General features: G+C 71.2%; 47 protein-coding genes, 1 tRNA gene, 1 rRNA gene and 1 pseudogene (1 of these 50 only partly in view). 21 read left to right on the top strand and 29 right to left on the bottom strand.

The features are described from left to right. A protein-coding gene (gene miaB / locus ACWCQK_RS27080; RefSeq protein ID WP_451159174.1) for a tRNA (N6-isopentenyl adenosine(37)-C2)-methylthiotransferase MiaB crosses the window boundary here: on the bottom strand, positions 1-1,417 show its 5' portion. Its footprint begins 113 nt before the window's first position; only the first 1,417 of its 1,530 coding nucleotides appear in the window; the start codon lies at positions 1,415-1,417; the stop codon falls past the left edge of the window. A 44-nt stretch (positions 1,418-1,461) separates the two neighbouring features. Continuing rightward, the gene (locus ACWCQK_RS27075; protein WP_451159172.1) at positions 1,462-1,893 is read right to left on the bottom strand and encodes a MarR family winged helix-turn-helix transcriptional regulator; all 432 of its coding nucleotides are present in this window, start codon (positions 1,891-1,893) and stop codon (positions 1,462-1,464) included. 199 nt (positions 1,894-2,092) lie between these two features. Here ACWCQK_RS27075 and ACWCQK_RS27070 point away from each other — a divergent pair, with 199 nt between their 5' ends. After that, complete coding sequence (locus ACWCQK_RS27070; RefSeq protein ID WP_451159170.1) at positions 2,093-2,932, top strand: SDR family oxidoreductase; 840 nt, start codon at positions 2,093-2,095, stop codon at positions 2,930-2,932. A 48-nt stretch (positions 2,933-2,980) separates the two neighbouring features. Here ACWCQK_RS27070 and ACWCQK_RS27065 read toward each other — a convergent pair whose 3' ends face one another. Then, positions 2,981-3,940 (bottom strand): GlxA family transcriptional regulator, encoded by a 960-nt coding sequence (locus ACWCQK_RS27065; RefSeq protein WP_451159168.1) that lies wholly within the window; start codon positions 3,938-3,940, stop codon positions 2,981-2,983. Between the two features lie 103 nt (positions 3,941-4,043). On the opposite strand from ACWCQK_RS27065, the gene ACWCQK_RS27060 reads away from it, so the two are divergent. Together ACWCQK_RS27060 and ACWCQK_RS27055 are read left to right on the top strand one after the other, a co-directional pair. After that, positions 4,044-4,343, top strand: a complete 300-nt coding sequence (locus ACWCQK_RS27060) for a putative quinol monooxygenase (protein WP_451159166.1) — start codon at positions 4,044-4,046, stop codon at positions 4,341-4,343. Between the two features lie 134 nt (positions 4,344-4,477). Next, positions 4,478-5,044 (top strand): PaaI family thioesterase, encoded by a 567-nt coding sequence (locus ACWCQK_RS27055; RefSeq protein ID WP_451159164.1) that lies wholly within the window; start codon positions 4,478-4,480, stop codon positions 5,042-5,044. 105 nt (positions 5,045-5,149) lie between these two features. Here the strand turns inward: ACWCQK_RS27055 and ACWCQK_RS27050 are convergent, their stop codons facing one another. After that, positions 5,150-5,812, bottom strand: a complete 663-nt coding sequence (locus tag ACWCQK_RS27050) for a response regulator (RefSeq protein ID WP_451159162.1) — start codon at positions 5,810-5,812, stop codon at positions 5,150-5,152. Further along, entirely contained in the window at positions 5,809-6,867 is a 1,059-nt protein-coding gene (locus ACWCQK_RS27045) for a sensor histidine kinase (RefSeq protein WP_451159320.1), read from the bottom strand. Before ACWCQK_RS27045 ends, ACWCQK_RS27050 begins: the two co-directional genes overlap by 4 nt. Before the next feature lie 358 nt (positions 6,868-7,225). Between ACWCQK_RS27045 and ACWCQK_RS27040 the strand changes: the two genes are divergently transcribed. The 3 genes from ACWCQK_RS27040 (at position 7,226) to ACWCQK_RS27030 (ending at position 10,879) form a co-directional block, all read left to right on the top strand. Then, on the top strand, positions 7,226-7,711 hold the full coding sequence (locus tag ACWCQK_RS27040; protein WP_451159160.1) for a cation:proton antiporter regulatory subunit: 486 nt from the start codon (positions 7,226-7,228) through the stop codon (positions 7,709-7,711). Positions 7,712-7,715: 4 nt separating this feature from the next. Continuing rightward, on the top strand, positions 7,716-8,957 hold the full coding sequence (locus ACWCQK_RS27035; protein ID WP_451159158.1) for a cation:proton antiporter: 1,242 nt from the start codon (positions 7,716-7,718) through the stop codon (positions 8,955-8,957). Positions 8,958-9,493: 536 nt separating this feature from the next. Further along, entirely contained in the window at positions 9,494-10,879 is a 1,386-nt protein-coding gene (locus tag ACWCQK_RS27030; protein ID WP_451159156.1) for a hypothetical protein, read from the top strand. A gap of 128 nt (positions 10,880-11,007) precedes the next feature. On the opposite strand, the gene ACWCQK_RS27025 is transcribed toward ACWCQK_RS27030, so the two are convergent. Further along, the gene (locus ACWCQK_RS27025; protein WP_451159154.1) at positions 11,008-11,415 is read right to left on the bottom strand and encodes a pyrophosphohydrolase domain-containing protein; all 408 of its coding nucleotides are present in this window, start codon (positions 11,413-11,415) and stop codon (positions 11,008-11,010) included. An 88-nt stretch (positions 11,416-11,503) separates the two neighbouring features. Here ACWCQK_RS27025 and ACWCQK_RS27020 point away from each other — a divergent pair, with 88 nt between their 5' ends. Further along, positions 11,504-12,502 (top strand): TAXI family TRAP transporter solute-binding subunit, encoded by a 999-nt coding sequence (locus tag ACWCQK_RS27020; RefSeq protein ID WP_451159152.1) that lies wholly within the window; start codon positions 11,504-11,506, stop codon positions 12,500-12,502. On the opposite strand, the gene ACWCQK_RS27015 is transcribed toward ACWCQK_RS27020, so the two are convergent. Further along, on the bottom strand, positions 12,492-13,898 hold the full coding sequence (locus ACWCQK_RS27015) for an ATP-binding protein (protein WP_451159150.1): 1,407 nt from the start codon (positions 13,896-13,898) through the stop codon (positions 12,492-12,494). The genes ACWCQK_RS27020 and ACWCQK_RS27015 overlap by 11 nt on opposite strands. A 10-nt stretch (positions 13,899-13,908) precedes the next feature. Continuing rightward, the gene (locus ACWCQK_RS27010) at positions 13,909-14,595 is read right to left on the bottom strand and encodes a response regulator transcription factor (protein ID WP_451159148.1); all 687 of its coding nucleotides are present in this window, start codon (positions 14,593-14,595) and stop codon (positions 13,909-13,911) included. A gap of 283 nt (positions 14,596-14,878) precedes the next feature. Here ACWCQK_RS27010 and ACWCQK_RS27005 point away from each other — a divergent pair, with 283 nt between their 5' ends. From ACWCQK_RS27005 to ACWCQK_RS26970, 8 genes are all read left to right on the top strand, one after another. Continuing rightward, positions 14,879-15,655 carry an amino acid ABC transporter ATP-binding protein gene (locus tag ACWCQK_RS27005; RefSeq protein ID WP_451159146.1) on the top strand — a complete coding sequence of 259 codons (777 nt, stop codon included), beginning with the start codon at positions 14,879-14,881 and terminating at the stop codon, positions 15,653-15,655. 316 nt (positions 15,656-15,971) lie between these two features. Further along, positions 15,972-16,817: a glutamate ABC transporter substrate-binding protein gene (locus tag ACWCQK_RS27000; protein ID WP_451159144.1), complete on the top strand. Its 846-nt coding sequence runs from the start codon at positions 15,972-15,974 to the stop codon at positions 16,815-16,817. A gap of 121 nt (positions 16,818-16,938) precedes the next feature. After that, on the top strand, positions 16,939-17,607 hold the full coding sequence (locus ACWCQK_RS26995) for an amino acid ABC transporter permease (protein ID WP_451159142.1): 669 nt from the start codon (positions 16,939-16,941) through the stop codon (positions 17,605-17,607). Next, positions 17,604-18,512: an amino acid ABC transporter permease gene (locus ACWCQK_RS26990; RefSeq protein WP_451159140.1), complete on the top strand. Its 909-nt coding sequence runs from the start codon at positions 17,604-17,606 to the stop codon at positions 18,510-18,512. The genes ACWCQK_RS26995 and ACWCQK_RS26990 overlap by 4 nt, the downstream gene beginning before the upstream one ends. A 175-nt stretch (positions 18,513-18,687) precedes the next feature. After that, on the top strand, positions 18,688-20,289 hold the full coding sequence (locus ACWCQK_RS26985; protein WP_451159138.1) for an FAD-dependent monooxygenase: 1,602 nt from the start codon (positions 18,688-18,690) through the stop codon (positions 20,287-20,289). After that, positions 20,286-20,537: a putative leader peptide gene (locus tag ACWCQK_RS26980; protein WP_451159136.1), complete on the top strand. Its 252-nt coding sequence runs from the start codon at positions 20,286-20,288 to the stop codon at positions 20,535-20,537. The genes ACWCQK_RS26985 and ACWCQK_RS26980 overlap by 4 nt, the downstream gene beginning before the upstream one ends. Before the next feature lie 77 nt (positions 20,538-20,614). Next, on the top strand, positions 20,615-21,142 hold the full coding sequence (locus tag ACWCQK_RS26975; RefSeq protein ID WP_451159134.1) for a cysteine dioxygenase: 528 nt from the start codon (positions 20,615-20,617) through the stop codon (positions 21,140-21,142). Further along, positions 21,139-21,537, top strand: coding sequence for a rhodanese-like domain-containing protein (locus ACWCQK_RS26970; RefSeq protein WP_451159132.1), 399 nt, complete (start codon positions 21,139-21,141; stop codon positions 21,535-21,537). Before ACWCQK_RS26975 ends, ACWCQK_RS26970 begins: the two co-directional genes overlap by 4 nt. Positions 21,538-21,583: 46 nt before the next feature. Here the strand turns inward: ACWCQK_RS26970 and ACWCQK_RS26965 are convergent. The 3 genes and pseudogenes from ACWCQK_RS26965 to recA form a co-directional block, all read right to left on the bottom strand. Then, positions 21,584-22,237: pseudogene (locus ACWCQK_RS26965) on the bottom strand (sugar ABC transporter substrate-binding protein); the annotation flags it as partial. A gap of 552 nt (positions 22,238-22,789) precedes the next feature. Beyond that, positions 22,790-23,572, bottom strand: a complete 783-nt coding sequence (gene recX / locus ACWCQK_RS26960) for a recombination regulator RecX (RefSeq protein WP_451159130.1) — start codon at positions 23,570-23,572, stop codon at positions 22,790-22,792. A gap of 3 nt (positions 23,573-23,575) precedes the next feature. After that, positions 23,576-24,706 carry a recombinase RecA gene (recA, locus tag ACWCQK_RS26955; RefSeq protein ID WP_451159128.1) on the bottom strand — a complete coding sequence of 377 codons (1,131 nt, stop codon included), beginning with the start codon at positions 24,704-24,706 and terminating at the stop codon, positions 23,576-23,578. A gap of 350 nt (positions 24,707-25,056) precedes the next feature. Here recA and ACWCQK_RS26950 point away from each other — a divergent pair, with 350 nt between their 5' ends. Beyond that, the gene (locus tag ACWCQK_RS26950) at positions 25,057-25,983 is read left to right on the top strand and encodes a hypothetical protein (protein ID WP_451159126.1); all 927 of its coding nucleotides are present in this window, start codon (positions 25,057-25,059) and stop codon (positions 25,981-25,983) included. A gap of 59 nt (positions 25,984-26,042) precedes the next feature. On the opposite strand, the gene ACWCQK_RS26945 is transcribed toward ACWCQK_RS26950, so the two are convergent. Together ACWCQK_RS26945 and ACWCQK_RS26940 are read right to left on the bottom strand one after the other, a co-directional pair. Next, entirely contained in the window at positions 26,043-27,353 is a 1,311-nt protein-coding gene (locus ACWCQK_RS26945) for an AI-2E family transporter (RefSeq protein ID WP_451159318.1), read from the bottom strand. 272 nt (positions 27,354-27,625) lie between these two features. Beyond that, positions 27,626-27,817, bottom strand: coding sequence for a DUF3046 domain-containing protein (locus ACWCQK_RS26940; RefSeq protein WP_451159124.1), 192 nt, complete (start codon positions 27,815-27,817; stop codon positions 27,626-27,628). A gap of 80 nt (positions 27,818-27,897) precedes the next feature. Here ACWCQK_RS26940 and ACWCQK_RS26935 point away from each other — a divergent pair, with 80 nt between their 5' ends. After that, on the top strand, positions 27,898-28,842 hold the full coding sequence (locus ACWCQK_RS26935) for a hypothetical protein (RefSeq protein ID WP_451159122.1): 945 nt from the start codon (positions 27,898-27,900) through the stop codon (positions 28,840-28,842). Between the two features lie 10 nt (positions 28,843-28,852). Here ACWCQK_RS26935 and ACWCQK_RS26930 read toward each other — a convergent pair whose 3' ends face one another. The 3 genes from ACWCQK_RS26930 to ACWCQK_RS26920 are packed head-to-tail and all read right to left on the bottom strand — an operon-like array spanning position 28,853 to position 30,872. Then, positions 28,853-29,161 (bottom strand): AzlD domain-containing protein, encoded by a 309-nt coding sequence (locus ACWCQK_RS26930; protein WP_451159120.1) that lies wholly within the window; start codon positions 29,159-29,161, stop codon positions 28,853-28,855. Further along, on the bottom strand, positions 29,158-29,991 hold the full coding sequence (locus ACWCQK_RS26925) for an AzlC family ABC transporter permease (protein WP_451159118.1): 834 nt from the start codon (positions 29,989-29,991) through the stop codon (positions 29,158-29,160). The genes ACWCQK_RS26930 and ACWCQK_RS26925 overlap by 4 nt, the downstream gene beginning before the upstream one ends. Then, entirely contained in the window at positions 29,892-30,872 is a 981-nt protein-coding gene (locus ACWCQK_RS26920; protein WP_451159115.1) for an AraC family transcriptional regulator, read from the bottom strand. Before ACWCQK_RS26920 ends, ACWCQK_RS26925 begins: the two co-directional genes overlap by 100 nt. A 131-nt stretch (positions 30,873-31,003) precedes the next feature. On the opposite strand from ACWCQK_RS26920, the gene ACWCQK_RS26915 reads away from it, so the two are divergent. The 3 genes from ACWCQK_RS26915 (at position 31,004) to ACWCQK_RS26905 (ending at position 38,141) form a co-directional block, all read left to right on the top strand. Then, complete coding sequence (locus ACWCQK_RS26915; protein WP_451159113.1) at positions 31,004-36,058, top strand: ATP-dependent helicase; 5,055 nt, start codon at positions 31,004-31,006, stop codon at positions 36,056-36,058. Between the two features lie 440 nt (positions 36,059-36,498). Continuing rightward, complete coding sequence (locus tag ACWCQK_RS26910) at positions 36,499-37,344, top strand: Fpg/Nei family DNA glycosylase (protein WP_451159111.1); 846 nt, start codon at positions 36,499-36,501, stop codon at positions 37,342-37,344. Positions 37,345-37,376: 32 nt separating this feature from the next. Next, positions 37,377-38,141: an SDR family NAD(P)-dependent oxidoreductase gene (locus tag ACWCQK_RS26905; protein WP_451159109.1), complete on the top strand. Its 765-nt coding sequence runs from the start codon at positions 37,377-37,379 to the stop codon at positions 38,139-38,141. On the opposite strand, the gene ACWCQK_RS26900 is transcribed toward ACWCQK_RS26905, so the two are convergent. From ACWCQK_RS26900 to ACWCQK_RS26855, 10 genes are all read right to left on the bottom strand, one after another. Next, a complete protein-coding gene (locus ACWCQK_RS26900) occupies positions 38,089-38,367 on the bottom strand; it encodes a hypothetical protein (RefSeq protein WP_451159107.1) in 279 nt (92 codons plus the stop codon). The two genes, ACWCQK_RS26905 and ACWCQK_RS26900, sit on opposite strands and share 53 nt — an antisense overlap. 124 nt (positions 38,368-38,491) lie before the next feature. Next, positions 38,492-38,962: a Dps family protein gene (locus tag ACWCQK_RS26895; RefSeq protein ID WP_451159105.1), complete on the bottom strand. Its 471-nt coding sequence runs from the start codon at positions 38,960-38,962 to the stop codon at positions 38,492-38,494. A 230-nt stretch (positions 38,963-39,192) separates the two neighbouring features. Next, the gene (locus tag ACWCQK_RS26890; RefSeq protein ID WP_451159103.1) at positions 39,193-39,573 is read right to left on the bottom strand and encodes a helix-turn-helix domain-containing protein; all 381 of its coding nucleotides are present in this window, start codon (positions 39,571-39,573) and stop codon (positions 39,193-39,195) included. 109 nt (positions 39,574-39,682) lie between these two features. Then, the gene (locus ACWCQK_RS26885; protein WP_451159101.1) at positions 39,683-40,228 is read right to left on the bottom strand and encodes a CinA family protein; all 546 of its coding nucleotides are present in this window, start codon (positions 40,226-40,228) and stop codon (positions 39,683-39,685) included. Next, positions 40,225-40,971 carry a CDP-diacylglycerol--glycerol-3-phosphate 3-phosphatidyltransferase gene (gene pgsA / locus ACWCQK_RS26880; RefSeq protein ID WP_451159099.1) on the bottom strand — a complete coding sequence of 249 codons (747 nt, stop codon included), beginning with the start codon at positions 40,969-40,971 and terminating at the stop codon, positions 40,225-40,227. The genes ACWCQK_RS26885 and pgsA overlap by 4 nt, the downstream gene beginning before the upstream one ends. Next, positions 40,968-42,443 (bottom strand): 30S ribosomal protein S12 methylthiotransferase RimO, encoded by a 1,476-nt coding sequence (gene rimO, locus ACWCQK_RS26875; protein ID WP_451159097.1) that lies wholly within the window; start codon positions 42,441-42,443, stop codon positions 40,968-40,970. Before rimO ends, pgsA begins: the two co-directional genes overlap by 4 nt. Before the next feature lie 92 nt (positions 42,444-42,535). Further along, entirely contained in the window at positions 42,536-43,378 is an 843-nt protein-coding gene (locus tag ACWCQK_RS26870; RefSeq protein ID WP_451159095.1) for a helix-turn-helix domain-containing protein, read from the bottom strand. Between the two features lie 266 nt (positions 43,379-43,644). Beyond that, complete coding sequence (locus ACWCQK_RS26865; protein ID WP_451159093.1) at positions 43,645-46,347, bottom strand: DNA translocase FtsK; 2,703 nt, start codon at positions 46,345-46,347, stop codon at positions 43,645-43,647. Between the two features lie 124 nt (positions 46,348-46,471). Further along, a complete protein-coding gene (locus tag ACWCQK_RS26860; protein WP_451159091.1) occupies positions 46,472-47,155 on the bottom strand; it encodes a response regulator in 684 nt (227 codons plus the stop codon). A 318-nt stretch (positions 47,156-47,473) separates the two neighbouring features. Then, positions 47,474-52,945: a HAMP domain-containing protein gene (locus ACWCQK_RS26855; RefSeq protein ID WP_451159089.1), complete on the bottom strand. Its 5,472-nt coding sequence runs from the start codon at positions 52,943-52,945 to the stop codon at positions 47,474-47,476. A gap of 376 nt (positions 52,946-53,321) precedes the next feature. Here ACWCQK_RS26855 and ACWCQK_RS26850 point away from each other — a divergent pair, with 376 nt between their 5' ends. Then, complete coding sequence (locus ACWCQK_RS26850) at positions 53,322-56,075, top strand: SpoIIE family protein phosphatase (RefSeq protein WP_451159087.1); 2,754 nt, start codon at positions 53,322-53,324, stop codon at positions 56,073-56,075. A 61-nt stretch (positions 56,076-56,136) separates the two neighbouring features. On the opposite strand, the gene ACWCQK_RS26845 is transcribed toward ACWCQK_RS26850, so the two are convergent. The 3 genes from ACWCQK_RS26845 to rrf all read right to left on the bottom strand — a co-directional run. Beyond that, positions 56,137-56,212: transfer RNA gene (locus ACWCQK_RS26845), tRNA-Thr, on the bottom strand. 75 nt (positions 56,213-56,287) lie between these two features. Further along, positions 56,288-56,950, bottom strand: coding sequence for a DegT/DnrJ/EryC1/StrS family aminotransferase (locus ACWCQK_RS26840; RefSeq protein WP_451159316.1), 663 nt, complete (start codon positions 56,948-56,950; stop codon positions 56,288-56,290). Between the two features lie 114 nt (positions 56,951-57,064). Continuing rightward, a 5S ribosomal RNA gene (gene rrf, locus ACWCQK_RS26835) occupies positions 57,065-57,159 on the bottom strand; the annotation flags it as partial.

Below are 57,159 nucleotides of genomic sequence, written 5' to 3'. Positions count from 1 at the left end.
TCTCCCAGGCGTCCCCCGCGCGCGTGGAGCGCACGTCGAGGACCGCGCCCTCGGCGAGGAGGTGGTGCGGGGCGGCGTACGTGATCTCGACGGTGACCACGTCACCGGGGCGTACGTCCTGCTCGGGCTTGGTGAAGTGGACCAGGCGGTTGTCGGCGGCGCGGCCGGACAGGCGGTGGGTGGCGCCGTCCTTGCGGCCCTCGCCCTCGGCGACCATCAGTTCCACGGTGCGGCCGACCTGCTTCTTGTTCTCGTCCCAGGAGATCTCCTCCTGGAGGGCGACCAGTCGCTCGTAGCGCGCCTGGACGACCTCCTTGGGGATCTGGTCGTCCATCGTCGCGGCCGGGGTGCCGGGACGCTTGGAGTACTGGAAGGTGAACGCCTGCGCGAACCGCGCCTCGCGCACCACGTGCATCGTCTGCTCGAAGTCCTCCTCGGTCTCGCCGGGGAAGCCCACGATGATGTCGGTGGTGATCGCGGCGTGCGGGATGGCCGCCCGCACCTTCTCGATGATCCCGAGGTAGCGCTCCTGACGGTAGGAGCGGCGCATCGCCTTGAGGATCGGGTCCGAACCGGACTGCAACGGCATGTGCAGCTGCGGCATCACGTTCGGCGTCTCGGCCATGGCGGCGATGACGTCGTCCGTGAAGTCGCGCGGGTGCGGGGAGGTGAAGCGGACCCGCTCCAGTCCCTCGATGGGCCCGCAGGCCCGCAACAGCTTGCTGAAGGCCTCGCGGTCGCCGATGTCGGAGCCGTACGCGTTGACGTTCTGGCCGAGCAGGGTGATCTCGGAGACGCCCTCGCCGACCAGCGCCTCGATCTCGGCGAGGATGTCGCCGGTGCGGCGGTCCTTCTCCTTGCCGCGCAGCGCCGGGACGATGCAGAAGGTGCACGTGTTGTTGCAGCCCACGGAGATCGACACCCAGGCCGCGTAGGCGCTCTCACGCCGGGTCGGCAGCGTGGAGGGGAACGCCTCCAGCGACTCGGCGATCTCGACCTGCGCCTCCTCCTGGACGCGGGCGCGCTCCAGCAGGACCGGCAGCTTGCCGATGTTGTGCGTACCGAAGACGACGTCCACCCAGGGCGCCTTCTTCACGATGGTGTCGCGGTCCTTCTGCGCGAGACAGCCGCCGACCGCGATCTGCATGCCGGGGCGCTTCGTCTTCATCGGCGCGAGACGGCCGAGGTTGCCGTAGAGCCGGTTGTCGGCGTTCTCCCGGACGGCGCACGTGTTGAAGACGACGACGTCCGCGTCCCCGTCCGCGTCGTCGGCGGCGCGCACGTAACCGGCGTCCTCCAGCAGCCCGGACAATCGCTCGGAGTCATGGACGTTCATCTGACACCCGTAGGTGCGGATCTCATAGGTCATCGAGGATCGAACGTCCACTGCCGGGCTCCGGTGGCTGCTGCTGGTCATGGCTCAAGGGTAGGCGGTCCCCGAAGGCCCCCGGCCCGTCGCGATCAGGCGCCCGGGCCCCGGGAGCCGACCATCAGCTGGAGCAGGTCCCTCAGGCCGCGCCGCTGCGACGGGTCCAGGGCGACCAGCGGATCGCTCGCGAAGCGCAGGCGGGTACGGAGGTCCCGCGCGGCCGCCCGGCCGGTTTCGGTGGCGGCGATGCGCTTGATCCGCCGGTCGGCGGGGTCGGGCACGCGTCCGACCAGACCGCGGCTCTGCAACCGGTCCACCATCCCGGTGAGGTTGGAGGGGTCCGCGCCCACGCGTTCGGCGATCCGCCGCATGGGCAGGGGCTCGTCCAGCGCGAGCAGCACCTTGACCTGCTGCGGCGTGATGCCGTGATGGGCCGCGGCGGTCTCGTACTCGCGGTTGTAGCGGTCGGTGATCTTCGCGAAGAGGGCGATCACCTCGGCGGTGAGCTGGTCGGGGGCGTCCATGGCGGAATTCTAGGTCAGCTGATCCGACACCACCATGGTTGACAATGATGGTGGTAGTCCATAACTATCTATCACCAGTACACGGCAGTTCCGGCCCGAAGGCCGCCAGGCCGCCAGGCCACAAAGCCACAAGCCGCCTCGGCAGTCTCCGAAGCCCAGCCACGGCAGAAGCCCAGCCACCGCAGAAAGGCAGCCAGCCATGTCCACCAACACCGTCCTGATCACCGGTACCTCCTCCGGGATCGGCCTCGAAGCCGCCGTCGCCGCCGCGCGCGCCGGATGGACCACGATCGCCACGCTGCGTGATCCGCAGCGGGCCGGCGCGCTGCGCGCCGCCGCGGACCGGGCCGGGGTCACGCTCGACATCCGTCAGCTCGACGTCACCGATCCGGCCTCGGTGACGGCCGCGGTCGAGGGCGTCGTCGCCGACCACGGCCGGCTCGACGCGCTGATCAACAACGCCGGCGCAGGTCACGTCGGCACGATCGAGAACGAGACGGTCGACGACGTGCGCCGGGTGATGGAGGTCAACTTCTTCGGCGTCGTGCAGACCACCAAGGCCGCGCTGCCCCACCTGCGCGCGGCCGGCGGCAGGCTGATCACCGTCACGTCGGTCGGCGGGGTCGTCGGCCAGCCGTTCAACGAGGCCTACTGCGCCGCAAAGTTCGCGGTCGAGGGCTTCATGGAGAGCCTCGCCCCGGTGGCGGGCAAGCTCGGCGTGACCGTCTCGGTCGTCGAACCCGGCGCGGTGGCCACCGAGTTCGTCAACAACATCGGCCTCGACCCGGAGGCTCTGTTCGCCGCCGCGGGCGACTACGCGGAGCCGCTCCAGAAGTACGTCGCCCGTACCCAGGGCCAGTTCGCCCATTCCGCCCAGACCCCGGAGCAGGCCGCCGTCACCGTGATCGAGGCGCTCACCGCCGAGCGGCCCGCGTTCCGGCTCCAGACCTCCGAGTGGGCGCGTGCCTTCACCGCCACCAAGCTCGCGGACAACGACGGCTCGGCCGTCGTGACGCTGACCGGCGGCTACCTGGGCTGACCGGCTGACAGCGTCCCGCCGGCTCAGGCCAGCCACATCCCGATCGTGTCATCGCCCCCGCAGAGCGCGCGCGGTTTCCCCGGTGCGCTCGCGGAGCAGGACGCGGAGTGTGTTGGCGTGCTCGTAGCCGACTTTGCGGGCGATGAGCTCCAGCGGGAGACGGGTGGTGCGCAGCAGATGTGAGGCGCGCTCGACCCGAAGGTCCCGGACGAAGCCGACGGGGGACGTACCGAGCGTGCGGCGCACGGCGCGCTGGAGCGTGCGCTCGCTCACGCCGATGGCTCGCGCGCCCTGGGCGATCGAGATCGGCTCGTCCAGGTGGACCCGGGCCCAGCGCTCGAACTCCGCCAGGACCGGATCGCTCTGCGCAAGGGCCGCGGAGATGGTGTACGCCGCCTGGGACGGGCGCTCGTCAATGACCAGATAGCGGGCGACCAGATCCGCCACGGCCGGACTGCTCATCCGCACGATCGCGAGGGCGAGGTCGACGTGGCCGAAGGCCGCACCGGCCGTGGTCACGCCCTCCGACGTGGTGACCATGCGGCTCTCGTCCACGACGACCGCCGGGTAGCGCTTGCGGAAGTACGGCGCGAGCCACCAACTCGTCGTGGCGCGGCGCCCGTCGAGGACTCCCGACTCGGCCAGCAGGAACGTGCCCGTGCAGGCGGACGCGACGGGCGTGCCGCGTTCGCGGGTCGCGGCCACCATCCGTCGTACGGACGACGAGTCGGGGCCCGAGACATGCGCGATCAGCGCGTCGGGCCGCCGTTCGGCGAGCGCGGGCACCAGCAGCAGATCCGCGTCCACCACCGTGCCGACAGGGCGCGTCTCGACGACATGTCCCGCGCCCGTACGGATCCGGCGGCGGAAGCCGACCGTCGAGACGTTCCAGGCGGGCGGCGGCTCGGGGATCTCGTGCCGCATGCCGTTCGCCCCTTCGAGTACATCGAGCAGGGAAGCGAGGCCGGAGTCGAAGACCCCGTCGTAGGCCAGCACAGCTACGTCCATGTCGGAAACGATATCGGACGCGTCGTTTCCGACACTGGGAGCGGCCTGTGGGAGCGACCTAGATTCCTCGGTGTCCACAGGAGACCAACCACAGGAGCGCACCATGACGACACTCGGACTGCTGGCACGGATCGAGGCCAAGCCTGAGTACGCCGACAAGGTCGGGGCACTGCTGAGCGACGCGTCGCAGCTCGCGCGGCAGGAGGAACACACCGTCACCTGGTTCGCGTTCCGGCAGGGCCCCACCACCTTCGGCGTCTTCGACACCTTCGAGGACGAGCAGGGCCGTCAGGGACATCTCCAGGGCGCGATCGCCGCCGCGTTGATGGACGCCGCCCAGACCATGCTGAGCGAGGCGCCGGACATCCGGCCCGTCGATGTCCTGGCGGTCAAGCTCCCCTGATCCCGGCGGCCGCACGGCCCTGACCCCGGTGGCGCCGGGCGGCGGCGCGGCATCCACGCCGCCGCCCGGCCCCCCGCCCCTCGACGCCGGCCCCCGAGAAGGACCGGCAAAGGACAGAAGGACAGGACAGAACGATGACGCAGTCCGCCACCCCACATCGCACCACCACCGGCGACGCATCCGCCGGGACGGAGCTCCCGGCCGGGACCCGCTCACGCACCCACACCTGGCGGCCCCCACAGGGCTACGCGGTCGCCGGTGACCGTACGGGGCTTCAGCTGATCCGTATGAGCCTGGACGGTCTGCTGCCCGAGGCCCCGATCTGCGGAACCCTCGGCTTCCGGCTGGTGGAGGCCGAGGAGGGACGGGCCGTCTTCGAGGGCGAGCCCGGGGAGCACCTGTTCAACCCCATGGGCACGGTCCACGGTGGCTATATGGCCACCCTGCTCGACTCCGCGCTCGGTACCGCCGTACTCACCGCCCTGCCGGCCCGGCGCGCGTACACCACCGTCCAGCTCGGCGTGAACATGGTCAGGCCGGTGTTCGCCACGACCCCGACGCTGCGCTGCGAGGGCAGCGCCATCCACGTCGGCCGCACCACGGCGACCGCCGAAGCCCGGCTCGTCGGAGCCGACGACGGCAGGCTGTACGCGCACGGAACGGCCACCTGCGCCGTGTTCGCGCTGCCCGAAACCGGCTGAACGGCCGGCCGACGCCCCGCCTCACGGGCAGCCGGGCAGCCGGAGAGCCGGACAGCCACACACTCCCCTCACGGACACCCGGAGTGCGCGAGTCCGTGAGTGCGCTCACGGATCGATGAGTCCCGCCCGGATCGCGTACCGCGTGAGTTCGAGTCGGTCACGCATGCCGAGCTTGTGCAGCAGGTTCGCGCGGTGCCGTTCGACCGTCTTCGCGCTGATGAAGAGCAGTTCGCCGATCTCCTTCGAGGTGTGTCCCTCGGCGACGAGCTTGAGAATCTCCTCCTCGCGGTCGGTGACGACCCGCTCGGGCAGGCCGTCGCCGCGGTGCAGCCGGTCCAGGTAGGAACGGACCAGCGCCCGCTCCGCGCCCGGGTAGATGAACGGCTCGTCACGCACCGCCGCCCGGCAGGCCTCCACCAGGTCGCGGTCGGCGACCGACTTCAGGACGTAGCCGACGGCCCCGGCGCGGAGCGCCTCGAAGAAGTACTGCTCGTTGTCGTACATCGTCAGAATCAGGATGCGCAGGTCCGGCAGACGGCGGGAGAGCTCGCGGGCCGCCTGCAGTCCGGTCATCCGAGGCATGGCGATGTCGAGGACGGCCAGGTCGACGTCGCCGGCGCGGGCCCGCGCCACCGCCTCGGCGCCGTCGCCCGCCTCGGCGACGACCGTGAGATCCGGTTCGCCCTCCAGGATGAGGCGCACTCCGCGTCGTACGAGCGTGTGGTCGTCGGCGAGGAGCACCCGGATCGGGGCGGCGGCGGGCGTCATCGGTCTCCTTCGGCCGGGGGCACGGTGGGCGGCGCGTGGGCGCTTTCAGACGTGGGCGCGGCGAGCGACGCGTAGGCGCCTTCGGACGAGGGTGCGGTCGGTGGCACGTGGGCTCTCGATGTGAGCGGGACTCGCAGGCGGATCTCGGTGCCCCGCTCGTCGGGTGCGGCTCCCAGAGACAGCGCCGCGCCGACCAGCAGAGCCCGTTCGCGCATGCCGTGGATACCGGCTCCCTCCCGCGCCGCCGCAAGGCCCGTGCCGTTGTCGCGGACGAGCAGTTCGACGCCGTCGGCGACGGGACGGAGCCGGATCTCGGCCCGGTCGGCACCGGAGTGCCGGACGGTGTTGGTGAGGCCTTCCTGGGCGACCCGGTAGAGCACGAGCTCCACCTCCTCGGTCAGCGGGGGCAGTTCGCCCGGGACCTGATGGCGTACGGCCAGTCCTCGCGTGGTGAACTCGGCCGCGAGCGAGCGCAGGGCGCTGGCCAGGCCCAGTTCCTCCAGTACGCCGGGGCGCAGCCGACGGGCCACGCGGCGGATCTCGTCGAGGCCGGAGCGCGTGGCCTCCTGCGCCTGGCGCACCTCCTCGCGCAGTTCCTCGGGCGCGCGGTCCGCGACCCGCTTGAGCTGGAGGAGCACGGCGGTCAGCGTCTGCCCGACCTCGTCGTGGAGCTCCCGGGCGATGCGCCGGCGCTCGCGCTCCTGCGCGGACAGCGCCCGGGCCGCGCTGGTGGCGCGCTCGCTCCCGAGCCGGTCGAGCATCGTGTTGTACGTCGTGATCAGCTCCGCCGCCTCCGCGGGACCCGCGACGGAAGCGTGCGGCCCTGGGTGCAGCAGATCGGCGGTGGCCATGGCGCGGCCGAGGCGTCGCAGCGGGGCGAGCCCGATCCGCAGCACGACCGCGTTGCCCACCAGGAGTGCCGCGAGGCCCCCGACGACGACCAGCGCCTCGTTCGCCAGTACCGGGGTCGACACGGTGACCGGGCCCAGCAACAGGGCGGCGGCCGCGACCAGGCCCGTGGCGTTGAGGGAGAAGATCCGCCAGAACAGCGACATGGTCCCGCCGCCGCCTCTCACCACGTTCGCGTACGCGTTCCCGCCGCCGACGTGCTCGTTCCGGACGTCCGCGTACTCGTTCCCGTTGTTCGCCGTCCCAGCGACCGGCACAGCCTCCACCAGCCTCTCCGTCCCCCGCCGGTCGTGTCCATCCGTCATCACACCCATGTCGTCACGGTACGGGCGGATGGCAGCATGGCGGCTCCGAGCACCCGTGAACGACCAGCCGGAACGCCGGCAAACCGGCGGGGGCAACCCGCGAGTACAACCAGTCGGAACGACAGCAAGCCAGCGGGGACAACCCGCGAGCACGACCAGCCAGCACGACCGGAAAGTACGACCAGCAAGGGGAAGAAACGTGTCTGCTCCACGCCTCCGAGCGACGCCGCTGCCAGGCATCGGGGTCCAGTACGACCTGGTGACGCGAGAACAGCGCCATCTGTCGGTGGTGGCGCACCGCGACGGCACGCGCACGGTGAACATGTACCGGACCGACGATCCCGACTCCTGCGCCCACTCCCTGCGGATGACCGGCGCGGAGGCGGGGGCACTGATCGACGCGCTGAAGCCGACCCACCACAGCGCGAGCCTGCTGTACACCACGGACCTGGGGCTGGTGGCCGAGCGCATCGAGGTCGCGGCCACCTCGCACTGGAACGGCCGTCTGCTGGGCGACACCCGGATGCGGACCGAGACCGGCGCGTCGATCGTGGCGGTGCTGCGGCGGGCCGAGGCCATCCCGTCACCGACGCCTGACTTCCGGCTGGCGGGCGGCGACACCCTGATCGTCATCGGCACCCGTGAGGGCGTCGACACGGCGGCGACGATTCTGGGGCGGGAGTGAACGGGTGCACTCCGCGGTGCTGCTGATCGAGTTCGGTTCCATCATCCTGGCGCTCGGGCTGCTCGGGCGGTTCGCCGCCCGCTTCCAGTTCTCGCCCATCCCGCTGTACCTGCTCGCCGGGCTGGCCTTCGGTGAGGGCGGGCTGCTGCCGCTCGGCGCGAGCGAGGAGTTCGTCGCCACCGGCGCCGAGATCGGCGTCATCCTGCTGCTGTTGATGCTCGGCCTGGAGTACACGGCGAGCGATCTGGTCTCCAATCTCAAGGCCCACTACCCGTCCGGTCTCGTCGACTGCGCGCTCAACGCGCTGCCGGGCGCGGCGGCCGCTCTGCTGCTGGGGTGGGGTCCGGTGGCCGCCGTGGTACTGGCGGGCGTCACCTGGATCTCGTCGTCCGGGGTGATCGCCAAGGTGCTCGGTGACCTGGGCCGGGTCGGCAACCGGGAGACCCCGGTGATCCTGAGCGTCCTGGTCCTGGAGGACCTGGCGATGGCGGTGTACCTGCCCATCGTCACCGCGCTGGTCGCCGGGGCGGGGCTGGCGGCCGGGAGCGTCACGCTGGCGATCGCGCTGGGCGCCGCCGGGCTGGTGCTGTTCCTCGCCGTCCGCTACGGCCGGGTCATCTCCCGTTTCGTCTCCAGCGACGACCCGGAGAAGCTGCTGCTCGTCGTCCTGGGGCTGACCATTCTGGTCGCGGGCGTGGCGCAACAGCTCCAGGTGTCGGCGGCTGTGGGCGCCTTCCTGGTGGGGATCGCGCTGTCCGGGGAGGTCGCGGAGGGCGCGCACACACTGCTGAGCCCCTTGCGCGACCTCTTCGCCGCGGTCTTCTTCGTCTTCTTCGGGCTGCACACGGATCCGGCCAGTATTCCTCCGGTGCTGCTGCCCGCCCTCGCGCTGGCCGCCGTCACCACGGCGACGAAGATCGCCACCGGGTACTGGGCGGCACGGCGCGCGGGAATCTCCGTGAAGGGACGCTGGCGGGCGGGCGGCGCGTTGGTGGCGCGCGGCGAGTTCTCGATCGTCATCGCGGGCCTGGCCGTCACGGCGGGCATCGAGCCGTCCCTGGGCCCGCTGGCCACGGCGTACGTCCTCATCCTCGTCGTCCTCGGCCCGCTCACCGCGCGCTATACGGAGCCCCTCGCGGCCCTGTGGAGCCGGCGCGCCGCGGCGCGGCGGACCGTCCGAGGCGAGGCCGCGCCCGCGCCCGCGCCGGAGGAGGAGGCGCGGGCACAGACACCGGTGGGCGACTGACGCCGGTGGGTGCCGGGCGACGGCTGGTGACACGGCCGGTGACAGGCGACGGCCGGCGGCGGAGAAGGGTCGATGACGGACGCCCACCCTTGGCACACGCCGGTCGGTGACGGACACCGGCCCACGACCGCCGCCGGTCACCAGCGAACACCAGCCCATGACCTCCACCGGTCGACGACCGACGCCGGCCGGTGACCGACGCCGATCCCCGGCCGACGCCCCTCAGGGACTAACCCCGGACTCCCCCCACAGACGCCGATCCCTGACTGCCCCCCCCCGGTCGCAGGCAAGCAAGGCCGAGGCACCCGCGACAGCCCGGAATTCGTGCCACGGCGGCACCGAGCCGCATCCGGTGACGCCGTGTCACAGATCACACACAGCTGTGGCCGGATTGTGGAGCTCCCTTGGAGCGCCCGTGGCATGCTCATGCCTTATTACCGGACAGTAATACTCGCCGGTATCTCCTTGTCACCCCCCACCACCCCCCAGGACTGACCTTGCGCAGACGCACGAGGCGTTGGCACACGCGTGCCCTCATGCCCGTACTGACCACGGCCGCCCTTCTCCTCGCCGCCGGCTGCTCCTCGCCCCCGCGGGAGACCGGCCGTGCGGCCGCGGAACCCGGCGGGCAGGCCACCGCGGTTGACGGCGACGCCTCTTCCGCTCGCTCCCTCGCGGTGGCCGCCGCGCCCACCGGCACCGCGACCGCCACCGCGCACCCTGGCCGTTCCGGTGGACAGGCCGCCCGCAGTACGACGCTCACCGTGAGCTCGTACGACAGCAGGACCCGCCGTGCCGTCATCGCGTCGAAGGGTGCGGCCCGGCCGTCTCCCTCGGCCACGGCGTCGGCCTCCCCCGGCCCCACCGGGACGCCCCACCGCGCCGCCGTGGGCGACGTCATCGCCAGTGCCCCCGCGCCCGGCGCACCGCGCGGGCTGCTCGCCAAGATCACCAAGGTGGTCGGCGAGACGGACACCGGCACGGAGGTGCAGACCGAGCCGGCCGCCCTCAACGCCCTGCTCGGCGACGACACGGCACGCGGCACCGTGCCGGTCGACCCCGCCTCCTTCGACGTCGAGAAGCTGCTGCCCGACGTCGACCTCTCGTGGACCAGGACGGGCGACGTCCACGTCGGCCCGGAGGGCGCCGCGGTACCGCTCGGCAGCCTGCGGCTGGACGTGCGGGCCGAGGTGCCCACGGCCGCGGGCGCGCCGGCGTCCGCCACCGCCTCGGTCTCCGGCTACGTACAGGTCGCCCCGCAGGTCGACTTCCGCTACGGCGGCGAGGGCGTCGACGCCACGCCCGGCTCGGCCTACCTGGGCGTGTCCGGCGACTGGACCTCGGGCTGGGCCCTCAAGGGCCGGGCCGCGGCCGCCACCACGCCGCTGCGGATCCCGTTCGCCAAGCTCCACGCGGACCCCGTGCTCCAGGTCGGCCCCGTCCCGGTCGTGGTCAACCTGGACCTGACCTGCTACGTGCAGATCAGCGGCGACGGCACCGTCACCGTGGACGTGGAGCAGAGCCTCAAGGGCGACTTCAAGGCGGGCGGCACCTTCTCCGCCGCCAAGGGCTGGACCCCGGTCAGCGACTCCGACATGACGAGCACTCCCGTACGGACCTCGGTCAGCACCGCGGGCGCCGTGAAGGCGGCGCTCGGCGCGCAGGCCTTCGTCGGCCTGTACGGCAGTGTGGGCGTCGCCGCCGATCTCGCGCCCTATGTGCGCGGCGAGGCCACCGGCACGGTCACCGGCACGGACGCGACCCTGGACGCGAACGCCGTCTGGGCCGTGTACGGCGGCGTCGACCTGAGCGGCACGCTGCGGATCCAGCTGTCGGTGTTCGGCACGCCCGTGCTCGGGCGGGACATCCCGCTGGGCACCCTGCACCGGGAGTGGAAGCTGGCGGCCGGCGGCACGCCGTAGCCGTACGCGTGAGCTGTGCCGCCGGGTGACTCACGCCTGAAACCGCGCCGCCAGGTGCCGTACGCGTACGTGCCGGACCGCGCCGTCAGGGACCCAGCCCTGGCGGCGAGGTGCCGCACGTGTAGGTGTCAGACCGCGCCGTCGGGCACCCAGCCCTGGCGGCGCAGCACGGCCGACACGTCGGGCGCCTCGTAGTGCTCGCCCTTGAGGACCTTGCCGTCCGCGCGGCGGGCCACCTGGCCGTCGGGGCCGAGCTTGGTCATGTTGGAGCGGTGGATCTCGGCGATCACCGCGTCGAGGTCGATCCCGTGGACGAGGGCCGTGCCGTACGCCACATAGACGACGTCGGCCAGTTCGTGGGCGAGGCTGTCGAGCGGGCCCTCGACCGAGACCTCGGCCACCTCGGCGGCCTCCTCCGCGAGCAGCTCGCCCCGGTGCGCGGCGAGCTCGGCGGACACCCGCGTCGGTCTGCTGCGGGTGTCCAGCCCGAAGGCGCGGTGGAACTCACGGACCAGGTCGGCGGGCGAGGAACTCATGGATCCGACTCTACCGATCACCACTGACACCCCAGCCGGACAAGACCCCCCTGGCCGTCACCGCACCTGTACTGGCAGGATCGCGGCCATGTCCAAGGTGTTCCCCCGTATCGGCAGGCGCCGGGCCCTCCAGGGCGCGACCGCCGGTTTCGTGGCGCTCGGACTGCTCCTGTGGTGGCTGTTGCCCCTCGGCGAGGAGCCGCCGGGCGGGACGATCTCCCTGAGCACGGGGACACCGAGCGGGGTCTACCAGGAGTACGGCAAGCTGCTGCGCGCCGAGTTGGACAGGGACATGCCGAACTTGACGGTGAACCTCCAGACCAGCGACGGGTCGCAGGAGAACGTCGCGCGCGTGGCGTCCGGCCAGGCCGACTTCACCATCGCCGCGGCCGACGCGGTGGAGACGTACGAACTGCACCGCGGCAAGGGTGCCGCCCGGCTGCGCGGGATCGCCCGCCTCTACGACGACTACGTGCAGATCGCCGTCGCGCGCGAGTCGCGCATCGACTCCGTCGCCGACCTCAAGGGCAAGCGCGTGGCCATAGGGCCGCCGGAGTCCGGGGTGCGCCTCATCGCCAACCGGGTGCTCGGGGCGGCGGGCATCGACGTGCGCAAGGACATCACCCCCGAGTCCGACGGCATAAGCACCGCGCCCGAGCGGCTGAAGTCGGGGGACATCGACGCGTTCTTCTGGTCGGGCGGCCTGCCGACGGAGGGCGTGAGGAAGCTCGCCGACGACTTCTCCATCCGGTTCGTCCCGATCGAGCCCGAGCTCGTGACGCGGCTGCACACCGAGGGCGACGCCACCCGGTACTACCGCGCGACCAACATGCCGGAGTCGGCCTACCCCACCGTGCAGAACGGGTCGGTCGTGCCCACGATGGCGGTGTCCAACCTGCTGATCACCCGCACGGACCTGGACCCTCGGCTCATCGAGTGGGTCACCCGAACCGTGATCAAGAGCCGGGACGGCATCGGCGCCCACGTCCACTCGGCGCAGCTCGTCGACCTGCGCACGGCGATCTACACCGACCCGCTCCAGCTCCACGAGGGCGCCCGGCGCTACTACCGGTCGGTCAAGCCGTAGGCCTCGACCTCGGTACCGTCACCGTCACCCGCAGCCCGTGCGGCTCGTGGTGGTCGTAGGCGATCGCGCCGCCGCCCGCCTCCAGCAGCACCCGGGAGATGGACAGACCGAGTCCGGAGCCCTTGACGTTCTGATGGCGGCCGCTGCGCCAGAACCGGTCGCCGACGCGGCCGAGTTCGTCCTCGGTCAGACCGGGGCCGTTGTCGGTGACGACGACGGTCGAGGTCTCGCCGTTGGAGGCGACGGTCACCTCGACGCTCTGGTCCTCGGGCGTGAACTTCACCGCGTTGTCGATCACCGCGTCCAGCGCGCTGGACAGGGTGATCGGGTCCGCCCAGGCCGTGGTGGGCGGGCAGTCGCCCACCAGCCGTACGCCCTTGGCCGTGGCGGTCGGCGACCAGGCCTCGACGCGCTCGGCGGTCAGCGCGCCGATGTCGGTGAGCGTCAGGTCCGCCTCGGCGTGCTCGGCGAGCGCCAGGTCGAGCAGGTCGTCCAGGACCTGCGCGAGGCGCTTGCCCTCGGTCTGGACCGAGGCGATCTCCTCGTTGCCCTCGGGCAGTTCGAGGGCGAGCAGTTCGATACGCAGCAGCAGCGCCGCGAGCGGATTGCGCAACTGGTGCGAGGCGTCGGCGACGAAGGCGCGCTGCTGCTCCAGCACGTCCTCGACGTTGTCCGCCATCTCGTTGAACGACCGGGCCAGCCGCCTGAGTTCCGGCGGACCACCGGCCGCCGCGACCCGGGACTTCAGCCGCCCGGTGGCGATGTCGTGGGTGGTGGCGTCCAGGATCCGTACCGGCCTGAGGACCCATCCGGTCAGCCGCAGGGCGGCGCCGACGGCGAGCAGCATCGCGGCGAACTCGCCCGCGGCGATCACCATCCAGCCGTGCAGGATCCGCGAACGCATCGCCCCGGTGGGCGAGTCGGTGACGACGACCGCGACGACGTCGCCGTCCCGGATGACCGGTGACGCGACGACCAGTTGACGACGGTCCCAGGGCCAGACCTGCTGCGGATCGTGGCTACGACGGCTGAGCAACGCCTCCCCGAAGGCCTCCCGCACCTCACCCGTCTGGGGGAGGAACCAGTCGGCGGGCGCCTGAGCCATGGGGGTGTCGGTGCGGTAGTAGACACCGGCACGAATGCCGTAGACCTCGTAGTAGCTGGCGAGTTCGTTGTTGAGCGTCTCCTTGCGCTCGTCCTTGGCCATGGGACGCGAGCCGCCGGGCACCTCGGTGACGTACTGGGCGAGGGCCGCGAAGCGGGCGGTGTCGTCGATGCGGTCGACGACGACCTTCTGCTGCTGGGCCGCGGCCACACTGGCGGCGAGCGGAATGCCGAGCGCGAGCAGCACGGCCGCCATCAGGACGATGAGCAGCGGCAGCAGACGTGTGCGCAAACCGTCCCCGCTAGGCGGCCGGGGCGACGAGCCGGTAGCCCACGCCGCGCACGGTCTCGATCAGGGCGGGCATGCGCAGTTTGGCCCGCAGGGACGCCACGTGCACCTCCAGGGTGCGGCCCGTGCCCTCCCAGCTGGTGCGCCAGACCTCGCTGATGATCTGCTCGCGGCGGAAGACCACACCGGGGCGCTGGGCGAGCAGCGCGAGGAGGTCGAACTCCTTGCGGGTAAGTTGGACGACCGAACCGTCCACGCTGACCTGGCGGGTGGGCAGTTCGATGTGCACGGGGCCCAGGCGCAGCGCGGTGTCGGCGCCCCCGGGGGTGTCCTCGTGCACCGCGCGCCGGCTGACGGCGTGGATCCGGGCGAGCAGTTCGCCGGTGTCGTAGGGCTTCACCACGTAGTCGTCGGCGCCGAGGTTGAGGCCGTGGATGCGCGAACGCACGTCGGAACGGGCGGTGACCATGATCACCGGAGTGCTCGTGCGCTTGCGGATCTTGCCGCACACCTCGTAACCGTCCTGGTCGGGCAGCCCGAGGTCGAGCAGGACGACACCGAAGCAGGCGCTTTCGGGGACGAGTGCCTGGAGGGCCTCCTCGCCGCTGCGGGCGTGCGTGACGTCGAAACCGTGCCGCGCCAGGACCGCGGACAAGGCGGCTGCGACATGGTTGTCGTCCTCGACGAGAAGCAGTCTCATCCCGGCTCCCTCCGGTTCATCGTGCGTACGGTGTCGATCGATAGGCGTGCGCACACACGCGTGCACCATGGCAGTCACGCTGATGGACGTCGACGGCGTCAAGTGGGTTCCGGTTGCGCGCACGTTCCGTTACCCGGCCGATACGCCCGCAGGTCGCAACTGCTACGACACGTGTCCGATTGCTATCGGATCGTGATGCTCAGATTCCCCTCAGATGTAATGACGCTGGTCGTGCGGCATCACTACTGTCCTCCGAAACCGAGCAGGACGGAGCCAGTAAGCGATGACCGAAGTATCGGTGGCCAAGGAAGACGTGGCCGCGACCGGCGAACTGGTCGTCCTGAAGAGTGTCAACAAGCACTTCGGCGCGTTGCACGTGCTCCAGGACATCGATCTGACGATCGCCCGCGGCGAGGTCGTCGTGGTCATCGGACCCTCGGGGTCCGGGAAGTCCACCCTGTGCCGCACCATCAACCGCCTGGAGACCACCGACTCGGGCACGATCACGATCGACGGCAAGGCGCTGCCCCAGGAGGGCAAGGAACTGGCGCGGCTGCGCGCCGACGTCGGCATGGTGTTCCAGTCCTTCAACCTCTTCGCGCACAAGACCGTGCTCGAGAACGTGATGCTGGGTCAGATCAAGGTCCGCAAGGCGGACAGGAAGCAGGCCGAGGAGAAGGCCCGCGCGCTGCTCGACCGGGTCGGCGTGGCCACCCAGGCCGACAAGTACCCCGCACAGCTCTCCGGCGGCCAGCAGCAGCGCGTCGCCATCGCGCGGGCCCTCGCGATGGACCCGAAGGTCATGCTCTTCGACGAGCCGACGTCGGCCCTCGACCCGGAGATGATCAACGAGGTGCTGGAGGTCATGCAGCAGCTCGCCCGGGACGGCATGACCATGATCGTCGTCACCCACGAAATGGGCTTCGCCCGCTCGGCGGCGAACCGGGTGGTCTTCATGGCGGACGGCCGCATCGTCGAACAGGCCACACCCGACCAGTTCTTCAGCAACCCGCGCAGCGACCGCGCCAAGGACTTCCTGTCGAAGATCCTGCACCACTGACTCCGCCGATCCCCTCACACCGACCGCGCCGATCCCCCACCACTGACCCGCGCGATCCCGCACCACGGATCGCGCCCGCCCCGCAGTACGGATCGGGCCGGTCCCGCAAGGACCGATCACGCTCATCCCGCACCACGGATCGCGCCCACCGCGCTCCGCACGCCCCGGACGACCCGTGTGACCCACCGACGACCTGTGTGACCCGCACCCGGCGACCCGTGTCACCCGCACCGCGGCCCGCGCCGGCCGCATCCGAGGACCCGCGTCACCCGCACCCGACGGCCCGCTTTCCCTCATCAGCAGAAGGATGTTCACCATGAAGCTCCGCAAGGTCACCGCCGCTTCGGCCGTCGTACTCGCCCTCGCGCTGAGCGCCACCGCCTGCGGCGGCGACAACAAGGACGACGACAGCAACGGCTCCAGCGGTGGCGGCGGCAAGATCAAGATCGGCGTCAAGTTCGACCAGCCGGGTCTCGGCCTGCAGGAGCCCGACGGCTCCCACTCCGGCTTCGACATCGACGTGGCGACCTACGTGGCCAAGGAGCTCGGTTACTCGGCCGACAAGATCGAGTGGGTCCAGACCAAGAGCGCCGACCGCGAGAACGCGCTCGCCCGCGGCGACGTGAAGTTCATCGCGGCGACCTACTCCATCAACGACGAGCGCAAGGAGAAGGTCGACTTCGCCGGCCCCTACCTGCTCGCCCACCAGGACCTGCTGGTCAAGGCCGACTCCGACATCGCCAAGGGCACCGACCTCAACGGCAAGAACCTGTGCTCCGTGACCGGCTCGACCTCGGCGCAGAACGTCCAGAAGTCCATCGCCCCGAAGGCCAACCTGCGGGAGAACAGCGGCTACTCGGAGTGCATCGCCGCCCTCCAGAGCGGCGCCGTGGTCGCCGTGACCACCGATGACTCGATCCTCGCGGGCTTCGCCGCGCAGGACAAGTACAAGGGTCAGTTCAAGCTCGCGGGCCTGAAGCTCAGCAACGAGAACTACGGCATCGGCGTCAAGAAGGGCGACACCGCGACCGTCACCAAGATCAACGACGCCCTCAAGAAGATGGTCAGCGACGGCTCGTGGAAGAAGGCGGTCGAGGCCAACTTCGGCCCGGCGGGCTACAAGAACGAGCCCGCCCCGGCGATCGGCAACATCGTCAAGTAACGCGCGGCTCCGGCCGAGCAACGCAGGGTTCTCCCGGCGCGCCGCCGCCCGCCACCTGACCGGCGGGCGGCGGCGCGCCACACCCTCCACGTACGCCACACACCCGGAAGCGCGGGAGATCGTGTTCGACTTTCTTGAAGGTTACGACGTCCTCGGGGCGTTCTGGATGACGGTGAAACTCACCGCCCTCTCCGCCGTCGGCTCCCTGGTCTGGGGCACCCTGCTGGCGGCGATGCGGGTCAGCCCCGTCCCGCTCATGCGCGGATTCGGCACCGCCTACGTGAACATCGTGCGGAACATCCCGCTGACGGTCATCATCGTCTTCTCCTCGCTGGGCCTGGCCGACATCTTCGGCATGACCATGGGCGCGTCCGACGACTTCAAGCTCCAGGGCTTCCGGCTGGCGACACTCAGCCTCTCGGCCTACACGGCGGCCTTCGTCTGCGAGTCGATCCGCTCCGGGATCAACACCGTGCCCGTCGGCCAGGCGGAGGCGGCCCGCGCCATCGGACTGAACTTCAGTCAGTCGCTGCGCCTGATAGTGCTGCCCCAGGCCTTCCGCGCGGTGATCGCGCCGCTGGCGAACGTCCTGATCGCCCTCACCAAGAACACCACCGTGGCGGCCGCGATCGGCGTGGCCGAGGCCGCGAGCCTGATGAAGACGATGATCGAGAACGAGGCCCAGTCGCTCGCCATCGGCGCGGTCTTCGCCCTCGGGTTCGTGGTACTGACCCTGCCCACCGGCCTCCTCCTCGGCTGGGTCGGCAAGCGACTGGCGGTGAAGCGATGACCTCCGTTCTCTACGACGCGCCCGGCCCGCGGGCCAAGCAGCGCAACATAGTCCTCTCCATAGTCTTCTTCGCCTTGCTCGCCCTGCTCCTGTGGTGGGCCTGGCAGATGATGGACGACAAGCACCAGCTGGACTGGGCCCTGTGGGAGCCGTTCACCACGGGCCAGGCCTGGACGACGTACCTGCTGCCCGGCCTCGGCAACACCCTCAAGGCCGCCGCCCTCTCCATGATCATCGCCCTCCCCCTGGGCGCGGTCTTCGGCATCGCCCGGATGTCCGACCACCGCTGGATCCGCGTTCCGGCCGGTGTCGTCGTCGAGTTCTTCCGCGCGATCCCGGTACTGCTCCTGATGCTGTTCGCCCAGGAGTTCTACGTCCGCTCCACCGGCGTCAGCAGCGAGGACCGGCCTCTCTACGCGGTCGTCACCGGCCTGGTCCTCTACAACGCCTCGGTCCTCGCGGAGGTCGTCCGGGCCGGCATCCTCGCCCTGCCCAAGGGCCAGACGGAGGCCGCGTACGCGATCGGTCTGCGCAAGGGCCAGACGATGACCAGCATCCTGCTCCCGCAGGCCGTCACCGTCATGCTGCCGGCCATCGTCAGCCAGCTCGTGGTCATCGTGAAGGACACCGCGCTGGGCGGCGTCATGCTCCAGTTCCCCGAACTGCTCAACGAGCGCAGCACGCTCGCGGCCAACTACGCCAACGTCGTCCCCAGCTTCATCGCGGTGGCGATCATCTTCATCGTGGTGAACTTCGCCTTCACCTCCTTCGCCTCCTGGCTGGAGCGATGGCTGCGCCGCAGCAAGCGCGGTACGGGCACGGTCCTCGGTGCCGAGAAGGTCCAGGAACTCAACGCCGCCGAGGTCGGGGGTACCTTCGGCACCGGCGCGGGCGGCAGCGTCTGACGCACACTCAAGTGACGTGACCGGTAAGGAGGCAGTGGCATGATCGCCACTGCCTCCGTCACTTGACGCAAGCACCGGCAATAGGTTGCATACGTTCTGTGATCGTGCACCCTGCTCCAGCCTTTTGTTCGCATACGTCCCCGGGGACGCCGCCACGGGCAGGGGGCGCCGCGCCGTGGACCCGGTGATCATCGTCGGCGCGGGGCCCGTGGGGCTCACGCTCGCCCTCGCGCTGGCCCGCCAGGAGGTTCCCTCGGTCGTCCTCGACGAGGGCCCGGGCAAGGACGAGTCCCGCCTCGCGCGCAGTGTCGTGCTGCGCGAGGACACCGCCGCGCTCGTGGAGCGGCTGACCGGGGTTCGGCTCGCCGACGCCGGCGTCCGCTGGGCCGGATGGCGGTCGTTGCGGCGCAAGCAGGTGACGCGCGAGGTCTCCTTCGACGACCTCGAACCCGCCCCGCTGCACATCGCCCAGCACGTACTGACCGACGCCCTGCGCGCGGCCCTCACCCACGAACGACGCGTCAAGGTCGCCGTGGACAGCCGCCTCGACACCGTCGAGCAGGAGCCCTCCGGCGTCACCGCCCACACCCGTGGCGGCAAGGGCACCTGGTGGCGAGGCAGCTACCTGGTGGGCTGCGACGGCCCCCGCTCCACGGTGCGCAAGCTCCAGGACATCCGCTTCCCCGGCCGGACGGCGGTGGAGCGACACGCCGTGGCCGCGCTGCGCACGGAACTTCCCTGGGCCGACCAGGCGTTGCTCCATCGGATGCCGCCGTGGCGGATGTCCGGTCCCTCCGCCGGGGAGGTCACCGGACGTCCACTGCCGGACGGTGTCTGGCGGCTGGACTGGCTGCTGCCGCCCGGCAAGGACCTGGTCACGCCCGACCTGCTGGTGGCCCGGGTCCGGGAGACGCTGGCCGGCTGGTCGGGCGGCTCCACACCGACGTACGAACTGCTCGACACCGGCGTCCACACCGTGCACCACCGGCTGGCCCGCCGCTGGCGCGCCGGCCGGGTCTTCCTCGCCGGGGACGCCGCCCACCTGCTCGGCGCGCTCGGTACGCAGGGGCTGGACGAGGGCCTCAGGGACGCCGACAACCTCGCCTGGAAGCTGGCGCTCGCCTGGCACCACGGACCGCACGAGGCGCTGCTCGACAGCTACCAGTCGGAGCGGCGCGCCGTCGTCGCCGCCCGGCTGCGCGCGGCCGACCAGGTGCTGCCGCTGCTGCGCGGCGGCGGCGGGTTGCGGGCCTACGTCCCCGGCGCCGCCCGCGGCCACGAGGCGCTGCTCACGGACGGTCACCTGGGCCGCGGCCCGCTGGGCGAGCCCGGGGGGTACGCCGGGTCGCCGCTCGCGCCCCGGCACCTGGAGGCGGAGGTCCCCGTCGACACCGCGCCCGGCGCCCAGGTCACGGACGTGCGGGTGACGGCTGAGGACGGTTCCTTCGTACGGTTGCGGGACCGGCTCGGCCACGGTGCGCTGCTGGTCGTCCTGATCGCGCCGGGCACGGGCGTGTGGGAGCGCAAGCACTGGGTGACGGCCGGGATCATGCCCCGGCTCGCCGCCGCGGTGACCGCGCTGCCGCATCCCGCCGAACTGCTGGTCGCCGAGAGCTATCCGGGGGCGGCCGCCCACACCGTGCTCCTCGTCCGCCCCGACGGCCACCTGGTCACCGCCCTGAACGGGGTACGCCCGGCCGACCTTTACGCGGCGGCCGAGGCGACCCTGGGCAGCCCGTCCCGAGCGGAGGCGACGGCCGGCTCCGTCTCGACATGACCGCGAACGCGGGCGTCGACCACGAACGCGGGCCTGGGCCTCGACCGCGAACGCGGGCCTCGACCGCGGAACTCGACCGCGACCGCGACTCACCGTCGCGCCGCGGTCCACATAGTGACAGTGAGTTGACCACCCCGTACCGGCGTGGTCTACTCCGAATCGTGACCGACACCTGCGTACGCCTTTGGCGGAGGGTCCACATGGACCTCATCCGCTACGCGGGCTGCGTGTGTCGCCCGTCCTGCTGACTTCGCCCCCTCTCCACCCGCGCGCGCCGCTCATGCGCCGCCGCGCGCTGTCGCGAACGCTGATCAGGACGGTGCACGTGTCTGTCGCTCCCTCTGTCTCCGCCTCTGTCCAGGCCCCCACGCAGGCGGACCTCCTGGACTTCGTACGGCGCACCGCCGCCGACGCCGAGCTCATCACCTCGCTTCCGCTGGACCCCGAAGGCCGCACCTGGGTACGCCTGGAAGGGCCCGGCGGCAGTGAGGCCTGGCTGATCGGCTGGCCGCCCGGCACGGGCACCGGCTGGCACGACCACGCCGACTCGGTCGGCGCCTTCCTCACCGCGCGGGGCGAGCTCAAGGAGAACTCACTCGCCGCGCGCCTGCCCACCGACGGCTGGAAGACCCTGGAACTCTCCGACGACGTGGACCGGGAACGCCGGCTTCCGGCAGGCCTGGGGCGCGCCTTCGGCCGCCACCACGTCCACGAGGTCCTCAACGAGTCCACCGACGAACACGCGATCTCCGTACACGCCTACTACCCGCCGCTGCCGCAGATCCGCCGCTACAGCCGTTCCGGCCCGGTGCTGCGGCTGGAGCAGGTCGAGCGTCCGCAGGACTGGCAGTGAGCGGCGCCGGCGACCGGCCGACCGGCATCGACGAACTGCTGGAGCGGGTACGGGAGCGCTACGAGCGGATCGACGCGCGCGCCGCCTACGACGCCGCTCAGGCGGGCGAGGCACTGCTGGTGGACATACGGTACGCGGCACTGCGCGACCGGGACGGCCTGATCCCCGGCGCCCTCGTCGTGGAACGCAACGAACTGGAGTGGCGCCTGGACCCCCAGGGCAGCCACCGCGTCGCCGAGGCCACGAGCCACGATCTGCGCGTCGTCGTGATCTGCAACGAGGGTTACGCCTCCAGCCTGGCCGCCGTGTCCCTGCACCAGCTGGGCCTGCGCCGCGCCACCGACCTGACGGGCGGCTTCCAGGCGTGGAAGGCGGCCGGGCTGCCGGTGACGTAGACGCCGGAGCCGCGCCCCCACGGCTCGATGCCCGGCCGCGGCACACTCAGAAATCGTCCGCGGTGCGGTAGAGCGGGGCCGTGTCCGCGTTCTCCCTGGTGACGAGGTGAAGGCGTGCCTGGGCGATCCTGTCGGCCCGTTCGTCCTTGCGCAGCAGGGAGATCGCGTTCGTGACCGCCAACGCGCCGGTGTCCGCGGCCGAGTTGGAGACGGGGGCGGAGAAGCGGCCGTCCTTGAGGGCGGCCAAGGCCGCGTCGGTGCCGTTGACCGTCACGATCTTCACGTCCGCCGCGCCGGCCGCGTCGAAGGCCTTGCGGACGGCGAGCCCCGTCTCCTCGTTCGCGACGAGGGCGTAGTCCAGGTCCGGATGTGCCTTGATCATGCTTCTGGCGACGTCCCGCGCCTTGCCCTGGTCGAACATGCCGGGCTCCTCCGCGACGACCTCCGCGTTCGCCGGCAGGACGCTTTTGAATCCGCTCACAAGGAGGTCGGAGGTGGCGCCGGGGGCGCCCGCCACGATACCGACCCGGACGTCCTGCCCGTGCGCGTCCTGGCCGATCCAGCCGGCGTCGAGGCGGCCGACCTTCTTCAGGTCGACCACGACGGCACCGAGCAGATCGGAGGTGTCGGCGGGGACGACCGAGGTCAGGAAGACCGGGATGCCCGCGGCCTTCGCCTTGACGATGTCGGCGTGGAGGGCGTCGACGTCGACACAGGACTCTCACGGACGCGGGGACCTCCGGTGTCGGACAGCTCGGCAGGGCCGTGCCGGCCGGCGGCCGGACGCTCCCCCGCCCCCGGGCGGGCGACGACCCGGTCCACGAGAACGCCTTCGCGGGCCTCCGCACGGGCCGCGTCCCCCAGCGTGGCCGACGTGGGCCGGACGACGAGGACGGCGCACGAGGCGACGGCGCACCGCGGCGCAGGTCATGGCGATCAGTGGTGAGGCGGTGGCGGCGCTGGCCATACGGGCGGCGTCGCCATGGAGGTTCGCGGTGACAGCCGCGATCGTGACCTTCGTGCCGGGACGACTATCAGTGCTGGAACGACGTCAATGCTGGAACGACCTCAGTACCGGGACAGCCGCAGTGACATGCCGACTTCGGCGGCACGCCCGTCGCCGTCGCACGCCCGTCGCCGTGACACGCACACGCCGTGGCTTGCCGGTCGAGGTGCGGGGAGGTGCTCCGCGAGGGCGGGACGGGTGGGGCCCGGAAGGGTGAGGCCGCGAAGGAGCGGCGCCCCCAGGCACCTAGCCTTCGTACCCCCCGTCGGCGAGGGACTCCGTGTCCTCGCCCTCTTCCTCCAGTGCCTGCCGGACCACTCGTAGGGCCATGCCCTCGGAGTAGCCCTTGCGGGCGAGCATGCCGGCGAGACGACGGAGACGTTTGTCGCGGTCGAGGCCGCGGGTGGCACGCAGCTTACGGGCGACGAGCTCGCGCGCGGTCGCCTCTTCCTGCTCGGAGTCGAGCTGGCCGACGGCTTCCTCGATCAACGTGGAGTCGACGCCCTTGGTCCGCAGCTCCTGGGCGAGCGCCCGCCGGGCCAGCCCCCGGCCATGGTGCCGGGACTCCACCCACGCGCCCGCGAACGCGCCGTCGTTGATCAGTCCGACCTCCTCGAACCGCGACAGCACCTCCTCCGCGACCTCGTCCGGGATCTCCCGCTTGCGCAGGGCGTCCGCGAGCTGCTTCCGCGTGCGCGGGGTCCCGGTGAGCAGGCGCAGACAGATCGCCCGCGCCCGCTCAGCCGGGTCTCCCGGGGGCTCCCCCTGCTCGGCCCTCGACGAGGAGGAGGGGCCTCCGTCCTGTGGGTCGCCGGACGGCTCGCCGAAGCCTCGCCGTCGGCGACGACCGCGTCCGCCGCGTCCGCCGCGTCCTGGTGAGCCACCCTCGCCCCGGGACGGCTCACCCCCGTACGTGCCGTCGTTCACGCTGTCGTCCGTGCCTTCGGGGCCGCCGTGGCCGCCTCCTCCGTCCCGCTCCCGCGGAGCGTCGAGGCGGTCGTACTCAGCCCAGTCGGTTCGTCGTGTCACGGGTCAGCTCTTGGCAGCCGCGGCCTTGGTCTTGGCGGTCTTGGCGGCGGTGGGGGCGGGCACCGTCTTCGTGGCGTCGTCCGCGGGGGTGGTCGCGGAGGCCGCCGCGTCCGCGCCCGGCTCCGCGGCGGGTTCCGGCCGCACGCCGACGCCCAGCTTCTCCTTGATCTTCTTCTCGATCTCGTTGGCGAGGTCGGGGTTGTCCTTCAGGAAGTTGCGGGCGTTCTCCTTGCCCTGGCCGAGCTGGTCGCCCTCGTACGTGTACCAGGCGCCGGCCTTGCGGACGAAGCCGTTCTCCACGCCCATGTCGATCAGGCCGCCCTCGCGGCTGATGCCCTGCCCGTAGAGGATGTCGAACTCGGCCTGCTTGAAGGGCGGCGCGACCTTGTTCTTGACGACCTTGACGCGGGTGCGGTTGCCGACCGCGTCGGTGCCGTCCTTCAGCGTCTCGATACGCCGGATGTCGAGCCGCACCGAGGCGTAGAACTTCAGCGCCCGGCCACCCGTCGTGGTCTCCGGGGAGCCGAACATCACGCCGATCTTCTCGCGGAGCTGGTTGATGAAGATCGCGGTGGTCTTCGACTGGTTGAGCGCGCTGGTGATCTTCCGCAGGGCCTGGCTCATCAGACGGGCCTGGAGACCCACGTGACTGTCGCCCATCTCGCCCTCGATCTCCGCACGCGGGACGAGCGCGGCGACGGAGTCGATGACGATGAGGTCGAGCGCGCCGGAGCGGACCAGCATGTCCACGATCTCCAGCGCCTGCTCGCCGTTGTCGGGCTGAGAGAGGATCAGGTTGTCGATGTCGACGCCGAGCTTCTTCGCGTACTCGGGGTCGAGGGCGTGCTCCGCGTCGATGAAGGCGACCTGTCCGCCGGCCCTCTGCGCGTTCGCCACCGCGTGCAGGGTCAGGGTCGTCTTGCCGGAGGACTCCGGGCCGTACACCTCCACCACGCGGCCGCGCGGCAGACCGCCGACCCCCAGGGCGACGTCGAGTGCGGTCGACCCGGTGGGGATGACCTCGATGGGCTCGTTCGGCCGCTCGCCCAGGCGCATCACCGCGCCCTTGCCGAATTGCCGTTCAATCTGTGCGAGCGCGGCGTCGAGCGCCTTCTCGCGGTCGGTTCCTGCCATGGGTTCCACCCGGTTTGCTTGAGTCGATCGCTTCACGTCAAAGACGCTAACGCCTGCCACTGACAATGCGCCCCGACGCTGGTCCCGCCTGTGGATAACTTGGGCATTTCTCCCGTCAAACCGGGCCGAAACGCCTTCGAAGAGCCTTGCCGGAGACTCCATGAGAATGGATGTTCGATTTTCGTGTCAAGCGCACCACGCGCCACCACCGAGCCTACGTTCGCGCCCCGGCGAGGACCGGGATCCCGCGCCTGGCTCTCCCGGCCACCCGGCGGCTACTCCTCACGGCGTACGCCGACTGCCTTCGGCCGGACGACGACGGCACCCGGCATTCCCGCCAGGCTCGGGCCATGAGCAGCAGCGACAGGACCGCGCGGGACAGCCACGAGGACGGCGAGGGCGAACGGGCCGACCGGGAAACGCCCGACGCCTACCTCGGTGCCGCCCTCAGATCCGGTGCCGTCCCCGGTCCCAGGCCCGTCTCCGGTCCCGGGGCCGTCCCCGGCTCCGGTGCCGGCACCGGCGGCTTCCACAACTCCCAGAGCCCGGTCGCGGACCGCCTCTGCCGGGTGACCGGCGTACTCCTGGTCCTCTCCGGCCTCGTCCATCTCCTGGTGTTCGCCGTCGACGGCGGCCCGTGGGACGGGCCCGTCTCCTGGCGCAAGCCCGTGACCTTCGGGCTGTCCTTCGGCGTGACGCTCATCGCGATCGCCTGGGTCACGTCGTATCTACGGATGGAACGGCGGCCGCGCACGGCGCTGCTGACCGTCTTCGCGGTGGACTGTGTCGTGGAGGTCGGCGGCATCACGCTTCAGGCGTGGCGCCGGGTGCCCTCCCACCTGAACATGGAGACGCCCTTCGACACGGCGGTGTCCATGACGCTCGCGGTGGGCGGCGCGGTCCTCGTGGGACTGCTCACCGTGTTCGCGGTCGTGTCCTTCCGGCACCGGCCGACCGGCCCCGCGGGCATGCCGTCGGCGGTGCGGTCCGGATTCGCGATCCTGCTCGTCGCGCTGGTCTCGGGCGCCGCGATGATCGCGCGCGGGGTCGTGCTCACCCGTACCGGCCACCAGGAGGCCGCGTATCACTCGACGGCTCCGCTCAAGCCGCTGCACGGAGTCAGCCTGCACGCGGTCCTGGTCCTGCCCGCGCTGGCCTGGCTGCTCTCCCGCACATCGTGGAGCGAGCCGGTCCGGCGCCGGATCGTGACGGTGGCGATCGGCTGCTACGCCGCCTCCGTCACCGCCGCCGGTGTGTGGGCCGTCCTCACCTACTGAGCAGGCCCTGCCCTCCGCCTCTCACCACGCGCGCGTACGCACCTCACCCTGCCCCGACCTCAGCCCCGGTCGGCGCCCCCACCACCCGGCCCGGAGTCCTCGCCAGGCCCGGAGTCCCTGTCTGGCCGAGCGTCCGTGTCCGGCCCGGAGTCCCTATCTGACCCGGCGTCCGTGTCCGGCCCGCCCGTACCCCGCCCAGGTTGCCCGCCCACCCCGGAGTTCCCGCCCGGTGCGGTGTCCTGCGGTCCCCACAGCAGGCGTCTCGCGCGCGTGAGCAGGCCGGCGCCTGTCCCGGTCCTCGTCCCCGTGCCGCGTCTGCCGCGCCCGTGCATCCGGGGATCGTCCATGACGGCGTACCGCTTCACATACGCCCCGAGGAACGCCTGCAACGTGGCGACCGCGGGGATCGCGATCAGCGCGCCGACCGCGCCGAGCAGGGCGGTACCGGCGACGACCGACCCGAAGGCGAGCGCGGGATGGATGTCGACGGTCTTGGAGGTCAGCTTGGGTTGCAGCACGTAGTTCTCGAACTGCTGGTAGACCACGACGAAGATCAGCACCCACAGCGCGTACCAGGGATCGACGGTGAAGGCGATCAGCATGGGAAGGGCACCCGCGAGATACGTGCCGATGGTGGGGATGAACTGCGAGACCACACCGACCCACAGACCGAGCACGGGCGCGTACGGAATGCCCAGGGCCTCCAGCAGGATGTAGTGGGCGACGCCCGAGATCAGGGCCATCAGCCCGCGTGAGTACAGATAGCCGCCGGTCTTGTCGACGGCGATCTCCCACGCGCGCAGCACCTCGGCCTGTCGCGCGGGCGGCAGCACGGAGCAGATGGTGCGGCGCAGTCGCGGCCCGTCGGCTGCGAAGTAGAACGAGAACAGCAGGACCGTCAGCAGCCGGAAGAGGCCGCCGAGCACCTGCGTGGAGACGTCCAGCACGCCCGCGGCGCTGTTCTGCGCGTACTTCCTCAGCCAGTCGGAGTGGAGCAGGCCCTCCTGGACGTCCACCCGTCTGAGCTCGGTGTGGAACGTGGTGTTGATCCAGTTGATGACCGAGTCGAGATAGTCCGGGAAACCCTCGATCAGCTTGATGATCTGGCCCGCGAGCATCGACCCGAGCAGCGCGATGAATCCGGCTGTCACGATCAGCAGCCCGAAGAACACCAGGAAGGTGGCGAGCCCCCTGCGCATGCCGCGCGCCGCCATCCAGCTCACCGCGGGTTCTATGGCGAGCGCCAGGAAGAACGCGATGAGCATGTTGATCAGCAGCCCGGTCAGCTGGTGGAAGGCCCAACTGCCGAGCTGGAAGAGGGCGATGAGGGAGAGCGCCAGCACCATGGCACGCGGCAGCCAGCGCGGCATGCGCGCGTTCGGCCCGGCGCCGTCGCCGTCGGCGGGGGGCCGGTTCGGCGGTGTCGTTCCGAACGGGGATGCTTGCCGGGCGGACTGCCCGGTCTCGTCAGTGGGTGCCACGGACCAAGTCTCACTCACGCCACCGACAATCGGTCACGGTCCTGCGATCTTCGTGCGCAGGCCGGTGCCCGGCCGGCGCCGGGTCAGTCCCCGACCGGCGATCCGGAAGTCCCGGGTCCGTGCTCGGCCGGTCCCCTGGTCAGCTCCCGATCAGCCTCCGGTCAGCGCTTTTCCTGCGGGACGCTCATCACCGTGCAGACCACACGCCACACGTCCTTGGCCGCCCAGCCGGCCGCCAGCGCCTCGTGGACCGTACGCTCGCCGAGCTCCGTCATCACGTGATCACGCGCGAAGGTTTCGGCGCCCGCACCGAAGTGCTCCGCCATTCGCTGCCAGAAGACCGTCAACCGCATGACTCCAGTATCCCGCCCCTGAGAGTGGGCCCACGCCGGGACCGTTTGCCGAGAACGCTTTCCGTCCTACGGTCTGACGCATGTCCGAAACAGGAGCTTTTCCACTCCACCCGACGCCCTCGGCGCGCTCCCCGCTCTTCCGCGCCGAGCAGTTCGTCTGGCTCACCGCGCGCGTGCTGGAGCAGCGCCTCTTCGCGTACCACTTCCTGAACGGCGACGCAGATCCGGTGGAGGCAGCGCTGGACGCGTACCGCAACCAGGACGGCGGGTACGGCCACGCGCTGGAACCCGACCTTCGCGGCCCGGTCAGCCAGCCGCTGCACACCGGGCACGCCCTGCGCGTCCTGGACTCCATCGAGCGCTGCGGCGGTCAGCGCGTGGAACGCGTGTGCCGCTACCTGACCGCCGTCTCCACCCCGGACGGCGCCCTGCCGGCGATCCATCCCGGCCAGCGCGGCTACCCGGCGGCCCCCTTCCTCACGATCGTGGACGACCCGCCCAGCGAACTGCTCGCCACCGGCCCGGTGGTGGGTCTGCTGCACCGCAACGAGGTGTGGCACGCCTGGCTGTTCCGGGCCACGGACTTCTGCTGGCACCAGATCGAGTCCCTGGAGAAGTCCCACCCCTACGAGATCCAGGCCGCCGTGGCCTTCCTGGACTCCGCTCCCGACCGCCCGCGCGCGGAGGCGGCCGCCGACCGCCTGGGCCGCCTGGTGCGCGAGCACCGCCTCGCCGTCCTGGACCCGGACCGCCGCGACCGGCACCCCGTCTCGCCGGGCTACGCCCCTGGTGAGCACCACTTCGCGTACGACTACGCCCGCACCCCGCGCTCCCTCGCGCGCGCGTGGTTCACCGACGAGGAGATGAACCGCTCCCTGGACTTCCTCGCGGACGAGCAGGGAGAGGACGGCGGCTGGCCTCTGCGCTGGCGCCAGTGGGCTCCCGGCACCGCTCTGGAAGCCCGCCCGATGGTGACCGTCGAGGCGCTGCGCACCCTCAGGGCGTACGGCCGTTCCATCGGCTGAGCGGGTCGCCTCAGCCGCCCAGGGCCCGCACCCCCGCCGTCACCACCACGGCCGCGGCGACGACGAGCAGGAACGGCGCCCGCAGCACGAGCGCCACCGCCGCCGCGGCGAGCCCCGCCGCCTTGGCGTCCAGCACGAGCGCGTGCCCGTCGGCGAAGGTCTGCTGGGCGGTGAGCGCGGCGAGGAGGGCGACCGGCAGCAGCGCGGCGAGCCGTCTGACAAGAGGGCGTTCCAGCGCCCCGGCGGGGACGAGGAGCCCGGCGAGCTTGACGGCGTAGCAGCCGAGGGCTGTCACACCGATGGCGATCCACGTGTTCAACGATCCTCCTTCTCTACCTTCGTCCTGACCTTCTCGGCTTCGTCGACCTCGTCGGTATTCACCGTCTCCGCCGTCTCCGCCGTCCCCGTCTCCGCCGTCTCCCCGAGACCACCCGCCCCGCCCCTGCGGCGTCCCTCCGCCCAGAGGACGACCGGTGCCGCGAGCGCGGCCACCAGCACCGGCACCCCCGCGGGCAGCACCGGCAGCAGGCCGAGGCCCAGCAGGACGGCGAGGCCCGCGACGACCCGCTCGGTGGTGGTCTTCAGCATGGGCGCCAGCAGCGCCAGGAAGACAGCGGGCCCTGCCGCGTCGAGGCCCCAGGCGTCGGTGTCCCCGATGGCCTCGGCACCCAACGCGCCAAGCAGCGTGGTGAGGTTCCACAGCACGTACAGGCTGAGCCCGGTGACGGCGAACCCGAGGCGCGCGCCGCGCCGCGTCGGCTGGGCCAGCGCCACCGCGGTCGTCTCGTCGATGACCCACTGGGCGGCGAGCGGGCGCACCGCGCGCGGGAGGGCCAGCAACTGCGACAGACGCAGCCCGTAGAAGGCGTTGCGCACCCCCAGGAAGAACGCCCCGGCGGCCGCCGTGAGCGGGTTACCGCCCGCCGCGAGGGCCCCCACCAACGCGAACTGAGACGCCCCGGTGAACACCAGCAGGCTCAGCACGCAGGTCTGCGCCGGTGTGATCCCGCTGCCGGCCGAGGTCACCCCGAAGGCGAACCCGGACAGCCCTACGGCGACCCCGACTCCGAGGGCGTCCCGTACGACGGCGGCATCGGGTTTCTCCGTGTCTTCGGCGGGTGTGTCTGCGAGAGCTGTCTGTTCTGCCACGTCTCGGACGGTAGGAGCATCCGCCGCCGCGCGTCTTGTACGTTCTTGCGCTCGCGCTGGTACGCGCCCGGAGGCACGCCCACGATCCGCGCGAAGTGACGGTTGAGGTGGGGCTGATCGGTGAACCCCACGGAGAGCGCCGCCTGCGCGGGCGCCGTACCCGCGTCCAGCAGTCGTCGCGCCCGGCGCACCCGGGCGTCCGTCAGCCAGGTGTGGGGCGGCATCCCGTAGGCGTCCCGGAACGCCCGGAGCAACGCGAACGGGCTGGTCCCGAGGTCGGCGGCCAACTGCTCCAGGGTGGGCGGCCCGGACATCCGCTCCTCCAACACCGCACGCGCGCGTGCCGCGGTCCTGGCACCCGCCGTGCGTACCTCCCGCCGGGGCAGCGGCCCGCCGTTCAGCCGGAGCAGCCGGGTCACCGCGACCCTCAGCAGCGTGTCGGCGGCCAGCGCGTTGCCCTCGTCGGCGGCGCGCAGCACCTGGTGCACCAGCCCGACGGTGTACGGGTCGTCGAGGACGGGGCTGACGAATCCCGGGGTGCCCCGGATGACGGTCGTCTCGGCCGCTATCTCCGCCACGACCTCCGGCGACGGATACACCGCCCCGTACCGCCACCCCTCGGGCACCCCCGCCCGGCCGGTGTGCGGGGTGTCGGGATTGACCAGGGCGAGCGCTCCGGCCCCCGCGTACTGATCACCCCCGCCGTGATGGAAGACCTCCACGCCCTCGGTGATGGCGGCGATCACGAAGTTCTCGTGGGTGTGCCGTACGAAGGTCTTCCGCACGTACCGGGCCCGCAGCAGATCGACTCCCGGCAGTTCCGCGTACTGCCAGTGCCGTGCGCGCTCACCCGAATCCGCCGTCAGCCCCTTGCCCGCCATGAGTCCATTCTCAGCCACGTCTCAGCCACGCCGGGCGCCGCAGCTGCCGATCGGCCCGTCGGCACATGCTCCCGCTGAGGACATCCGCCCAGGTCAGCGCGATTGTCAGTGGTCGGGTGCAGGATGGACGCATGGTCAGCTCCGCACACCGAGCCCTCGACGGCTTCTCCCCCGCGACCCGCGGCTGGTTCACGGGGGCGTTCTCCGCGCCCACCGCGGCCCAGTCGGGCGCGTGGCAGGCCATCCGTGAGGGCTCGGACGTGCTGGTGGTCGCCCCGACCGGCTCGGGAAAGACCCTGGCCGCCTTCCTCGCCGCCCTGGACCAGCTCGCCTCGGCCCCGCCCCCGGCCGACCCCCGCAAGCGCTGCCGGGTGCTGTACATCTCCCCGCTGAAGGCCCTGGCGGTCGACGTCGAGCGCAACCTGCGCAGCCCTCTGACCGGCATCCGCCAGGAATCCGTGCGCCTCGGGCTGCCCGAGCCGGAGGTGAAGGTCGGTATCCGCTCCGGCGACACCCCGCCCGCCGAGCGCCGCGCGCTGGCCACGCGCCCGCCGGACATCCTGATCACCACCCCGGAATCCCTGTTCCTGATGCTGACGTCGAGCACCCGCGACGCGCTGACCGGCATCGAGACGGTCATCCTGGACGAGGTCCACGCGGTCGCGGGCACCAAGCGGGGGGCGCACCTCGCACTCTCCCTGGAGCGGCTGGACGAGATCCTGCCGAAGCCGGCCCGCCGCATCGGCCTCTCGGCGACCGTCCGCCCGGTCGACGAGATCGCGCGGTATCTGTCGCCCCGCCGCAAGGTGGAGATCGTCCAGCCGAAGTCCGGCAAGGAGTTCGACCTCTCGGTCGTCGTCCCCGTGGAGGACCTCGGCGAGCTGGGCGGCTCGCCGGTCGCCGACGGCTCCGAGGGCGCGGAGCGCCCCTCGATCTGGCCGCATGTCGAGGAGCGGATCGCCGACCTCGTCCAGGCCCACCGGTCCACGATCGTCTTCGCCAACTCCCGCCGCCTCGCGGAGCGGCTCTGCAACCGGCTCAACGAGATCGCGTACGAGCGGGCCACCGGCGAGCCGCTCGATGAACACCACTCGCCCGCCGAGCTCATGGGCGGCTCGGGGGCGGCCCAGGGCGCTCCGCCGGTCCTCGCGCGAGCCCACCACGGCTCGGTGTCCAAGGAACAGCGCTCGCTCGTCGAGGAGGATCTGAAGGCGGGCAGGCTCCCGGCCGTCGTCGCCACGTCGAGCCTCGAACTGGGCATCGACATGGGCGCCGTCGATCTCGTCATCCAGGTCGAGTCGCCGCCGTCCGTCGCCTCCGGTCTCCAGCGCGTGGGCCGTGCGGGACACCAGGTGGGCGCGGTCTCCACCGGCGTGGTCTTCCCGAAGTACCGCGGCGACCTGGTCCAGGCGGCCGTGGTCACCGAGCGGATGCGGGTGGGCGCCATCGAGTCCCTGAGGGTGCCCGCCAACCCCCTGGACGTCCTGGCCCAGCAGGTGGTCGCGATGACGGCCATGGACACCTGGCAGGTCGACGACCTGCTCACCGCCGTCCGCCGCGCCGCCCCGTTCGCCTCGCTGCCGGAGTCGGCGTTCACCGCGGTCCTCGACATGCTCGCGGGCCGCTACCCGTCCGACGCGTTCGCCGAGCTGCGCCCGCGCGTGGTGTGGGACCGGATCGCCGGCACCGTCACCGGCCGTCCCGGCGCCCAGCGCCTGGCCGTCACCTCCGGGGGCACGATCCCCGACCGCGGCCTCTTCGGGGTGTTCCTCGTCGGCTCCGACCCGAAGAAGGGCGGCGGCCGGGTCGGCGAACTCGACGAGGAGATGGTCTACGAATCCCGGGTGGGGGACGTCTTCACGCTCGGCACCAGCTCCTGGCGCATCGAGGACATCACACGCGACCGGGTCCTGGTCTCCCCCGCCCCCGGGGTGCCGGGCCGGCTGCCGTTCTGGAAGGGCGATCAGCTGGGCCGGCCGCTCGAACTGGGCCGCGCGCTGGGCGCGTTCCTGCGCGAGGTGGGTTCCCTGCCCAAGGAGGACGCCCGTCTGCGCCTGCTCACCGCGGGCCTGGACGCCTGGGCCGCGGACAACGTGCTGTCCTACCTGGCGGAGCAGCGCGAGGCCTGCGGCCATGTCCCGGACGACCGCACGATCGTCGTGGAGCGCTTCCGCGACGAACTCGGCGACTGGCGGGTCGTCGTGCACTCCCCCTTCGGCGCCCAGGTCCACGCCCCCTGGGCCCTTGCCCTCGGAGCCCGTCTCTCCGAGCGGTACGGCATGGACGCGCAGGTCATGCACGCCGACGACGGCATCGTGCTGCGCCTCCCGGACGCCGACCTCATGGGCCTGGACCTGCTCGACCAGACACCCATGAAGGCGGGCGCTCCCTCACACCTGGCGGCCGACGCCGACCAGGCTCCCGTCGGAGCGGCGGACGTCGTGTTCGACAAGGGCGAGGTCGACCAGGTCGTCACCGACCAGGTGGGCGGTTCGGCCCTGTTCGCGTCGCGCTTCCGCGAGTGCGCAGCGCGCGCGCTGCTGCTGCCGCGCCGCAGTCCGGGCAAGCGCACCCCCCTCTGGCAGCAGCGTCAGCGGGCCGCCCAACTTCTCCAGGTGGCGAGCGAGTTCGGTTCGTTCCCGATCGTCCTGGAGGCGGTCCGCGAGTGCCTCCAGGACGTCTTCGACGTGCCCGGACTCGTCGAGCTGATGGGCGACCTGGAGTCCCGCAAGGTGCGCATGGTCGAGGTCACCACCCCGGAACCGTCCCCGTTCGCCCGCTCCCTCCTGTTCGGATACGTCGCCCAGTTCCTCTACGAGGGCGACTCACCGCTCGCCGAGCGCCGCGCCGCCGCCCTCTCGCTGGACTCCCGCCTGCTGGCCGAGCTGCTCGGCCAGGCGGAGCTGCGCGAACTGCTCGACGCCGAGGTGCTCACCGAGCTGGAGCGGGAGCTCCAGTGGCGCACCGAGGACCGGCGCGTCAAGGACGCCGAGGGCGTCGCGGACCTCCTGCGCATGCTCGGGCCGCTCACCGACGACGACCTGGTCGAGCGCGGCGCCGAACCGCACTGGGCGCGGGAGCTGGCCGCCGCTCGCCGCGCGATCCGGGTCCGTGTCGCGGGCGCCGACCACTGGGCGGCCATCGAGGACGCGGGTCGTCTGCGTGACGCCCTGGGCACGGCGCTGCCGGTCGGTGTCCCGGAAGCGTTCACGGAACCGGTCAAGGACCCGCTCGGCGACCTCCTCGCCCGCTACGCCCGTACGCACGGCCCGTTCACGTCCGTCACGGCGGCCGCCCGCTTCGGCCTGGGCGTGGCGGTCACCGAGGGCGCCCTGCAACGGCTGGCGGGCGGCGGGCGGGTCGTCCAGGGCGAGTTCCACCCGGCCGGGATCGGCCAGGAGTGGTGCGACGCGGCCGTCCTGCGCCGGCTGCGTCGTCGTTCCCTTGCGGCGCTGCGGCACGAGCTGGAACCGGTGACACCACCGGCGCTCGCCCAGTTCCTCCCGCAGTGGCAGCACATCGGCAAGGGGCACGGGCTGCGGGGCGTCGACGGACTGGTGCGTGCCGTCGAACAGTTGCAGGGCGCGTCCGTGCCCGCGTCCGCCCTGGAGAAGCTGATCCTGCCGTCCCGCGTCGCGCACTACACGCCCGCGATGCTCGACGAACTCACCGCGTCCGGCGAGGTGGTGTGGGCCGGAGCGGGCGCACTGCCCGGCAAGGACGGCTGGATCTCCCTCTACCTGGCGGACGCGGCCCCGCTGCTGCTGTCCCCGCCCCACCCCCTGGAGCTGACGGCACTCCACGAGTCGGTGCTGGGCACCCTCTCGGGGGGTTATGGCCTGTTCTTCCGTCAGATCGCCGACCAGGTCCGCGCCACCACCCACCCCGACGCCACGGACCCTCAACTGGCCGACACGATCTGGGACCTGGCCTGGTCCGGCCGGCTCACGAACGACACCCTCACACCCATGCGCGCCCTGCTGGGCTCCGGGCGCACCGCGGGCTCCACCGCGCACCGCGCCAAGCGCACGGTTCCACGCGGGCGTTACGGCTCGCTGACGGCCGCCGCCCGCCCCGCCTCCCGGGGCGGCCCGCCGACCGTCGCCGGCCGCTGGTCCCTGCTCCCGCAGCGCGACCCGGACCCCACGGTGCGCGCCCACGCCCTCGCCCGCACCCTCCTCGACCGGCATGGCGTGGTGACCCGGGGCGCGGTCTCCGCGGAGGGCGTCGAGGGCGGGTTCTCGGCGGTGTACCGCATTCTGTCCGCCTTCGAGGACAACGGGCAGACCCGACGTGGCTACGTCGTCGAGGGGCTCGGCGCGGCCCAGTTCGCGATGGACGGCGCGGTGGACCGCCTGCGCGCGGTGGCCAACGCCCGCGAGCGCGGCGAGAGGCTGCCCGGCCCGGGCCCCACGAACGGCTCCCCCGACGCTTTCGGCGCGCCCGGTGACGCGGCCAACGGCTTCGGCGCACCCGGTGACATCACCGACGGCTCGGGCGCGTACGGCGCGTTCGCCGAGCCGTTCGGCGCGCGGGACCACTTCGCCGACGCCTTCAAGACACCCGACGGCCGGCCCCACCCGGGCGACACCGGCGATCTCGGCGACTTCAGGTATACGGACGCCCTCGACGGCCACGCACCGGACGCCTTCGCCGCACCCGGCGACTACATCTCGCCGCGCGACTTCGCACCAGCGGGTGCCGGCGGCCCCCGAGGCGGTCCCAGCCGTCCGTACGGCTCCGGATCCGGATCCGGCTTTCCCGACCGGCGCACCCGCCCCGCTCCCGCCCCCGGGTCCCGAGCCGTGGTCCTGGCCGCCGCCGACCCCGCGAACGCGTACGGCGCGGCCCTTACCTGGCCCGAGCCTCCGACGGGGGCCGGGCACAAGCCCGGCCGTAAGGCGGGCTCCCTGGTGGTGCTCGTCGACGGCGACCTGGCGCTCTACATGGAGCGCGGTGGCAAGACGCTGCTGGCCTGGCCCGAGGACCCGGACGGCACGGCCACCGACGACCCCCGGCTGCGGGAAGCCGCGGCGGCGCTCGCCGCGGCCGCGCGAGCGGGTTCCCTCGGCACGGTCACGGTGGAGCGCGTCAACGGCGCCTCGGCCCTGACCTCCCCCCTCGGCACCCTCCTGGAAGGAGCGGGTTTCATCGCCACGCCCCGAGGCCTGCGCCTGCGCGCGTGAACCGCAGCCCCCGCGGCCGACCGCACCGAGCAGCCCACCGCCGACGACACCCGGCCGATCACCGCCGCCCTCGCCTGCCCGGTCACCACCCGCCGCGTCCGACCGGTCACCGCCACCCCACCCCGCCGCTCACATGCCCCACCCAGTCGATCACCGCCGCCCCCACCCGACCGGTCAGCTCGGCTGCATCCGCCCCTTCACCCACCGCCTACACCTGACACTCACCCTGGCCCGAACCCACCCGCTCACCCTCGCCGAACCCGACCCGGACCCACCCCCACAACATCACCCCACAGCACCGCACCACCCCGCCGCACAGCTCCCCCGACCCGTACCCCCCACCCACACTGCACACCCCCACCGCGCACCTCCATCGCACACCCCCACCGTGCCCCCTCCACCACACCTCCCCTCCGCCCCCGTCGTGCCACCCTTGACCCATGCCCGAAGGTGACACGGTCTGGCGGACCGCCAGGCGACTGCACGACGCTCTCGCCGGTGGCGTGCTGATCCGGTCCGATCTGCGGGTGCCGAAGTACGCCACGGCCGACCTCACGGGCCGCCTGGTCCTGGACGTCACCCCGCGCGGCAAGCATCTCCTCACCCGCGTCGAAGGCGGCCTGACCCTCCACTCGCACCTGCGCATGGAAGGCGCCTGGAAGGTGTACGCCCCGGGCCTGCGCTGGACCGGCGGCCCGGCCCACCAGATCCGGGTGATCCTGGGCACCGCCGAGCACACGGCCGTCGGCTACCGCCTCCCGGTCCTCGAACTCCTGCGTACCACCGACGAACACCGCGCCGTCGGCCACCTCGGCCCCGATCTGCTGGGCCCGGACTGGGACCCCGGCAAGGCCCTGGCCAACCTCCTGACGGATCCCGCCCGTTCCCTCGGCGAGGCCCTGCTCGACCAGCGCAATCTGGCCGGCATCGGCAACGTCTACAAGAGCGAGTTGTGCTTCCTCCTCGGCGTGACCCCCTGGCTCCCCGTCGGCGCCCTGCCCGCCGAGCGTGCGGCGGTCCTGCCCGACCTCGCCAAAAGGCTCCTGGAGGCGAACCGCGACCGCCAGGTCCGCAACACCACGGGCCGGCGCGGCCAGGACCTGTTCGTGTACGGCCGGGCCCGCCGCCCCTGTCTGCGCTGCCACACGCACGTCCACGTGGCCGACCAGGGCGACGGCTCCCGCGAGCGTCCCACCTACTGGTGCCCCACCTGTCAGACGGGCCCGGCTCCGGCCCCGGGCAGCGCCTCCGCGGCCCGGCGATTCCGGCCCCGCCCAACCAATTGACGTACCGTCAGAAACACTCGTACGGTCCCCTCATGCCCGTCAAGGCGTACGACCTCACCGGACGCACCGCATTCATCACCGGCGCCGCGGGCGGCATCGGGCGCGCCGCCGCCCTGTTGCTCGCCGAGGCAGGGGCCACCGTGCACTGCGCGGACCGCGACGCGCAGGGCCTGCACGAGACGGCGACGCTGATCAAGGAGCAGGGCGGCACCGCCCCTGTCCATCACCTCGACGTGACCGACCGCGAGCGGCTCAAGCGGGCCGTGGAGTCCTGCGACCGCCTGGACGTCATGGCCGCGATCGCCGGCATCATGCACAGCAGCCCGGTCCTGGAGACCCTCGACGAGGATCTCGACCGGGTGCTGGACGTCAACTTCAAGGGCGTGCTGTACGCCTGCCAGGAGGCGGCCAGGGTGATGCTCGCCCGGAACACCAGGGGCAGCATCGTCACCATGGCCTCCGGCGCCGTCGACACCGGCGGCCCCGGCCTGCTCTGCTACGGCGCAGCCAAGGCGGCCGTCGTACAGCTGACGAAGACGCTGGCGACCGAGCTGGGCCGGGACGGCATCCGCGTCAACGCGGTCGCCCCGGGCTGGATCCGCACACCCATGACCGACCGTCACGACACCTCCGCCCAGGCGCACACCGAGGCGCTCATGTCCCGGATGTCACCGCTGGGCCGGGTCGGCGCGGCGGAGGAGGTCGCCCACGCCGTGCTGTATCTGGCCTCCGACGCGTCGTCCTTCACGACGGGTCAGATCCTGCGTCCCAACGGCGGGGTGGCGATGCCTTGGTAGCCGGGGCCAGGCGCCAGGCCTGCGTCCATCGCCCCGCTCCGAGCGCCCCCACCGCCCGCGCCTTGGGCATGCAGTGCACCGGCAGCAGACTCAGTCCCCAGCCCCCGGCCGCGACCGTTCCCTCCAGTGCCCCCGCGCCCGGCACGAGCGCGAGCCGCAGCACGGCCCACCACCAGAGCGCCCCCAGTCCGAGAACAACCCCCCAGCGCACTATCCGTGCCGCCATGGCGCGCCACCACCTCCAGACCGACGCCAGAAATCGAACCGTCCAGCCCCGACCGGGACGACGCTAGATCGCCGCCCTGAGCGCCGGGAGGGCGCACCGACAGCACACAGGCGCACCACGCCCGTCAGACGTTCTCGGCCTGGAACATCCAGTGGTGCTTTTCGAGATCCGCCGTGATCCCGATGAAGATGTCCTGGCTGACGGGATCGGCCTCGCCGGTGGCGGACACCCGTTCCCGCATGCGCGTGATCACCGCACCCAGTGCCTCGACCAGCGCCCGCACGGCGTCCACGTCCTTGATCCACCCCTCGGGCACGACGCCGATACCGCTGCCGGCGGCGACCGTGGTGGCGCGCCCGTCGGGCGACACCCCCAGCGCCGAGGCCCGTTCCGCGACGGTGTCGGAGTGCGTGCGCGCGCTGTCCACCACCTCGTCGAGCTGGAGGTGGATGGAACGGAAACGGGCGCCGACGACGTTCCAGTGCACCTGCTTGGCCACGAGCGACAGATCCACCAGGTCGACGAGCGCACCCTGGAGCGCCTCGGACACCGTCTTCAGGTCCGTGTCGGACAACGGGCTCTTCACGACGTTCATCCGGCTTCCTCCGTGGGCTCGCCCTGGCATGTGCTTCCACCATGACCGCCACACCGAATACCGGCAAACCGACCCAAAAGAGTCACACTCGACAATCCCGCGCCGCCGCATATCCCCACACGACGGAAACGCGGAAGCCCCGGCCACGCTCCTCCGGATGGTCGACCCGGAGGAGCCCCGGCCGGGGCCTCACGCATGTGTGTCAGGTCACGCGCCCACAGCCGTGGGTGTCAGGCGGCGACCACGTCCACCGCCTCGGCGGGCGCCTTGATGGTCACACGCTCCGGCGGCACGCCGGCCACCGAAACGGAACCCAGCCTCGGGCGCACCGGCGTGGGTACGGGCTCACTGGGAGTGGCAGCAGCAGACTGGGCCAGCTCGGCGAGGGCGAGCTCGTCGCTCACTTCCCGCATGAGCTCGGACATCCGTACGTCCAGCGCGTCGCAGATGGCGGACAGCAGCTCGGAGGATGCCTCCTTCTGCCCCCGCTCCACCTCGGAGAGATAGCCGAGCGAGACTCGGGCGGACGAGGAGACTTCGCGCAGAGTACGGCCCTGGCGTTGGCGCTGCCGACGCAGCACGTCACCCAGCAGGCGACGGAGCAGAATCATCGGTGGCTCCCTCCTCGGACCGCGTAGCCGCATCCTTCACGCCCCACCGTACCGCCTTGCGCCGCGGCCGTGCGGGGAGCGATGTCGTGTTCACTCAGGGCTGCAAACATCAAAACCCCCCGTTCTGTTCCGTATCCTGTGCCCGCTCATTCCCGGTCTGTTCGCCCGCGAGCTCCTCCAGGAGCAGCGTGAGTACGCTCCGTACACTCTTCATACGGATTTCCGCGCGGTCGCCGTTCAACCGCGGCGCCTCCACTTTTCCGCCACCGGCGGAACCGGAACGCGCCGCGAGGGGGCCGTCCAGGGCCACGAACACCGTCCCGACGGGCCGGCCGTCCTGCGGCTCGGGACCGGCGACTCCGGTGGTCGCCAGCCCCCAGTCGGCACCCAGCGCCTTCCGGACTCCGGCCGCCATCTGGGCCGCGACCTGCGGATCCACCGCGCCGCGTTCGGCCAGCAGAGTGGCGTCGACCCCGAGCAGCGCGTGCTTGAGGTCGGTGGCGTAGGCGGTCACCGAGCCCCGGAACACCTTGGACGCCCCGGGGACCGACGTGATCTCCGCCGCGACCAGACCACCCGTGAGCGACTCGGCGACGGCGAGCGTCTCGCCTCTCACTGTGAGTAGTCGCACCACTTCGGCGGCCCGGGAATTCACGCTTCCGTCTCCTCCAGCGCGGCCTTGCGCGCGGCGATCCCCTGCCGGCGCAGCACCATGGCCTGTCTCACGTAGTCGAGCCCGGTCACCACGGTCAGGACGACGGCCGCGGCCATCACCCAGAACCGCAGCGTGGCCAGCCACCCCGTCAGCGCCAGCACGTACATGCCGACGGCCACGCCCTGGGTGAGCGTCTTGAGCTTGCCGCCCCGGCTCGCCGGGATGACGCCGTACCGGATGACGAGGAAACGCAGCAGCGTGATCCCGAGCTCCCGGCCGAGGATGACGCCCGTGACCCACCAGGGCAGATCGCCCAGCCCGGACAGACAGATCAGCGCCGCGCCCATGATCGCCTTGTCGGCGATGGGGTCGGCGATCTTCCCGAAGTCGGTGACCAGGTTGTACGTGCGCGCCAGATGGCCGTCGAACAGGTCGGTGATCATCGCGATGGCGAACGCGGCCCAGGCGAGCGAACGCAACGCCGGGTCGTATCCGCCGTCGGCGAGCATCAGTGCCACGAAGCCCGGCACCAGGATCAGCCGGAGCATGGTCAGCAGGTTGGCGATGTTCCAGACGCTGGCCTGGTTGACGGCCGCGGCAGCCAGCTTCCCGCCCCGCGCCTTCGCACCGTCTCCCGGACCGGAATCGGCCCCGACCGCGCCCACCCCGTCGCGCTTCGACGGGTCGCCCACCGCGCGCGCCTGCGAGGAGCCGTTCGCCGCGGATGCCGGGACACCGGTCATCTGCCCGCCTCCTCACTGCCCGTGAACGCGCCGTCGAGCGGCTCGGCCACCAGGTCGACGCCCTCCGTACCGACCACCTTCGCCTCGACCATACGACCGACGCTCAGCCCCACGCCGCTGGTGAGCAGCACCTGGCCGTCGGTCTCCGGCGCCTGGTGCTCCCCGCGGCCGTACACGCCCTCCTCGGAGTCCACCGACTCCACGAGGACCCGCACTGTTTCGCCCAGACGCTCCTCGGCCCGCTGCGAGACGAGTTCCTCGGCCAGCCGGGAGACCCGGGCCAGCCGCTCGGCGACGACGTCCTCGTCGAGCTTGTTCTCGTACGTGGCCGCTTCGGTGCCGTCCTCGTCGGAGTACCCGAAGACGCCGATGGCGTCCAGCCGCGCGCCGTTGAGGAAGCGCTCCAGCTCCGCCAGGTCGGACTCGGACTCGCCCGGGAAGCCGACGATGAAGTTGGAGCGCACCCCGGCCTCGGGCGCCTTGCTCCGGATGGTGTCGAGCAGCTCCAGGAAGCGGTCCGTGTCGCCGAAGCGGCGCATCGCGCGCAGCACCGCGGGCGCGGAGTGCTGGAAGGAGAGGTCGAAGTACGGCACGACCTTCGGGGTCGAGGTCAGCACGTCGATCAGGCCGGGGCGCATCTCGGCCGGCTGGAGGTAGCTGACCCGCACCCGCTCGATGCCGTCGACGTCGGCGAGCTCGGGCAGCAGCGACTCCAGCAGGCGGATGTCGCCCAGGTCCTTGCCGTAGGAGGTGTTGTTCTCGGAGACCAGCATGATCTCCTTGACGCCCTGCTCGGCCAGCCAGCGCGTCTCGTTCAGCACGTCGCTGGGGCGGCGCGAGATGAAGGAGCCGCGGAAGGACGGGATGGCGCAGAAGGTGCAGCGCCGGTCACAGCCGGAGGCGAGCTTCACCGAGGCGACCGGGGAACCGTCCAGCCGACGGCGCAGGGGGGCGCGCGGGCCGGACACCGGGGCCACGCCCTCGGGGAGGTCCGTGGGTGCGCCGTGCCCGGGAAGGGCCACCTCCGTGCCCACGTCCTGTCGCTCGGCCGGGCTGATCGGCAGCAGCTTGCGCCGGTCGCGCGGGGTGTGCGCGGCGTGGATGCCACCGGACAGGATGGTCTGGAGGCGGTCGGAGATATCGGCGTAGTCGTCGAAACCGAGCACGCCGTCGGCCTCGGGGAGGGCCTCGGCGAGTTCCTTGCCGTACCGCTCGGCCATGCAGCCGACCGCCACGACGGCCTGGGTTCTGCCCTGCCCCTTGAGATCGTTGGCCTCCAGGAGGGCGTCGACGGAGTCCTTCTTGGCGGCGTCGACGAAGCCGCAGGTGTTGACGACGGCCACGTCCGCGTGCGCGGCGTCCTCCACGAGGTCCCAGCCGTCCGCCTCCAAGCGGCCTGCGAGCTCCTCCGAGTCCACCTCGTTACGGGCGCAGCCAAGGGTGACGAGTGCGACGGTACGGCGTTCAGGCATGGGCTCAAGACTACTTCGTCCCGCTGACACCCCACGTCGACGGGGTTGGCCGATCTTGGCCAACCCCGTAGCGGTTCAACTGTCGCGGAAGGTCATCCGACCTGCGGATCACCCTTCGTGTACGTCAGCCGCTCGACGGCACCCGGCTGGAAGTCGTCCTCGATCTTCTTGCCGTTGACGTACAGCTGGATGGCTCCGGCGTCGCCGAGCACCAGGTTGATCTTCGAGCTGTCCTGGAAGGTCTTGGACTCGCCCTGCTTGAGCAGTCCGTCGAAGAGCAGCCGGCCGTTGTGGTCCTTGGCGGAGATCCAGCTGCGGCCCTCGGCGGCGCTGACCTGGACGGTCACCTTGTCCTGCGGGGCGGCCGCGATGGCGCTGTCGGAGGGTTCCGGCTTCGGGTCGACGGGCTTGCCGTCCTTCTTCGGCGTCTCCGAGACGGACGCGCTCGCCGACGGCGTGGTGCTGTCGGCGACCTGGTCCCGGGCGTCGCTGCCGTCGCCGCCCTTGAAGGCGGTGAAGCCGACGAAGCCGACCACGGCGACGATGGCCGCGACCATGGCCGCGGTCCAGTTGGGGCCGCGCCGCTCGGGACGGATGCGCTCCGCCTCGAACAGGGGTGCGGCCGGGGTGGGTGCCGGGGCGCCGCCGCGCTCGGCGGAGAACCGGGCGACCAACGGCTCGGGATCGAGGTGGACGGCCTTGGCCAGGTTCCGGATATGACCGCGGGCGTAGACGTCTCCACCACAGGGGGAGAAGTCGTCCGCCTCGATGGCGTGGACGATGGCGATGCGGACTCGGGTGGCGTTACTGACGTCGTCTACGGTCAGCCCGGCCGCGATACGCGCCTGCTGAAGGGCGCGGCCGATGGAAGGGAGGGCATCCTCACGACCGTCCTCGAAAGGACGATCGTCTTCTGGGGAGTTGCCGATGGACACGGGGGCGCCTTTCGAGCGTGTAGCCACCTGTGCTAGAGGTTCAGTCTAGGGGGGGTACGAAAGGGTGGGGCAACCGGGCGGTAGGACTTTGTACGCCATCGGAATGGCCGGTCATCCCGACGGTGGGGCACGAGCTTGTCGCCTCCCTCAACTTGACGTACGCCGAAGGGAAACGGTTGCTCAATGATCCCTCACGGGTGAGTCACGATCCAACATCATCCTGACTCACGGATCTCCCGCGGGGTGATCGACGCGCGCCGGTCTCCCTACCCTTCAGCCTCCCCGCGGATCACCGCGAGCACGCCATCCAGTTCGTCGGCCTTCACCAGGACGTCACGCGCCTTGGATCCCTCGCTGGGTCCGACGATGCCGCGGGACTCCATGAGGTCCATCAGCCGCCCGGCCTTGGCGAAGCCCACCCGCAGCTTGCGCTGGAGCATCGAGGTCGACCCGAACTGCGTCGAGACCACGAGCTCGGCCGCCTGGCACAGCAGGTCCAGGTCGTCGCCGATGTCCTCGTCGATCTCCTTCTTCTGCTTGGTGCCGACCACGACGTCGTCCCGGAAGACGGGCGTCATCTGGTCCTTGCAGTGCTGGACGATGGCCGCGACCTCGTCCTCGGTCACGAACGCGCCCTGCATACGGGTCGGCTTGTTGGCCCCCATCGGCAGGAACAGCCCGTCGCCCTTGCCGATCAGCTTCTCGGCACCGGGCTGGTCGAGGATGACCCGGCTGTCGGCGAGCGAGGAGGTGGCGAAGGCGAGCCGCGAGGGCACGTTCGCCTTGATCAGACCGGTGACGACGTCGACGGAGGGCCGCTGCGTGGCGAGCACCAGGTGGATGCCGGCGGCCCGCGCGAGCTGCGTGATGCGCACGATCGAGTCCTCGACGTCACGCGGCGCGACCATCATCAGGTCGGCGAGCTCGTCGACGATCACCAGCAGGTACGGGTAGGGACTGAGCTCGCGCTCGCTGCCCTCGGGCAGCTTCACCTTGCCGTTCCTGATGGCCGCGTTGAAGTCGTCGATGTGCCGGAAGCCGAACGCCGCGAGGTCGTCGTAGCGCAGGTCCATCTCCCGTACGACCCACTGGAGGGCCTCGGCGGCCCGCTTGGGGTTGGTGATGATCGGCGTGATCAGGTGCGGGATGCCCTCGTAGGCGGTCAGCTCGACGCGCTTGGGGTCGACGAGGACCATCCGTACGTCCTCGGGGGTCGCGCGGACCATCACCGAGGTGATCAGGCAGTTGATGCACGAGGACTTGCCCGAACCGGTGGCTCCGGCGACGAGGACGTGGGGCATCTTCGCGAGGTTGGCCATGACGTAGCCGCCCTCCACGTCCTTGCCGAGCGCCACCAGCATCGGGTGGTCGTCCTCGGCCGCGTCCGCCAGGCGCAGCACGTCGCCGAGGTTGACCATCTCCCGGTCGGTGTTCGGGATCTCGATGCCGACCGCCGACTTGCCGGGGATCGGGCTGATGATCCGCACGTCCGGGCTGGCGACGGCGTACGCAATGTTCTTGGTGAGCGCGGTGATCCGCTCGACCTTCACGGCGGGGCCGAGCTCGACCTCGTAGCGCGTGACCGTCGGCCCGCGGGTGAAGCCGGTGACGGACGCGTCGACCTTGAACTCGCTGAAGACGGTCGTGAGCGAGGCGACCACGGCATCGTTGGCGGCGCTGCGCGCCTTGCCCGGGCCGCCTCGTTCGAGGAGGTCGAGCGAGGGCAGGGAGTAGGTGACGTCGCCGGACAGCTGAAGCTGCTCGGCCCGCGGCGGCAGGTCGCGGGGCGCCTCGGGGGCCGCCTTGGTCAGGTCCGGGACCGTCCCGAGCTTGAGCCGCTCCTGCTGCGGGCGCGCGGCCGGCAGCGGCGTCGGGGCCGTCGGCTCGCGGTCGGAGACGCTCACGCCCTGGGTGAGGTCGGCGACGATCGGCGAGGGCGGCATGCCGTGCAGCACGGCGCCGTCCAGCGCGGCGGCGGCCGCCGCGGCCACGTCCACGGCGTCCGGCTGCCGTCCCATGTCCGGCTGCGGCACGGCCGAGCGCCGCGGGCGGCCGCGACGCTGGGAGAGCGCTTCCCGCTCGGCGTCGTCCGGGTCGTACGACGGCGGGGCGCTCGAGCGTCTGCGGGGGCGCGCGGGCGTCTCGTCCCGCCACTGGTCGTCGTAGGACTCGTCCTGGTCGGTGAAGTCGTCGGCCTCGGGGTCGTGCAGCACGCCCAGACGCACCGCGAGCATCCGCAGCCGCTGCGGGACGGCGTTGACCGGGGTGGCCGTGACCACGAGCAGACCGAAGACCGTGAGCAGCACGAGCAGCGGTACGGCGAGCACGTCACCCATGGCGTACGACAGCGGGGTGGCCGCGCCCCAGCCGATGAGACCGCCGGCGTCCCTTATCGCCTGCATGCCGTCGCTGCGCGCGGGCGAGCCGCACGCGATGTGGACCTGGCCGAGCACGCCGATGACGAGCGCGGACAGGCCGATCACGATGCGGCCGTTGGCCTCCGGCTTCTCGGGGTGGCGGATGAAGCGCACTCCGATGACCGCGAGCAGTATCGGCACGAGCAGGTCGAGGCGGCCGAAGGCGCCGGTCACGAGGATCTCGACGAGGTCGCCCACGGGGCCGCGCAGATCGGCCCAGGTGCCGGCGGCGACGATCAGCGCGAGGCCGAGCAGGAGCAGCGCGACGCCGTCCTTGCGGTGCGCCGGGTCGAGGCTCTTCGCGCCCTGCCCTATGCCCCGGAACACGGCGCCGACGGCGTGCGCGAGGCCGAGCCACACGGCGCGCACGAGCCGGTAGACGCCCCCGGTGGGACTGGGCGCCGGCGCGGGCGCGGGCTTCTTCACCGCGGCCTTCTTGGCAGGCGGCTTCTTCGCGGGGGCCCTGTTGGCAGCGGCCTTCGCCGGAGCCTTCGCTGAAGCGGCCGCCTTCTTCGTCGGTGGCTTCTTGGCTGCGGAGGGACGTGAGGCCATAGGTGTGAGGTTACCGGTGGAGACGACAGCGGACACGTGTGCCCAACGCTTCACCCGTTCGTGTCGCCCTTGCGGGGATCCGGAACTGACACGGGCTCATGCGCAACTACGGCTTCGCCGCGTGTCAGTTCTGCGACGGAAGCGAGGCCGGCCCGCCGCCCGTGCCCGGCTCCAGGGCGTCCAGTGCTCTGCGCAGCCCGGTGAGCTTGCGTTCGAGGTGGGCCGCCGTAGCCACCGCCGCCGCGTCCGCGGACTCGTCGTCGAGCTGCTTCGACAGGGCCTCGGCCTGCTCCTCCACGGCCGCGAGCCGCGCGGAGAGCTCCGCGAGCAGACCGGGCGACTCCTTGGCCCCGCCGGCCGCGGACCTGCCGCCGCCCTCCAACTGGAGCCGCAGCAGCGCCGCCTGCTCCCTCAGCTGGCAGTTCTTCATGTACAGCTCGACGAAAACGGACACCTTCGCGCGCAGCACCCACGGATCGAAGGGCTTCGAGATGTAGTCCACCGCGCCCGCCGCGTACCCACGGAAGGTGTGATGGGGACCGTGGTTGATCGCGGTGAGGAAGATGATCGGGATGTCCCGGGTCCGTTCCCGTCGCTTGATGTGCGCGGCCGTTTCGAATCCGTCCATCCCCGGCATCTGGACGTCCAGCAGAATGACCGCGAAGTCGTCCGTCAGCAGCGCTTTGAGCGCTTCCTCCCCGGACGATGCCCGCACCAGCGTCTGATCGAGCGCAGAGAGGATCGCCTCCAGCGCCAGCAGATTCTCCGGCCGGTCATCGACCAGGAGGATCTTGGCCTTCTGCACCATGGCCCGCCCTCCTCGCCCCGGCATGGGGCCTCCCCAGTCCGCAGGACTTGGGGAAGCACCGCCTGATGCCGCCCCAGGGGACGACTCCCTTGCGTCGCCCGTCCTCGTGCCGGTCATGGTAGCCGCACCCCGCCCGTCGCCACACCCTGTCACCGTGATGTCACTGTGCACGTAGCAGAAACGCAGCGGGAGACCAGAAGGTTCCCCCAATCCCGTACTTCTACACGGCATCGGACACCCTGTGTCAGCAACTCCGTGTGAACTCCTGAGGATCCCGCCACATCCACACCAAGCCTGTACGAAGTCCGACCGTCATGGTCACTCTTCCCGCATCCACTGCTGCATCACGGCCAGCAGGTGATCGGGATCGACCGGCTTCGTGACGTAGTCGGAAGCGCCCGATTCGATCGCCTTCTCCCGGTCGCCCTTCATCGCCTTCGCGGTCAGCGCGATGATCGGCAACCCGGAGAACTGCGGCATCCTGCGGATCGCCGTGGTCGTCGCGTACCCGTCCATCTCGGGCATCATGATGTCCATCAGGACGACCGCCACGTCGTCGTGCTGCTCCAGGACCTCGATGCCCTCGCGCCCGTTCTCCGCGTACAGCACGGACAGGCCGTGCTGCTCCAGGACGCTGGTGAGCGCGAACACGTTACGGATGTCGTCGTCGACGATGAGCACCTTCTCGCCGCCGAACCGGAAGTCGCGCACGGGCCGCTCCTCCGGCGCCTGCTCGACCGGCCACTGCTCCAGCTGACCGTTGCGCTGCTCGACACCCGGCGTGGCCCTGCGGCGGCGCCGGAAGAGCGCGGCGGGCCCGTTCTGGGTCTCCCGGTACGACTTCACCTCGGCCGGCGTCTCGATCTCCACCTCGGCGAGCGCGGACAGATCGGCCTCGGACGCCACCAGCTCGCCCGCCTCCAGCGCGGGCACCGGCTGCTGGTAGCCGTGCGGGGGCAGCTCACTCGGGTGCAGCGGCAGGTAGAGCGTGAAGGTCGAACCGCGCCCGGGCTCGCTCTGCGCGTGGATCTCACCGCCGAGCAGCTGGGCGATCTCCCGCGAGATGGACAGCCCCAGGCCGGTACCGCCGTACTTGCGGCTGGTCGTGCCGTCCGCCTGCTTGAACGCCTCGAAGATCACCCGCATCTTGCCGGCCGCGATCCCGATGCCCGTGTCGGTCACCGAGAACGCGATCAGCGGCGCGTCCGGATCGCTGAGCGAACCGGTCTCCAGCAGCTGCTCCCGGATCGCCACCGGCACGTCCGCGCCGGCCGGCCTGATCACCAGCTCCACCGCCCCGGAGTCGGTGAACTTCACCGCGTTGGACAACAGGTTGCGCAGTACCTGGAGCAACCGCTGCTCGTCGGTGTGCAGGGTCGCGGGCAGCTCCGGCGACACCCGTACGGACAGGTCGAGGCCCTTCTCCGCGGTCAGCGGCCGGAACGTCGCCTCCACGTAGTCGACGAGCTGGACGAGCGCGATCCGGGTCGGGGAGACGTCCATCTTGCCCGCCTCGACCTTCGACAGGTCCAGGATGTCGTTGATCAGCTGGAGCAGGTCCGAACCCGCCCCGTGGATCGTCTCGGCGAACTCGACCTGCTTCGGCGAGAGGTTGCCCTCCGCGTTGTCGGCGAGCAGCTTGGCCAGGATCAGCAGCGAGTTCAACGGCGTCCGCAGCTCGTGCGACATGTTGGCCAGGAACTCGCTCTTGTAACGCATCGACACGGCGAGCTGTTCGGCGCGCTCCTCCAGGACCTGCCGCGCCTCCTCGATCTCGGTGTTTTTCACCTCGATGTCGCGGTTCTGCTGGGCCAGCAGCTCGGCCTTCTCCTCCAGTTCGGCGTTGGACGCCTGGAGCGCCTTCTGCCGCTGCTCCAACTCCTCCGACCGCTCGCGCAGTTGCTCGGTCAGCTCCTGCGACTGCTTCAGCAGCTGCTCCGTCTTGGTGTTGACCGAGATGGTGTTGACGCTGGTCGCGATCATCTCGGCGATCTGGTTCAGGAAGTCCTTCTGGATATGGGTGAACGGCGTGAACGACGCCAGCTCGATGATGCCGAGCACCTTGCCCTCGAAGAGCACCGGCAGCACGATCACCTGGGCCGGCGGCGCCTCCCCGAGCCCGGAGGAGATCTTCAGGTAGCCGCTCGGGGCGTTCTCCACCAGGATCGTGCGCTTCTCCTCCGCCGCCGTGCCCACGAGCGCCTCACCCGGCTCGAACGACGTCGGCATGGAGCCCATCGAGTAGCCGTACGAGCCCAGCATGCGCAGCTCGTACCGGTCGTCCATGCCGTCGCTCACGTCCTTGCCGTCCACCAGCGGCATGGCGACGAAGAACGCGCCGTGCTGCGCGGAGACCACCGGGGTCAGCTCACTCATGATCAGCGAGGCGACGTCCACCAGGTCACGGCGGCCCTGCATCAGCGCGGAGATACGGGCGAGGTTGCCCTTGAGCCAGTCCTGCTCCTTGTTGGCGATCGTGGTGTCGCGCAGGTTGGCGATCATCTTGTTGACCGAGTCCTGGAGCTCCTCGATCTCGCCGGAGGCGTCCACGTCGATCTTCAGGTTCAGGTCGCCGCGGGTCACCGCGGTCGCCACGCGCGCGATGGCCCGCACCTGCCGGGTCAGGTTCCCGGCCATCTCGTTCACCGACTCGGTGAGGTCGCGCCAGGTGCCGTCGACGTCACGCACGCGTGCCTGGCCGCCGAGCTGGCCCTCCGTACCCACCTCGCGGGCCACGCGCGTGACCTCTTCGGCGAAGGACGACAGCTGGTCGACCATCGTGTTGATGGTGGTCTTCAGCTCCAGGATCTCGCCGCGCGCGTCGATGTCGATCTTCTTGGTCAGGTCACCCTTGGCGATGGCCGTGGTGACCATCGCGATGTTGCGCACCTGACCGGTCAGGTTGGACGCCATCTGGTTCACCGACTCGGTGAGGTCCTTCCAGGTGCCGGCCACGCCCGGCACGTGCGCCTGCCCGCCGAGGATGCCGTCCGTACCCACCTCACGGGCCACCTTGGTGACCTGGTCGGCGAACGAACTCAGCGTCTTCACCATGGTGTTGAAGGTGTCGGCGAGCTGCGCGACCTCGCCGCTCGCGTCGATCGTCACCGTCCGCGTCAGGTCGCCGTTGGCGACGGCCGCCGCGACCTGGGAGATGTTGCGCACCTGGACGGTCAGGTTCTTGGCCATCAGGTTGACGTTGTCGCTGAGGTCCTTCCAGATGCCCGTGGCGCCCTGGACGTGCGCCTGGCCGCCCAGGATGCCCTCGGTGCCCACCTCGCGGGCCACCCGGGTCACCTGCTCGGCGAAGGACGACAGCTGGTCGACCATCGTGTTGACGGTGGTGACGAGTTCGAGGATCTCGCCCTTGGCGTCGACGGTGATCTTCTTCGACAGGTCGCCCTTGGCGACCGCCGTGGTGACCTCGGCGATGTTGCGGACCTGGATGGTCAGGTTGTTCGCCATGAAGTTCACGGACTGGGTCAGGTCCTTCCAGGTGCCGGCGACCCCCTGCACCTCCGCCTGACCGCCCAGCATTCCCTCGGTGCCCACCTCGCGGGCCACCCTCGTGACCTCCTGGGCGAAGGACGACAGCTGGTCCACCATCGTGTTGAGGGTGTTCTTCAGCTCGAGGATCTCACCGCGCGCGTCCACGGTGATCTTCTGCGACAGGTCACCCCGCGCCACCGCCGTGGCGACCTGCGCGATGTTGCGCACCTGGGCGGTGAGGTTGCCGGCCATGCCGTTCACCGAGTCGGTCAGGTCGCGCCACACACCGGCGACACCGGGCACCTGGGCCTGCCCGCCGAGCCGGCCGTCCGTGCCCACCTCGCGGGCGACCTTGGTCACCTGGTCGGCGAACGCGGAGAGCTGGTCGACCATGGTGTTGATGGTGATCTTCAGCTCGAGGATCTCACCGCGCGCGTCCACGGTGATCTTCTGCGACAGGTCACCCCGCGCCACCGCCGTGGTGACCTGCGCGATCTGCCGCACCTGGGCCGTCAGGTTGCCGGTGATCGAGTTGACCGAGTCGGTCAGCTCCTTCCAGGTGCCGGACACCCCGGGCACCTGGGCCTGCCCGCCGAGGCGGCCCTCCGTACCCACCTCCCGGCCCATCTGGATCACCTGGTCGGCGAACGACGACAGCTGGTCCACCATCGTGTTCACGGTGTTCTTCAGCTGGAGCATCTCGCCGGCCACGTCCACCGTGACCTTCTGGGACAGGTCACCGTTGGCGACCGCGGTCGTCACCTGGGCGATGTTGCGCACCTGACCGGTGAGGTTGCGGAAAGCCGTGTTGACGGAGTCGGTCAGGTCCTTCCAGTCGCCCGCGACCCCGGGCACCTGGGCCTGGCCGCCCAGCTCACCCTCGTTGCCGATCTCCCGGGCGACGCGCGTGACCTCGGCTCCGAAGGCGGACAGCTGGTCCACCATCCCGTTGACGGTGTTCTTCAGCTCCAGCATCTCGCCGGCCACGTCCACGGTGACCTTGCGGGACAGGTCACCGCTGGCCACGGCCGTCGTCACGGCGGCGATGTCACGAACCTGCGTGGTCAGGTTCCGGAAGACCGTGTTGACGGAGTCGGTCAGGTCCTTCCAGGTGCCCGCGGCACCCGGCACGTTCGCCTGCCCGCCGAGCCGCCCCTCGGCACCGACCTCGTTCGCCACGCGCGTGACCTCGTCGGCGAAGATCCGTAGCGTCTCGGTCATCTGGTTGATCGTGTCGGCGAGCTGCGCGACCTCGCCGCGCGCCTGCACCGTGACCTTCCGCGAGAGGTCACCACTGGCCACCGCGGTGGTGACCTCGGCGATCCCGCGCACCTGGGCCGTCAGGTTCCCGGCCATGGTGTTCACCGAGTCGGTGAGTTCCTTCCACACCCCGTCGACGCCGGACACCCGGGCCTGGCCGCCGAGGATGCCCTCGGTGCCCACCTCGCGGGCCACCCGCGTCACCTCGGAGGAGAAGGCCGAGAGCTGGTCCACCATCGTGTTGACGGTGTTCTTCAACTCCAGCATCTCGCCGGCCACGTGAACCGTGACCTTCCGGGACAGATCACCCTTGGCGACCGCCGTCGTCACCAGGGCGATGTCCCTCACCTGGGCCGTCAGCCGGTACGCCATCGTGTTGACGGAGTCCGTGAGGTCCTTCCAGGAACCGGACATTCCGCGCACCTGGGCCTGCCCGCCCAGCTTGCCCTCGGTACCCACCTCGCTGGCCACGCGCGTGACCTCGTCGGTGAACGTCGACAACTGGTCGACCAGGTTGTTGACCGTCCGGCCGACCTTGAGGAACTCGCCGCGCAGCGGATGGCCGGGCCCGTCCGGCCCCTGCGTCCGCAGATCCATCCGCGGCGACAGATCACCCTCGGCGACCGCCGACAGCACCCGGCTGACCTCGGAGACGGGCCGTACGAGGTCGTCCACGAGCGCGTTGGAGTTGTCGACCGCGGTCGCCCAGGAGCCCTCGCAGGCGCCCGTCTCCAGCCGCTCCGTGAGTTTTCCCTCACGTCCCACCATGCGCCGCACCCGCGAGAGCTCGCCGGTCAGATGCAGGTTGCGGTCGGCGACCTCGTTGAAGACGGCCGCGATCTCCGACATCACGCCGTCCCCGGACACCGTGAGCCGCTTGCGGAAGTTCCCGTCCCGCATGGACACGAGAGCGGCCAACAACCGGTTCAGGGCAGCCGTGTCCACCGTGGTGGTGCCATTGCGCCCTTTGCCCTCGTTGTTCAGGGACTGTCCGCCTTTCGCGCGTGCCTTCGTGGCCCGCGTCGCCGCGCCAGACTCCACTGTGTCCCTCCCGCAGGGGTCGACCGTTACCGCTGTGCCCCGATATGCCTTACGGCGTACCGGTTCATGCCGTCTGTCTCTGCCCGATGTCATCGGGCCACACCATGGGCTGCTGCCCGTCGTGCACCGCACACACTCAGCCTGCCGGTTCTTTCACCGGAAGCTTGCCCAGTGTTTCACCCTCACCGAACCAGGCCATAACAGTTCGGCAGCTTCGCACACCGTCCGCACACCCTCCCGGCGGAAACACGGCCGACCGGCATCCGCACGCGCCGGGAAGGTAAGTAACCTTGCATGCGGCTGTCCAGCCGTGCCGGCACATCCGGCCTGGGCGGTGGCAGGAGCACGAGCGGGCATCGGAGGGGCGGCCGCACACATGACCACCGGACTGATCCCTGGGGAACAGCCCCCGGACCACCGGCCGACCGACGGCCTGCCCGCGCAGGCCCGGCACCAACCGGTCGGCGCGGGAGCCCTGCATGCCGACGACCGGTCGAGGAGTTCTGTGATCACCGCGCGCGCGGCCGCCAGCTTCGAGCCCGTCGGACGATCCGTGGCGACCGCCCGCGCCTTCGTCCGCGACACACTCCAGGGCTGGGGCTTCGCCGACATCGTCGACGACGCGGTGGTCCTCACCAGCGAACTGGTGACCAACGCCGTGGTCCACGCGGGCACGTCCGCGGACGTGCTGTGCCTGCGCAGCGACGAGGGCGCCCGCATCGAGGTCTCCGACCGCTACCCCGAGCGGGAGATCCCGCTCCAGGGCACCGCCGTCAACATGGGCAGCCCCGACCGTGAGGGCGGGCGCGGACTCCAACTGTGCGCCGCCCTGGCAGGCCGCTGGGGCGTCGAGTACACGCCCACCCACAAGAACGTCTGGTTCCAACTCCACCTCCCCGAGCGCCCGGTGGGCACCCGCACCGCCGGCCCCTCCCTGCCCGCCCACCTCCTCCCGCTCGCCGACGGCCGCGTCCGCGTCGCCGTGATCCAGATCGACCGCATCGGCGCGATCACCGCCTGGAACGAGGACGCCGAGGAACTCTTCGGCTACGCGGCCGACCAGGTCACCGGCAAGCCCCTCACCGACCTCGCCGCCTGGCCGCACACCCCCGGCACGAGCACCGGCATCGTGGAGGCCCTCCAACTCTCACGCTGGGAGGGCAGTTACGGCCTGCGCGGCGCCGACGGCCGCGTCACCCCCGTCTACGCCTCGCACCTGCGCGTCCGCGACACCGGCGGCGAGCCGTCCACCGTCTGCCTCCTCGTGCGCGATCACGAACGGGCGGTCCTCCAGACCCCGTTGCGCGGCCCCGCCTCCGACGCCGGCACGTCCGACATCCAGAGCGCGGACCCCTTCGAGGTGTTCATCGGCTCACCGGCCCCGGACGACCTCGACGGCCTCCTCCAGCGCACCGTCGAACGCGCCCGCGACATGCTCGACGCCGACTCCGCCTTCCTGCTCCTCGCCACCGACGACGAAACGGAGTTGGAGGTCCGCGCCTCCACCGGCCTGCCCTCCGCCCGTCAGCGCTTCGCCCGCGTCCCCGTCGAGGCGGGCCCCGGCCGCTACGGCTCGGCGCGCATGCCCGCCGTCCACGAGGACCTCGCCGCCGTCCCCGGCGCCGTACCCCTCCTGAACGCCACCGGCATGCGCTCCGTCGTGACGGTCCCGCTGAAGGTCGAGGGCCGCCTCACGGGCTCCCTCGGCGTCGCCGCTGAGGCTCCCGGAAGATATTCCAACGAGGAGGCGCTGCGGCTTCAGTTCGCCGCCGACCGCATCGCGCTGGCGGTGGAATCGGCTCGCCTGGGCGAACTGGAACGCCTGCGCCGAGGCTCCCTGAGCTTCCTCGTCGAGGCCTCCGACCTCCTGGCCGGCACCCTGGACCGCGACCAGACCCTGGCCCTGATGGCCCAGATGACGGTCCCGACCCTGGCTACCTGGTGTGCCGTGTACACGATCGCCGACCAGGCCTCGGAGCCGTACCTGTCCTACGTCCTGCACGAGGACGAGGAACTGATCGACGGCATCAAGTCGCTCCTGTCCAAGGTCCCGCCGCCGGACCCGGTACCCACCCCGGGCGCCCGCGTCTGGACGACGCCCGGCGGGGTCGCCCACCAGGCAGCCCTGCGCAGCTCCATGCGCAGCCTCGGACTCAGCGGCGGCCCGATCCACCAGATCGCGTCCGGTATCGCCCCGACCCTGGCCACGGCCTCCGCGGTCGGCGGCGAGACGGTGGTCCTGCCCCTGGTCGCGCGCAACCGCGTCATCGGCATGCTGACGCTCGGCAAGCCGACGGACGAACACTTCCGCCAGGAGATCCTGGAACTGGCCGAGGACCTGAGCCGCCGCGCCGCCCTGGCCCTGGACAACGCCCGCCTCTACTCCGAGCGCACGGCCATCAGCCAGGCCCTCCAGCGCAGCCTGCTGCCACCGGAACTGCCCCAGATCGAGGGCGTCGAGGTCGAGGTCATCTACCGCGCGGCCGGCGAGGGCAACGAGGTCGGCGGTGACTTCTACGACCTGTTCCCGATCAGTGACGGCGCCTACGGCTTCGCCATCGGCGACGTCTGCGGTACGGGCCCGAACGCGGCGGCTGTCACGGGCCTGGCCCGGCACGCGCTGCGCCTGCTCGCCCGCGAGGGCCTCAGCGGACCGGCCGTCCTGGAGCGCCTGAACTCGGCCATCCTGGACGAAGGCGCCCGCAGCCGCTTCCTGACCCTCCTCTACGGCGAGATGCGCCCTCAGGCGGACGGCAGCGCGGAGCTGAAGGTGGTCTGCGCCGGCCATCCGCTGCCGCTGCGCCTGCGCCAGGACGGCACGGTCGAGGCCGCCGCCGACCCCCAGCCGCTGCTCGGCGTCATGGAGGACCTGGAGCTCTACGAGCAGACGGTCACCCTGGACCCGGGCGATGTCCTCCTGTGCGTCACGGACGGCGTCACGGAGCGCCGTGAAGGCACCCGGATGCTGGGCGACGACGGCCTCACCGACGTCCTCACGACCTGCACGGGCCTGACGGCCGGCGCGGTCGCGGCCCGCATCATGCGCGCGGTGGAACGCTTCGCGTCGGACGCCCCGTCCGACGACATGGCCATCCTGGCGATGCGGGTGCCGGGACTCCAGGTGGACTAGGAGCGGGGCGCCCGGAACAGGACATGAGAAAGGCCCCGCCCAATGGGCGGGGCCTTTCTGGTGGAGCCCCCAAACGGAATCGAACCGTTGACCTTCTCCTTACCATGGAGACGCTCTACCGACTGAGCTATAGGGGCCAGTTACCTGGGCGAGGTTTCCCCCGCGGCAACAGAAGAGATCATACCCTGAACAGAGCCGTGCTCCCAACTCGCTCAGAAAGCGGGCTGGAGCAGTCCTCCGAGCGCATTGCACGCGGACACGATCCGCTGCATGTCCCGCTTCGTCAACGCCGCTTCCACGGGCAGCGCGAGCGTCTCGTCGGCGGCGAGCTCGGTCTCCGGCAGCGAGACGCACCGACGGAACTCGGGCAGCCGGTGCACCGGTGTCTTCACCGGGACCCGGCAGTCAACTCCCCTGCCGCGCAGGGCGCGTGCGAAAGCGTCGCGATCGGGCCGCCCGTTCCCGGGCACCCGCACGACGTACTGCTGATAGGTGTGGCCGTCGCCTCCGTCGGGCGTGCGCACACCGCGCAGCCTCCCGTCGAGGTAGGCGGCCCGCTGCCGCCGCTGAGCGACCTCGTCGTACGGCGCCTCGGACTCCGCCTGCTCCAGCACGAGCAGTCCGTGCCGCTGCCCGACGGCGTGCAGCCGCACGATGTCGGCCGGCCGGCCGAAGCGGTGCACGGCGACGACGGCCGCCGTACGCGAGGTCAGGGACGCCTCGACGGCGCAGGCGTCGAGGCAGTACGTCACGGGATCTATGTCCGCGAACACCGGAAGCGCGCCCGCCAGGGTCACCGATTCGGCCACTTCCACGTTCCCGAAGGCCGGCACGATCACCTCGTCGCCGACGCCAACGCCGGCAGCCCTGAGCATTGCAGCAGTACCCATGCTCTGGATGTTCGTAGCGGAATGTGAACGTCAAGTGACGCGCAACAAAAAAGGGTTGGATCCTGAACCGAAGTTCAGGATCCAACCCTTTGAATAATCGTTCGGCGGCGTCCTACTCTCCCACAGGGTCCCCCCTGCAGTACCATCGGCGCTGAAAGGCTTAGCTTCCGGGTTCGGAATGTAACCGGGCGTTT

The organism is Streptomyces sp. NPDC002306 (assembly GCF_053593435.1).
The sequence above is the reverse complement of the archived record's forward strand: the minus strand, read 5'-3'. Positions and strand labels throughout refer to the sequence as shown.

Bases quoted from the DNA above. Each gene is read 5' to 3' on its own strand.
- ACWCQK_RS27075 (WP_451159172.1), bottom strand. From the start codon at position 1,893: ATGGACGCCCCCGACCAGCTCACCGCCGAGGTGATCGCCCTCTTCGCG.
- ACWCQK_RS27070 (WP_451159170.1), top strand. From the start codon at position 2,093: ATGTCCACCAACACCGTCCTGATCACCGGTACCTCCTCCGGGATCGGC.
- ACWCQK_RS27065 (WP_451159168.1), bottom strand. From the start codon at position 3,940: ATGGACGTAGCTGTGCTGGCCTACGACGGGGTCTTCGACTCCGGCCTC.
- ACWCQK_RS27060 (WP_451159166.1), top strand. From the start codon at position 4,044: ATGACGACACTCGGACTGCTGGCACGGATCGAGGCCAAGCCTGAGTAC.
- ACWCQK_RS27055 (WP_451159164.1), top strand. From the start codon at position 4,478: ATGACGCAGTCCGCCACCCCACATCGCACCACCACCGGCGACGCATCC.
- ACWCQK_RS27050 (WP_451159162.1), bottom strand. From the start codon at position 5,812: ATGACGCCCGCCGCCGCCCCGATCCGGGTGCTCCTCGCCGACGACCAC.
- ACWCQK_RS27045 (WP_451159320.1), bottom strand. From the start codon at position 6,867: ATGTCGCTGTTCTGGCGGATCTTCTCCCTCAACGCCACGGGCCTGGTC.
- ACWCQK_RS27030 (WP_451159156.1), top strand. From the start codon at position 9,494: ATGCCCGTACTGACCACGGCCGCCCTTCTCCTCGCCGCCGGCTGCTCC.
- ACWCQK_RS27025 (WP_451159154.1), bottom strand. From the start codon at position 11,415: ATGAGTTCCTCGCCCGCCGACCTGGTCCGTGAGTTCCACCGCGCCTTC.
- ACWCQK_RS27020 (WP_451159152.1), top strand. From the start codon at position 11,504: ATGTCCAAGGTGTTCCCCCGTATCGGCAGGCGCCGGGCCCTCCAGGGC.
- ACWCQK_RS27010 (WP_451159148.1), bottom strand. From the start codon at position 14,595: ATGAGACTGCTTCTCGTCGAGGACGACAACCATGTCGCAGCCGCCTTG.
- ACWCQK_RS27005 (WP_451159146.1), top strand. From the start codon at position 14,879: ATGACCGAAGTATCGGTGGCCAAGGAAGACGTGGCCGCGACCGGCGAA.
- ACWCQK_RS27000 (WP_451159144.1), top strand. From the start codon at position 15,972: ATGAAGCTCCGCAAGGTCACCGCCGCTTCGGCCGTCGTACTCGCCCTC.
- ACWCQK_RS26990 (WP_451159140.1), top strand. From the start codon at position 17,604: ATGACCTCCGTTCTCTACGACGCGCCCGGCCCGCGGGCCAAGCAGCGC.
- ACWCQK_RS26980 (WP_451159136.1), top strand. From the start codon at position 20,286: ATGACCGCGAACGCGGGCGTCGACCACGAACGCGGGCCTGGGCCTCGA.
- recA (WP_451159128.1), bottom strand. From the start codon at position 24,706: ATGGCAGGAACCGACCGCGAGAAGGCGCTCGACGCCGCGCTCGCACAG.
- ACWCQK_RS26950 (WP_451159126.1), top strand. From the start codon at position 25,057: ATGAGCAGCAGCGACAGGACCGCGCGGGACAGCCACGAGGACGGCGAG.
- ACWCQK_RS26945 (WP_451159318.1), bottom strand. From the start codon at position 27,353: ATGCCGCGCTGGCTGCCGCGTGCCATGGTGCTGGCGCTCTCCCTCATC.
- ACWCQK_RS26940 (WP_451159124.1), bottom strand. From the start codon at position 27,817: ATGCGGTTGACGGTCTTCTGGCAGCGAATGGCGGAGCACTTCGGTGCG.
- ACWCQK_RS26935 (WP_451159122.1), top strand. From the start codon at position 27,898: ATGTCCGAAACAGGAGCTTTTCCACTCCACCCGACGCCCTCGGCGCGC.
- ACWCQK_RS26920 (WP_451159115.1), bottom strand. From the start codon at position 30,872: ATGGCGGGCAAGGGGCTGACGGCGGATTCGGGTGAGCGCGCACGGCAC.
- ACWCQK_RS26915 (WP_451159113.1), top strand. From the start codon at position 31,004: ATGGTCAGCTCCGCACACCGAGCCCTCGACGGCTTCTCCCCCGCGACC.
- ACWCQK_RS26910 (WP_451159111.1), top strand. From the start codon at position 36,499: ATGCCCGAAGGTGACACGGTCTGGCGGACCGCCAGGCGACTGCACGAC.
- ACWCQK_RS26905 (WP_451159109.1), top strand. From the start codon at position 37,377: ATGCCCGTCAAGGCGTACGACCTCACCGGACGCACCGCATTCATCACC.
- ACWCQK_RS26900 (WP_451159107.1), bottom strand. From the start codon at position 38,367: ATGGCGGCACGGATAGTGCGCTGGGGGGTTGTTCTCGGACTGGGGGCG.
- ACWCQK_RS26895 (WP_451159105.1), bottom strand. From the start codon at position 38,962: ATGAACGTCGTGAAGAGCCCGTTGTCCGACACGGACCTGAAGACGGTG.
- ACWCQK_RS26890 (WP_451159103.1), bottom strand. From the start codon at position 39,573: ATGATTCTGCTCCGTCGCCTGCTGGGTGACGTGCTGCGTCGGCAGCGC.
- pgsA (WP_451159099.1), bottom strand. From the start codon at position 40,971: ATGACCGGTGTCCCGGCATCCGCGGCGAACGGCTCCTCGCAGGCGCGC.
- rimO (WP_451159097.1), bottom strand. From the start codon at position 42,443: ATGCCTGAACGCCGTACCGTCGCACTCGTCACCCTTGGCTGCGCCCGT.
- ACWCQK_RS26865 (WP_451159093.1), bottom strand. From the start codon at position 46,347: ATGGCCTCACGTCCCTCCGCAGCCAAGAAGCCACCGACGAAGAAGGCG.
- ACWCQK_RS26860 (WP_451159091.1), bottom strand. From the start codon at position 47,155: ATGGTGCAGAAGGCCAAGATCCTCCTGGTCGATGACCGGCCGGAGAAT.
- ACWCQK_RS26850 (WP_451159087.1), top strand. From the start codon at position 53,322: ATGACCACCGGACTGATCCCTGGGGAACAGCCCCCGGACCACCGGCCG.
- ACWCQK_RS26840 (WP_451159316.1), bottom strand. From the start codon at position 56,950: ATGCTCAGGGCTGCCGGCGTTGGCGTCGGCGACGAGGTGATCGTGCCG.